A 53,989-nucleotide genomic window follows, 5' to 3' on the forward strand; every position below is an offset into this window, starting at 1 on the left:
CGCCGAGCCCTGCGCAGCAACCCCGCTCAGGACACCGCCGAGCCCTGCGCAGCAACCCCGCTCAGGACACCGCCGAGCCCTGCGCAGCAACCCCGCTCAGGACACCGCCGAGCCCTGCGCAGCAACCCCGCAGGGGCCACCGCATACCCTCCCCCGGAGGACCCCGCCCATCCCGCCGACCGCTCCGGAGGAGCCATGGCCACACCCGTCCACGCCACCACGGCGGCCGCAGTCACCACCCTCACCCTCGACTCCCCGGCCAACCGCAACGCGCTCTCCGCGGAGCTCGTCGCCGAGCTCCGCGCCGCCTTCGCCGTGGCCGGCGCGGACCCGGCCGTGCGCGCCGTCGTCCTCACCCACACCGGCAGTACGTTCTGCTCCGGGGCCGACCTCAAGTCCCCTTCCGCCCCGGCCGACTTCGTGGCCCTGCTCCGCGAGATCGCCGAGCTGCCCCGGCCCGTCGTCGCCCGCGTCACCGGCCACGTCCGGGCCGGCGGCCTCGGCCTGCTGGGCGTGTGCGACATCGCCGCCGCCGGGCCCCGGTCCTCGTACGCCTTCACCGAGACCCACCTGGGCGTGGTCCCCGCCGTCATCTCCGCACCGCTCCTGCCCCGCCTCGACCCTCGTGCCGCCGCCCGGTACTTCCTGACCGCCGAGGCGTTCGACGCCGCCGAGGCCGCACGGATCGGCCTGCTCACCCTCCACGGTGACGACGTCGACGAGGCCCTCGCGCCCGTCCTCGCGGGCCTGCGCAAGGCCGGCCCCCAGGCGCTCGCCGCGACCAAGCGACTGGTCACCGCGCCCGTACGTGCGGCTCTCGCGCAGGACGGCGCCGCGCTCACCGAGCTGTCCGCGCACCACTTCGCCTCCGCCGAGGCCCGCGAGGGCATCACCGCCCGTTTCGAGCGCCGGGACCCGTCATGGGCGCTGTGACCGGCACGACCACGGCCGAGACGGGCCCCAAGCAGGCGCGCAGCCGCGTCACCCGCCGCCACCTCCTGGAGGCGGCCGTGTCCTGCCTGGCGGAGCACGGCTGGGCCGGTTCCACCGTCTCCGTCGTCGCCGAGCGCGCCGGCGTGTCCCGCGGGGCCGCCCAGCACCACTTCCCGACCCGCGAGGACCTGTTCACCGCAGCCGTCGAGTACGTCGCCGAGGAACGCTCCACGGCCCTGCGCGACCTCTTCCAGGCCGGCCCGGCCGCCCGCCCGGCCGTGGTGGAGGCGCTGGTCGACCTGTACACGGGCGCCCTCTTCCGGGCCGCGCTCCAACTGTGGGTGGCCGCCTCCAACGAGGAGCAGCTGCGCCCGCGGGTCACCGAGCTGGAGGCCCGGGTCGGCCGCGAGACCCACCGCATCGCCGTGGAGCTGCTCGGCGCCGACGAGGCGGTGCCGGGGGTACGGGAGACCGTGCAGGGCCTCCTCGACATGGCTCGGGGCCTGGGTCTGGCGAACGTCCTGACCGACGACGAGGCCCGCCGGGCCCGTGTCGTGGCCCAGTGGTCGCGCATCCTGGACGCGGCCCTGGGCTGAGGCTGCCGGGGCCGGGGCCGGGGCCGGGGTGCGGGGACGAGGTGCGGGGACCTTGTGCGCGGGTGCTCCGGCGGAGGGTCTCAGAACGTGCCGGGGGCGCCGCGATCCGGAGGACTCCGGGTCGCGGCGCCCCGCGGTGACGGGCGGCCGGGGCCGGTCAGGCGGTCTCGGCGATGTCCGCGTAGCCCTCGATCTCCTGCGGGTCGCGTCGGCCCGGTCCCGTGTAGCGGGCCGACGGGCGGACCAGCCGGCCGGTGCGCTTCTGCTCCAGGATGTGCGCCGACCAGCCGGCGGTACGGGCGCAGCTGAACATGGAGGTGAACATGTGCGCCGGGACCTCGGCGAAGTCCAGCATGATCGCCGCCCAGAACTCCACGTTGGTGGCGAGGACCCGGTCGGGACGACGGGCGTGCAGCTCCTCCAGGGCGGCCTTCTCCAGCGCGGCCGCCACTTCGTAGCGCGGCGCGTCGAGCTCCTTGGCGGTGCGTCGCAGGACGCGGGCGCGGGGGTCCTCGGCGCGGTAGACGCGGTGCCCGAAGCCCATCAGGCGCTCGCCCTTGTCGAGGGCCTTCCTCACGTACGCGACGGCGTCGCCGGTGCGCTCGATCTCCTCGATCATGCCGAGCACGCGGGACGGTGCGCCGCCGTGCAGCGGGCCCGACATGGCGCCGACGGCGCCCGACAGGGCGGCGGCCACGTCGGCACCGGTGGAGGCGATGACGCGCGCGGTGAACGTGGAGGCGTTCATCCCGTGCTCGGCGGCGGAGGTCCAGTAGGCGTCGACGGCCTTGACGTGCTTGGGGTCCGGCTCACCGCGCCAGCGGATCATGAACCGCTCGACGACGGACTCGGCCTTGTCGATCTCGCGCTGCGGGACCATGGGCAGGCCCTGGCCGCGGGCGGACTGGGCGACGTACGACAGCGCCATCACGGCCGCGCGCGCCAGGTCGTCGCGGGCGGTCTGCACGTCGATGTCCAGCAGCGGTTTCAGGCCCCACACGGGGGCGAGCATCGCGAGCGCGGACTGGACGTCGACGCGGATGTCACCGGAGTGGACCGGGATGGGGAAGGGCTCGGCGGCCGGCAGGCCGGGGTTGAAGGCACCGTCGACCAGCAGGCCCCAGACGTTCCCGAAGGAGACGTGGCCGACCAGGTCTTCGATGTCGACGCCCCGGTAGCGGAGCGATCCGCCTTCCTTGTCGGGTTCGGCGATCTCCGTCTCGAACGCGACGACCCCTTCGAGCCCGGGTACGAAGTCGGACATCAGGCGGCTCCTCAGATAGTGCGAACACGCGCGGCTCCCGGCGTGACTCGCGGTCCGGCGCGGTCATCCCCGTTGATGCCCGGCACGGCCGTTGGTCACCCGTGCGGGGACCTTCGGACCGGCCCCAAGATTTTGGCCGCTGCGCCCCGGCTGCGGAAGCGTGACATACGGCACACCGTCACCGGTCCACCTGCGGCAGGATGGCTCGCGTGACCGATCAGGACATTGACCCCGCCATGATGCGCAAGCAGTACCGCTCGGAGATCGTCCACGAGGACAGCCTCGCCGAGGACCCGATGGAGCAGTTCGCCCGGTGGTTCCAGCAGGCGGCCGACTCGCACCTCTTCGAACCGAACGCCATGGTCGTCTCGACGGCCACTCCCGACGGCCGGCCCAGCTCGCGCACGGTGCTGCTGAAGCAGTTCGACAGCCGGGGCTTCGTTTTCTTCACGAACTACGCGTCCCGCAAGGGCCGGGAGCTCGCCGGGAACCCGCACGTGGCGCTGCTGTTCCCCTGGCACCCCATCGCCCGTCAGGTGATCGTCACCGGTACGGCGGCCCGTATCGGCCGCGACGAGACGGCGGCGTACTTCCGGTCCCGGCCGCACGGCTCGCAGCTGGGGGCCTGGGCGAGCGAGCAGTCGAGCGTGATCGGCTCCCGGGCGGAGCTGGACCGCCGCTACGCCGAGCTCGCGGAGCGGTATCCGGAGGGCGAGCAGGTGCCGGTGCCGCCGGAGTGGGGCGGGCTGCGGGTGGTGCCGCAGGAGGTCGAGTTCTGGCAGGGCCACGAGAACCGGCTGCACGACCGGCTCCACTACGTGCTGGAGGGCGAGAAGTGGCGCCTGGAGCGTCTGTGCCCGTAGCGGGCGTGCAGACGTGGACATAGACGCAGACGACCCGCGGGCTCGGGTTCCTCTCCTGCAGTGAGAGGAGCCGGCCGGACGTACCGGCGAGCCCGCGGGTCGGGTGACTGCTCGGGATTGGTGCCGGGCGATCCGCCGGGCACCGCACTGGGTGCGTTGCTGACGACGGGCCCTAGCCCGCAGCCACCTCGCGCGTCCGGAGTTCGTACATTTCCGGGATCACCTCCTTTCAGCGTGGGCCCACTCTAGGCAGGCCCGCGCTGCGTGCTCAATCGAATTTCCGGTGCGGGACGTCAGAGCGGCCGGTCGGCGTCGTGATGCGGTGCCGGCCGCTGGTCCGGGCGAGATCGCTCGAACGTGTGACCGGTGGGGCGGTGTTGCGTCAGATGTGGCGGCACACGTCGATTTCCCTGAATGCGGTGTGGTGTGGGTCACGTTCGAGTTCAATGATCTGACGTGCCGCATACGCGAACACCTGCTGGGGGTTCCAGGTGAGTGCTTCCGGACGTGACGAGACCGCCGACGATCTGCTCGCCGCGCTGCTGGACGGGATGGACGCCGCGCTGTGCGCCTTCGATTCCGACGGGGTGATCACCCACTGGAACCGGGAGGCCGAGCGGATCCTGGGCTGGTCGGCCGGGGAGGCCGTGGGGCGCAAGGGGTTCGAGGGGTGGGCGGTGCGGGCCGCCGACGCGCAGGACGTGCAGGACAGGCTGATGTCCGCCCAGCACGTGCCCGGACGGCAGGTCCACGAGTTCGCGCTGCTCACCAAGGACGGCGGGCGCGTCCTCGTGCGGACGCAGTCCGCCGGGGTGCCGGGCGCGGACGGCTCCCCCGCGGGGGTGTACTGCGCCTTCAGCGAGGTGCACGCGCAGATCGACCTGGAGCGGTCCATCGCGCTGAGCGAGGCCCTGATGGAGGACGCCTCCTGGGGTGTCGTCCTCGTCGACGTCGACCTGCGGCCCGCCGTGGTCAACGCGCACGCGGCGCGGGCCTTCGGGACCGGCCGTACCGCCCTGCTCGGCCGGCCCCTGGGGGAGTTGCTGACCCAGGGGGTCGAAGAGCTGGAGGGGGCGCTGCAGCACGTGCTCGCCGAGGGGGCGCCGCCCGCGCCCGTCGAGATGTGGGTGGCGGTGCGCACCGCGGAGGGCGTGCGGCGCCGGTGCTGGCGGTGCGGGTTCCTGCGGCTGGCCTCGCCGCTCGCGGAGGAACCGGTGCCGCTGGGGGTCGGCTGGCTGATCCAGGACGTCACCGAGGCCCGCCAGGAGCAGCTCGACGCGGCGCAGGCGCGGTTCCGGTCCCATCAGCTCCACCGTGCCGGGCGGGCCGCCGCCGAGTGCGAGGACCCGGTGGAGGCGGCCGGCGTACGCCTGGACTTCGCGCTCGCCGGCTTCGCCGAGCACGCGCTGCTGGACGTGCTGGACCCCGCGGCCGACTCCGAGCGGCGTCGGCTCGTACGGTGCGCCGCGTCGCCGCCCGCGCTGCCGGGGCCCGGTTCGATCCCCGTGCGGTACCCGGCCGGGCATCCGGCGCTGCAGGCGCTGGACCGGATCGGCTCGGTGCGCACCAGTGCCCCGCGAGGTGAGGCGGACGCGGAGTGGGCGCGGGCCCGGCAGTGGCCCGAGGGCGCGGCGCACGTGCTGTGCACGGTGCTGCGCAGCCGGGGGCGGACCCTGGGCGCGTTGACGTTCCTGCGGGGGCCTTCGCGGGTGGCGTTCGAGCGCGCGGACGCGGCGTACGCGGAGGAGGTCGCGGCCCGTGTCGCGGCGGACCTGGACCTGGCGACACCCCCCACCGCCCCCGCGACGGGCGACCCCACCACCCCTGCCACGGGCCGACCCTGATGGTCCGGACCCTGGTCGAGGAGCTCCGCCGGCACCGTTCGCAGGACCTCCTCGACGGTGACACCCCGCAGGAGCGGTACGCCTCCTTCCGCCGGTGGACCAACAGCGAGGCCGGACACCGGCACCTGCTCGCCGCCTACCCGCAGCTCTTCCACCAGGTCGACCGCAGCCTGGAGGCGGCGGCCCGGTACGTCCTCGCCCTGCTGCGCGAAGTAGGCGACCACTTCGCCGCGTTGCCGGGGCTGATCGCCGGACGGCCGCAGGGCCTCAGGGCGGAGCGGCTCGCGCTCGGCGAGGGCGACACGCACAACGGCGGCCGGTCGGTCGCGCAGATCGTCTTCGGCGACGGCAGCCGCGTCCTCTACACGCTAGGGCCTGTATTGAGTTGCCCCGTGGAGCAAGGAGCGGCGTTCGGTGCGTGCCCTCGGCGTGCGGGACGAATATCCTCGTAGCGGAGCTACTAGGACATTCGGCTCGTGCGCCGAGGGTGCGCACCGGGCGTCGCGACGCCGCGGGGCAACTCAATACAGGCCCTAGTGGCGGAAGAAGATCCGGTCGCCGTACTCCTGCATCACGCGGCCGTTCCACTCGTGGCCGCCGTCGACGTTGCCCGAGCGCAGCAGCGGGGGCTCCAGGCCGCGGGCGGCGAGCTCCCCGGCGGCCGTCGCCATGACCGCCTGCATGATCGCGCTGGTGACGACGGTGGAGGCGGGGGCGAAGGGGGCGTCGATGCCGTCGAGGCTCAGCTCGGCGTCACCGACCGCGATCTTGCTGTCGAGGACGACGTCGCAGTGGTCCTTGAGGAAGGTGCCGGAGGCGTGCCGGGACCTGGTGCCGGTGGCGTAGGCGACCGAGGTCACGCCGATGACCTTGAGGCCGATGGCGCGGGCGTTCATGGCCATCTCGACCGGCAGGGCGTTGCGCCCGGAGAGCGAGATGATCACGAGGACGTCGCCGTCGGAGGCGGGGCTGCTGTCGAGGACGGCTCCGGCGAGGCCGTCGACCCGTTCCAGGGCGCTGCCCAGGGTGGCGGGCATGACGTCGACGCCGGCCGTGCCGGGGACGGCGAGGAAGTTCATCAGGGCCAGGCCGCCGGCCCGGTAGACGACGTCCTGGGCGGGCAGCGAGGAGTGTCCGGCGCCGAAGGCGAAGAGGCGGTTCCCGGCGGCGACGGCGTCGGCGACGAGGGTGCCGGCCTCGGCGATGTGCGGGGCCTCCTCGTCCCGTACCCGCTCCAGCAGGCCGATGGCGGCGTCGAAGAACTGACCGGCCAGCTTGCTCTCGCTCATGCGCCGAAGGCCCTTCCAGAGGTGGGGTGCGTCCGTGTCCGCCGCTCACCGTGCGGTCTGGACCAAGGGCCTGTCAATACGGCCGTCAATCCCGTGTCCCCAGGGCGGGAGGATGTCCGCGGGCGGTATTGGCCCTCGGCACGGGACGGTTGTCGGCCCGATGCGTCAGAATTGGGGGCAGGGCCAGCGCACGCAATCCGAGGGGCACGAATGTCCGGACTGATCGATACCACGGAGATGTATCTCCGCACCATCCTCGAGCTGGAAGAGGAAGGCGTGGTACCCATGCGCGCCCGCATCGCCGAGAGGCTGGACCAGAGCGGGCCGACGGTGAGCCAGACGGTGGCGCGTATGGAGCGGGACGGCCTGGTGGCCGTCGCCGCCGACCGGCACCTGGAGCTGACCGACGAGGGTCGGCGGCTGGCGACGCGCGTCATGCGCAAGCACCGGCTCGCCGAGTGCCTGCTCGTCGACGTCATCGGCCTGGAGTGGGAGCAGGTCCACGCCGAGGCCTGCCGGTGGGAGCACGTGATGAGCGAGGCGGTGGAGCGGCGCGTGCTGGAGCTGCTGCGCCATCCGACCGAGTCGCCGTACGGGAACCCGATCCCCGGGCTGGAGGAGCTGGGGGAGAAGGCCGAGGCGGAGCCGTTCCTGGAGGACGGCATGATCAGCCTGTCCGAGCTCGACCCGGGCACCGAGGGCAAGACGGTGGTCGTGCGGCGCATCGGGGAGCCGATCCAGACGGACGCCCAGCTGATGTACACGCTGCGTCGTGCGGGCGTACAGCCGGGCTCGGTGGTGAGTGTGACCGAGTCCCCGGGCGGTGTCCTGGTCGGGAGCGGTGGTGAGGCGGCCGAGCTGGAGGCGGAGATCGCCTCGCACGTGTTCGTGGCGAAGCGCTGATCCTGAGGCGCTGATCCTGGGGCGCTGATCCTGCAGCCCGCGCAGCCCGTGCATCCTGTGCAGTCCGCGGGGTCCTCGCCCGTACGTACCGGTCTCGATGTGGGCGGTCCCGGCGCCTCGCGGCGCCGGGACCGGTCCTCCCCTGTGCGACCTGGAGCCCCGAGCTCTCAAGGTCTTCCCTTCGGACCGTCTTCCCCGAGCGGCCCGCCTCCCTGTTGAAAGGATCTCCATCGGCAGCGGCGGCCAATCCTTGAGCAAGGTCACTCGAAAGAGCGGTGTTGTGGGCGAGAACCCCGTTTTCGAATGGGGGTTCGATAGTCTGGCGGGGAGCGAAGGGGGTGCATCTGCGGTGGTACAGCGCATCGATGTGACGGGAGCCGAAGGTGTCCGTCTGGCCGCCTGGCAGTTCCGAGAACCGGCCGCCGCAGCGGAAGCGGACCCCCGCCCCGGTGTGCTGTTACTGCACGGCCTGATGGGCCGCGCCTCCCACTGGGCGGGTACCGCCCACTGGCTCGCCGAGCGGCGCCGCGTCGTGGCCCTGGACCAGCGCGGCCACGGGCACAGCGCCCGCCCGCCGGCCGGCGCCGCCCCGCACACCGCGCTGGGCCGCGAGGCCTTCGTGGCCGACGCCGAGGCCGCCGTGGAACAGCTCGGCCTTGCCCCCGTGACCCTGATCGGCCACTCCATGGGAGCGCTCACCGCCTGGCAGCTCGCCGCCCGCCGCCCCGACCTGGTCGCGGCCCTCGTCATCTGCGACATGCGCGCCTCGGCCCTCGGCGCGGCCTCCCAGCGCGAATGGGAGGACTGGTTCCGCCTGTGGCCCCTGCCCTTCCCCAGCCAGGACGCCGCCCGCCGCTGGTTCGGCGAGGACGACCCCCGCGTGGAGCGGCCCGACCCCGGCCGCGGCGCCTTCTTCGCCGAGGTCATGCACGAGGCCGCGGACGGCTGGCGCCCGTTTTTCTCCCGCCGCCAGATGCTGAGGGCCCGCGAGACCTGGGTCCACGACGCCCACTGGGAGGAGCTGGCCCAGGTCCGCTGCCCCACCCTCGTGGTCCGCGGCCTGGACGGCGAGCTGGGCCGCGCCGAGGCCCAGGAGATGGTCCGGGTCCTCCCGGCCGGCCGGTACGCGGAGATCCCCGATGCCGGTCACTACCTCCACTACGACCAGCCGGCGGCCTGGCGCGCCGCCCTGGAACCCTTCCTGGACGACATCCCCGCCCCCACCCCCTGACCAGCGAACACCGGACCGGGCCGGACCGGTCAGGTCAGGGGGATGTCAGCGGGGTGTTCGGGGGGTGTCAGGGCGCCCGTCATGGTTCCCGGGGGGAGCGGGGACCGGCCCGTTCCGGTGCGGCGGCCGGTCAGCCCTTGCTCACCGCCGCCAGGATCTCCGGCAGCTTCCGCGCCACCGTCGGCGCCGCGAGCCGCAGCCCCGCCCAGGCGGCCAGCCAGCCCCAGGCCACCCCGACCGGGAGCACGATCCACGAGACGTCCCGGTGCTCGGCCATGTTCAGCCAGATCGTCAGGGCGATCACCGGCGCGCTCACCAGCGCCGACATCAGCATTCCGGCGGCGATCCCGCCCCAGGCGAGCCCGCCCTGTCCCGGGGCGACGTTCTTGAAGGCACCGTCCGTCGGAATGGAGTACGGGAAGCGGGCCGAGGCCAGCGCCCCCGTGCACAGCATCGAGCCCACCAGGGCGAGGGCCACGCCCACCCCGGCCGGGAAGGCCTGCCAGTCGTCCACCAGGGCGGCGGTGACCGCCGTGACGAGGACCGTGTACGGGAGGATGACCAGAGCCAGCGCGGCCGCACGGGCACGCAGCTCCACGTATGCGTCACGGGTGCTGGAGATGGTCTGCGCGACCATCCAGAACGCCGAGGTGTCCTGCCCGAACTGGTTGTACATCTGGACACCGAGCATGCCCGCGCCGAAGCTGCCGAGGTACACCGACCCGGTGCCCTGCAACGCGTTGAAGACGGGCACGATCACACCGATCGCCAGCGCGGTCACGAACGCCGACTTGGTCTTCGGGTCACGCACGGCGTAGCGCAGGGTGCGCTGCATGGAGGCGCCCGTCCGGCCACCGGGCAGCAGCGACCAGAAGCCGCCGTCGGCACCGCCGCGGTTCTTCACGGGCCCGGAGGCCGCGATCGTCGAACCGTCCGGTGTGACCATCAGCTTGGTGAGGCTGCGCTCCCAGGACCACAGCAGAGCGGTCACGGCCGCCACGCTCAGCACCAGCTGGGCCGCCGCCCTGCCGTACGCGCCCTCGCCCACCGAGTCCACCATGCCGACGGCGGTCGCCGGCGGCAGCCACCGCACCACCGCCTCGACGGGCTCCAGCGCCGTCACGCCGCCCGCCTGGAAGAGGCTCTGGCTGGCGAAGTTGGCCAGCTGCGCGCCCACCGCGATCACCAGACCGCTGAGGAGTGCCAGGTCGCGCCCCTTGCGGCTGGTCAGCAGCCGCACATTGGCCGTCGCCACGGCCCGCGCGAGGGTCACGCACCCGAGCAGCAGGAGCGGTACGGCGATCACGGCGGCCACCGCCCCCGCGGCACCGCGCGCGACGGCTGTCACCGAGCCGACCGCCAGGCACAGCGTGAACAGCGGTCCGATCCCGACCAGCGAGGTGGCGAGCAGGGCCCGTATGAGAGGACGCGGGCGCAGCGGCAGCATCACCAGCCGGCTCGGGTCCAACGTCTCGTCCCCGGCCGGGAAGAACAGCGGCATGAAGGCCCAGCCGAGCGCCAGGATCCCGGCCAGCAGGACCACGACGGTGCCCGCGTGCGCGTTGCCGTGCAGCAGACCCAGGCCGAGCGTCATGAAGAAGCCGACCACCAGCGCGAAGGCCAGCGTCGAGAAGTAGGCGGCCTTGCGCTTCGAGGAGCCCTTCAGCCCGTTGCGCAGCAGCGACAGCTTGATGCGGAGGAAGACCGGGGTCAGCGCGGGCCGTGCGGCGGACGCGGACGCTCCGGCGGCCCCGGGGGCGATCCCGGCGCCGGAGGCCCCGGCGGCAGCGGCGGGCGCGCTCATCGCGCGACCGTCCCGGAGTTGCCGCCCAGCCAGTCCAGGGATTCCCCGGCCGCGTCCCGCCCGTGCGCGCCGACCAGTTCGAGGAAGGCGGACTGCAGGGAGGGCGCGGAGCCCCGTACGTCGGCCAGCGGGCCCGCGGCGCGGATCCGGCCGGCGGCCATCACGGCCACCCAGTCGCACAGCGACTCGACGAGTTCCATCACGTGGGAGGAGAAGACGACCGTGGCACCGGAGGAGGTGTAGCGCTCCAGCACACCGCGGATGGTCTGTGCCGACACCGGGTCGACGCCCTCGAACGGCTCGTCCAGGAAGAGCACTTCGGGGTTGTGCAGCAGGGCCGCCGCCAGGCCGATCTTCTTGCGCATGCCGGTCGAGTAGTCGACGACCAGCTTGTGCTGCGAACCGGCGAGGTCGAGGATCTCCAGCAGCTGCGTGGCCCGCTTGTCGGTCTCGTCCCCCGCAAGCCCCCGCAAGCGGCCCATGTAGCCGAGCAGTTCACGCCCCGACAGCCGCTCGAAGAGGCGCAGCCCCTCGGGCAGTACGCCGATCCGCGCCTTCACCTCGGTCGGGTCCGCCCATACGTCGTGGCCCGCGACGACGACCCGCCCCATGTCGGGGCGCAGCAGTCCGGTCACCATCGACAGCGTGGTCGTCTTGCCCGCGCCGTTCGGCCCCACCAGGCCGATGAACTTCCCCGCGGGCAGCTCCAGGTCGATGCCGGCGACGGCGACCTGCTCACCGAACCGCTTCCACAGACCTTCCACGCGCACGGCGGACGGAGCGGTTCGCGCGCCGTCCGTCCCGTGCGTTCCACCCGTCGCATTGCCCTGGTCCGGCATGCGCCCGCCTCTCGTCACACGTCCCCGTTGGTCGTTCCTTCCTCACGATAGGAGGAGGGGGAGAGGCCTCGTCAGTTACTTATGTCATGAGTTTCCGGGCGCTTGCGCACAGGGGCGGCCGCAGCGGCACCGCCGGCGCGGTGTCACCCCTGGCGCCGCTTGCGTTCCGCCGCCGCCTCGCTGCCGCACGCGTACGCCAGCGCGTCGATCAGCTCCTCCGTGTCCGGCAGCCACCGGTTCGCGGGCGTGGGACGGCGCGCCCACTGGACCGCGCCCCGGCCGCCGAAGCGGGTGGGCGGGGCCGCGACGTACTCACCCTCACCGCGGGCCGCGAGGTCGAGCGCGGACGGCACCCAGCCCAGCTTCCGTACGAGGTCCGCGACCTTGACCCCGGCGCCCGGCAGCACGAAGAACAGCATGCGGTGGTCGGGCGTCAGCGTGACGGGGCCGAGGGTGCGCTGCATCCGCTCCAGCCGGGCCAGCGCCAGGAAGCCGGCCGAGTCCGGCACGTCCAGCGCGTCGAAGGTCCGGCCCGTCGGCAGCAGGATCGACGCCTGCGGCTGCCTGCCCCAGACCCGGCGCACCTGGACCGCGCTGCCGGTGGCGTGCGAGGCCCAGTCCTTCACCGCCGGGTGCGCACCGGGTGCCGGGCAGTCCGAGTCCCCGCAGGAGCACAGCTCCCGGCCGTCCCCCGGCTCCAACCAGGTGCCGGCGAAGACATCCCAGTGCCGTTCTTCCACGTACCGCACGGCATGGTCCAACAGCTGCTCGCCGCGCTGCTTGGGGATGGGTGCGGTCTCCGTGACTCCCATGGTCTCTTCCACGCCCATCACAACTGCCCGGGTCACCCGGGGTTACGGGGGTAAACCCGCCCGCGAGCGGAGCATCGATCCTGCATGCGGGGCGCACTGATGCACGCGTGGGGGCGCGTAGGAGGCCGGGGCGCTGTTGCTGGGTAGCGACACGACGCAGAGCGGAAGATTCTCCGCACATCAGGCGGGAAGTGATCATTCCAACGGATCACCCGCGGTCAGCAGGGGGTTTTCATGGCAGCCAGGCCTCTCGTCGCCCGCCAGCCGAACGAACGGCTGCAGGCGCTCATCCAGGAAGCCGGGTGCTCCAACGCCGGGCTAGCCCGGCGCGTGAACATGTGCGGGGCCGAACACGGCCTCGATCTCCGCTACGACAAGACGTCCGTGGCCCGCTGGCTGCGCGGCCAGCAGCCGCGCGGCCGGGCACCCGGCATCATCGCCGAGGCCCTCGGGCGCAAACTCGGCCGGACCGTCACCATCGACGAGATCGGCATGGCCAACGGGAAGAACCTCGCCTCCGGCGTCGGCCTGCAGTTCTCCCCGACCGTCGTCGGTGCGATCGAGCAGGTCTGCGAGCTGTGGCGCAGCGACGTCGGCCGCCGCGACTTCCTCTCCGGATCCAGCGTGGCCGCCTCCGCCCTCGTCGAACCCAGCCGCGACTGGCTGATCACCGGTGCCGACCAGCAGGTGGCCCGCAGCGGAGGCTCACGCGTCGGCATGTCGGACGTGGAGGCGGTACGGGCGACCACCGAGGCCCTCAAGGAACTCGACCACCGCTTCGGCAGCGGCCATGTGCGGCCGGTGGTCGTGCACTACCTCAACTCGGTGGTGTCGGGGCTGATCGGCGGCTCCTACCGGGAACCGGTCGGCCGGGCCCTCTTCGCGGCGGTGGCCCGGCTGACGGAACTGGCGGGCTACATGGCGGTGGACACCGGCCAGCCGGGCCTGGCGCAGCGCTACTACATCCAGGCGCTGCGACTGGCCCAGGCGGCGGGGGACCGCGCGTACGGGGGCTACGTGCTGGCGGCGTCCATGAGCCACCTCGCGGCGGAGCTCGGGAACCCGCGGGAGATCGCGCAGCTGGCACGGGCCGCACAGGAGGGGACCCGCGGGCAGGTCACCCCACGGGTCGAGGCCATGTACTACGCCGCCGAGGCCCGTGGGCACGCGCTGCTGGGCGACGGCCGGGCGACGGGGGTGCTGTCCGCCCGGGCACTGAGCGCACTGGAGCGGGCGGAGCCGGAGTCGGGCGACGACCCGGTGTGGATCCGCCACTTCGACGAGGCCTACCTCGCGGACGAACTGGCCCACTGCCACCGGGACCTGGGACAGGCGGACGCGGCGGCCAGGCAGGCCGAGGAGGCCCTGCGGGGCCTCCCGGCGGCCAAGGCGCGCCGCCGCGCCATCGGGCTGCTGCTGCTGGCCGCGGCGCAGGTGCAGCAGCGGGAGGTGGAACAGGCCTGCCGGACGGCCACGCAAGGGGCGGAGCTGCTGGAGGGGCTGCGCTCGAACCGGGGGAAGGAGTACCTGGAGGACTTCAGGTCCCGGCTGGAGCCGTTCCGGGAGGAGGCGTCGGTCCGGGAGTTCGCCGCCCGGGTCGCCTGACGGCTACGGACGGGGCCGGCGGTGACGGACGGGGCCGGCGAGAAGGGACGGGGGAGGGGTGCCGGTCGGGACGCAAAACGTGATGTGTGGCGCGGCCGGTACCAGTACGGCTGGACCGCCCCAGGGCGCCACGAATCATGCAGTCCCGGACGGCGCCCCGTCCCACCCCCGGTCCCGGCCCTCCCGGCCCCGCCCCGCCGGGCCCCGCGAGCAGGTAGCGTTGCCGGACGGTTCCGTACGGTCGGGCGAGTCGGAGAAGGAGTCCCGGTGACGCAGAGCGGACAAGGGGGCACCCCTCAGCCCGGTGCCCCGTGGGATCCGGACCCGGCGTCCGGCCATCCGGCGTACCCGGGGCAGCCGCAGCAGGCGTACCCGGAGCAGGCGTACCCGGGGCAGGCGTACCCCGGGCAGCCGGAGCAGGCGTACTCAGAGCAGCCGCAGCAGGCGTACCCGGAGCAGGCGTACCCCGGGCAGCCGCAGCAGGCGTACCCGGGGCAGCCGGAGCAGGCGCACCCCGGGGCGGCCTACGGCTACCCGCAGGCCTACCCCGCCGCGGAGGTCCCGCCCGGGCACGTGGTCGGGCCCGGCTACGAGGGACCCGGCGCACCGCACGGCTACGGCTATCCGCCGCTGCCCGAGGCCGCCACCCAGTACATCCCGCCCGTACCGGCCGGCCCCGCCGCCCCGGCGGCCCCGCCGGCCCCCGCCGCGCACGCGGAGGCGGCGACCCAGTACATCCCGCCCGTCCCGGCGCACCCCGGCCACGACGAGGCCGCCACGCAGTACATACCCCCCGTGCCGGCAGGCCCGGGCCCCGCGGCTCCGGCCGCCCCCGCGCACGCGGAGGCGGCGACGCAGCACATCCCGCCGGTCCCCGCCGCCGCCTCCGCCGTCGAAGGCTTCGACGGCCTGTTCCGCAGCGACGACTCCGCCGGCCACACCCAGCAACTGCCGCCCGTGCAGGAGCCCGTGCTGCGGGGCCGGCCCCCGCAGCGGCCCCACCCGCCGCGCGGGCAGGGCCCCGTACCGCCCCCGGCCCACCGGCAGCACCCGCACCAGCAGTACGCACCGCCCCCGCCGGCGGAGCCCTCCCGCAAGGTCTCGCCCGCGATCATCGGCGCCGTCGTCATCGGCCTCGCCGTGGTCGGCCTCGGCGTCGGCACGCTGCTCCCCGAGGGCAAGCCCCGGAACAGCGACCCGGGTGCCGTGCCCGTCGCGCCGACCGCGAGCGGCGGTTCCGCCGGGCCCGCCGAGGCTCCGGTCGACCCGGCCCGCCCCCAGGCCGTCCAATTGGACAAGCTCCTCGCGGACAGCGGCGACAGCCGGGAAGCGGTGATCAAGGCCGTGGAGGACGTCAAGGACTGCGCCAACCTGGACCAGGCCGCCTCGGACCTGCGTGACGCGGCCCGACAGCGCGAGGAACTCATCACCCGGCTGCAGGAGTTGAAGCTCGACAAGCTCCCCAACCACGCGAAGCTGTCCGCCGCCCTGACCAAGGCCTGGCAGGCGTCGGCGGACGCCGACAACAGCTACGCCGCCTGGGCCGACGACGTGGACGACGACGACAAGTGCAAGGACGGCAGGGCCAAGGCCAACAAGAACGCCGCCGCGGGCAACAGGTCGAGCGGCGAGGCGACCAGGGCCAAGGAGTCGGCCGCGACCATGTGGAACACGATCGCGGCCAAGTACGGACTCACCAAGCGCGACAAGTCCCAGCTCTGACGGCCCCCGTCAGGCCGTGCGCGGGGCCTGCTCCAGCGTCTTGGTCATGTCGAGGCTCTGCTCGCCGGGCTGCGCCACGAGCCGCCCGGACTGCACGATCTGGAAGGTGACCTGCCCGTTGACGATGCGGGGGAAGCCGGCGACGGCGCGCATGTCCTGGTAGCGCCAGCTCAGGTCCGGAGTGAGGCCGCCGGTTCTGACCGGCTGGGCCTCGTTCAGCGACCGCTTGACCTTGCCGGCGTCGATGTCCTCGCCCTTCTCGAAGCGCTTCACGATCTCGCTCAGCACCGTGTACGCGATCCAGGTGGTCTGCGCCCCGGTGTCGTCGGGGTCGACGGTGTCGTCGCCGAAGGCGAACTCGGTGACGACCTTGCGCATCGGCTCCCAGGCGGGATCGGAGGACACCGGGTACCAGCTCGTGAGGTACGCGCCCTCGAAGGGGCTCTCCCGGCCGCCCGTGCGGTCCACCAGGGACTGGCTGACACTGCCCAGCACGGACGAGATCTGCGGCTTCTTGCGCTGCGGCTCGGTGCGGCGGAAGGCGTCGAAGAACGTCTCGGTGCGCTCGCCGAGGATCGCGGTGACGCAGCCCTTCTCCTTCTCCTTCTCCTTCTCCTTCTCCTTTTCCTTCTCCTTGCCGGTGCCGGTGGTGTGCGCGAGGGCCTCGGTGGCCTGCGGCATGAAGTCGGCCGAGTCCTCCGCGGCCCGGATGTCGGCCGCGTCGGCCATCTTGTTCGCCCGCAGTCCCGCGTTGAGCAGGACCGGCAGGATGTCGCCCGGGATGGTGTCGGGGCGGACGAGGGCCACCTGGTCGCAGACGCGTCCCAGCTGGTGGCCGGCGCCGGCGATGAGGACGGCCTGGCCGCCGTTGACCGGGTAGGAGAGCGGGGACTGGAACTCCTCGGAGGAGACGCCGTAGCCGCCGATGAAGGGGATGCCCTCCGTCTCCAGCGGGGCCATGAAGGCGCGTCCGTGCTGGCTGTAGGAGCCGACGACGGCCACGGCCTTCTCCGCGACGGCCTTGCGGGCGCAGTCGGCGGCGCCGCTGGGGGTGTTCTTCTCGTTGCAGGTCAGTACGCGAAGTCTGTGGCCGTTGATGCCGCCGTTGGCGTTCACCCAGCGCTCGTACGCCTTGGCCATTCCGGTCATGCCCGGCATGTTCGTGGCCTTGGTCCCCTCGGGGGCGAAGGTCATGACGGTGATGGTCGCTCCAGGGCCCCCGGAGGCCGCGGAGCCTCCGGGGAGCGCCCCGCATCCGGCCACGAGGCTCGCACCCATCGCCGTGGCCACGAAGGTGCGGGAGAGCGATGCTGCGCGTCGCGAGATGGTCATGTCCATGCACCATTCCGCCTCACGAATAACTGCCGAGTGAGAGGGACGCAACATCGAGTGACGTCGAGGTGAATTGCCGGGGCGCGGTCCCTTGCGGGCGCTTCAAGATCGCACTCAACAGGAACGTACGATCGCAAGCGTGACATTCGCCCAAGGTTCGAAGAACTCTTCCAAACGCGGCGGCCGCTCCTCCACCATGGGCGGCATGCCCCTGAACGACATGCCGTGGTGGCGCTGGCGCAGCAACGTGCGCTCGGCGCTGCACATGCTTTCCGACCCGGCCTTCCACGAGGACACCTGGCTGGCCGGCGGCGAAGGGTACGGCGACGTCACCGACGCCGTGTACCGGCTCGTCGAGGACACCTGGCTCGACAGCTGGTCGGCGGAGAAGTACGTCGGCACGATCTTCCGCGACTCGCAGGAGGCGGCCCTCGTCGACCTCGCCGTGCTGCGTGTGCTCCGGATCCTCCACCAGGTCGGCCCCGACGCCCCCGTCTCGGTCTACCTGGAGCACCACGCGTGGCCCGAGGCGGTGCGTGCCGCGCGCGAGGCGCACGTACGGCTCGCGCAGGCCGACGGGGACGACCCGGACGCACGGCCCACCTCGCTGGAAGTGTTGAAGATCCTCACCCGCGCGGTGTGAAAGGCTGTGCGGTCATGAGCGACCCGCACAACGAGGCCCAGGCCCAGCAGCAGCCCCAGTACGTCCTGACCGTGTCCTGCCCCGACAAGCAGGGCATCGTGCACGCCGTGTCGAGCTACCTCTTCATGACCGGCTGCAACATCGTGGACAGCCAGCAGTTCGGAGACCGGGAGACCGGGCTCTTCTTCATGCGGGTGCACTTCGAGGCCGAGCCTGCCGTGACGGTGGAGAAGCTGCGGGCGAGCTTCGCCGCCATCGGGGAGTCCTTCAAGATGGACTGGGAGATCCACCGCTCCGAGGAGCGCATGCGGATCGTCCTGATGGTGTCCAAGTTCGGGCACTGCCTCAACGACCTGCTGTTCCGGTCGCGGATCGGGGCCCTGCCGGTCGAGATCGCGGCCGTGGTCTCCAACCACACCGATTTCGCCGAGCTGGTCGCCTCGTACGACGTGCCGTTCGTGCACATCCCGGTGACGAAGGACACGAAGGCCCAGGCCGAGGCGCAGCTGCTGGAACTCGTACGGGCCGAGAACGTCGAGCTGGTCGTGCTGGCCCGGTACATGCAGGTGCTGTCGGACAACCTGTGCAAGGAGCTGAGCGGGCGGATCATCAACATCCACCACTCGTTCCTGCCGAGCTTCAAGGGCGCGAAGCCGTACCACCAGGCGCACGCGCGCGGTGTGAAACTGATCGGCGCGACCGCGCACTACGTGACGGCGGACCTCGACGAGGGGCCGATCATCGAGCAGGAGGTCGAGCGGGTGGGCCACGAGGTCACCCCGGACCAGCTGGTGGCCGTCGGACGCGACGTCGAGTGCCAGGCGCTCGCGCGCGCGGTGAAGTGGCACAGCGAGCACCGCGTCCTGCTGAACGGCTCCCGCACGGTGGTCTTCGCCTGACGCCCGGACCCTGACGCCCGGACCCCGGCCGTCCGGGGGGGCGCGGGGCGGACGTACGGTCGCGGGCCCACGCTCCCGGTTCCGCGGGCCCGGTTCCGCGGACCCCGCTCCCGGTTCCGCGGGCCCGGTTCCGCGGGCCCGCTCCCGGTTCCGCGGGCCCCGCTCGCCCGGCCCCGCCCGTCACCGCTGTGCGGGGTTTCGGGGCGGCACCCCGGATGCGTGCGAGCCCGCCGCAGGCACTACGCGTCCGGGGCCTCCACGCCGCAGTACGCCGCGAACGCCGCCAGGATCTCGTCCTCCGAGATGCGGCCGTCGCCGTCGGTGTCGAGGCCGACCGCCACCTGCTCGGCGAGCTCCGGCGGCGTGCCGAGGACCCGCAGCACCCTGGCCGCGGCCGGCGGCGTCGCGCCGAGGCCGTCCTCGTCCGCCACCGCGATCACGGCGCGCAGGAACGGCCGTGCGATCTCCGCGAACCGCTGCGGGTTGTCGCGCAGCCGCTTGGCCGCCCCGGTGATGAACTCCTCGCGGGACACCCGCTGGTCCCCGTCGACGTCCGCGATCCCGGCCATGCCCTGCCAGAACGCCTCGGCGCCGCCGAAGACTGCCTGGCCCTTCTCCGACCGTGCGGCGGTACCGAATTCGGCCAGGACGGCCTTCGCGGCCGCGCTGAAGTCCTCCCGGTCGATGAAGCCGGACCCGTCCTGGTCGAAGGTGGCGAATCGGGCGGCGATCTTGCGCTCGTATTCTGCGCTGTCCATATGCGGCGTTCCACCTTCACGTGTGCGTGGGGTTCAGATCAAGACAAGGCAGGAGCGTAAGGCCTATGTGGCCTGCACGTTAAGCGAAGCGGTCAAGCAGGCGGCCGCATCGAACCCGCGCACGGGGAGCGCGGCGGGGCGCGTACGCGTGTACCCATGTGCCCTCGGCCGCACCACCGTTCACGCCCTGCGACGCCCCTATCACGCAGTGCCCACATCCGAAGGGAGCTTCGTCCAAAACAGGCGCGATCGGCCATGTGCCCACTACATTCGATGGGTCGACACACGGCTGGGGGCACTTATGCCGAAGGACGTACCACCGCGGTGGGACCGCCGCATGCAGCAGCGCCTCGCCCGCGGCGAGGCCGCCGCGCTCGGTGAGCTCTACGACCGCTTCGCCTCGCTCGTGCACAGCCTGGCGCACCGCGTGCTGGGCGACGAGAAGGCGGCGGACCGGGTCACCCGCGAGGTCTTCGGCTACATCTGGGAGAACCCGGACGCCTACGACCCCAAGCAGGGCTCCATGCGTTCCTGGGTCGCCCGGATCACCCAGGGCCAGGCGGTGGCCCGGCTGCGCCAGGCCGAACTGGGCCGGGGCTCCCGCGAGGAGCTGGAGCAGAAGGTGCGCAGCGCCAACGCCGCCGCCCGCGCGGACTACATCGTCACCTCCATGCCCGCGCCGTTGCGGGCCGCGCTGGAACTGGCGTACTTCAAGCGGCGCGACTACCGGCAGGCGGCCGCCGACCTCCAGATCAGCGAGGACGAGGCGCGCCGCAGGCTGCGGCTCGGGCTCCAGCTCCTGTCGACCGCCAACGCCCTCCCGCAGGAGGACACCGCCCAGCCCGGTTACGGCCCGCGCGAATACGGAACATCCCGATGAACGGCCCCGCCCAGTCACCCGACGACGGATACGAGCGTCCCGGCGGCCGGGCGCGGATACCGGGCCCGCGCGGGGCAGCCGACGACCTCGACCCGGGACACGCCCCGAGGCCGCTGCCGTTGCCGCCGGAACCCGCACCACCGCCCTCGCACGCCGTGCTGAAGTCCCTGCTCGGCGCGTGGGCGCTGGCCGCGTGTTCCGCCGAGGAGACCCGGGCGGTGGAGGACCACCTCACCGAATGCGCGCCCTGCGCCGAGGAGGCGCTGCGGCTGCGCGACGCGGTCGGACTGCTGCACCCCGAGGAGAGCCTCGACCTCAAGCCGCTGCTGCGCTCGCGGGTCCTGGAGGACTGCCTCGGCAAGCGCCCGGCCCGCATCCCGGTGCCGGCGTGGGCGAGTCCGTACGACACCGAGACCGCGCGGCTCGACGCCCTGCTGCAGGACTTCGGCGACTCCGAGTGGCACACCCCCGTACGCCTGAAGTGGTTCGAGGAGGAACGGCGCCGGTCCCATCGGACCACCGTGGCGGGCGTGATCGGACACCTCATGACGGTCGACGGGATGATTGCCACCGCGCTCGGGCTGGACGATCCGCTGGGGGCGGACGCGCCGCCGGGCGGTCCGACCGTACGGACGGAGTACTTCTGGGGCGCGTCGGCGAATCCGACGACGCGCCAGGTGCGCGAACCGTGGCGGAAGCAGGGCCACACCCTGGTCCGTACGGTGTCCTTCGCGGGCCGGGGTGTCGCCGAACTCGCCGTGGACTACGGCGGTTTCGCACTCCCGCTCGGTGACGCCTTCCTGGAGCGGGCCTTCGAGTGCTGGGTGCACGCGTGGGACATCGCGAACGCGGTGGACTACCCGTACGAGCCGCCGTCCGGGCCGCACCTGCACCGGATGATCGACCTGGCGGCGCGGCTGCTGCCGGGCGCGCTGGCAGAGCGCCGCCGCGCGGGCCTGGCGGCCCCGGCGCGGAGCCTCGTCGCGGCGGGAGCACCCGGGCGGACCCTGCACCTGGAGATCGAGGGGGCGGGCGGCGGTGGCTGGGACATCGCGCTGGACTCGCCGGGGGCGAAGCCGTCGCCGGAGCGCACGGTGGCGGAGATCGCCCTGGACGGCATCGAGTTCTGCCAGCTGGCCGCCGGCCACATCTCCCCGGAGGACGTGGCGGCAGGCCAGCACGGCGACCGCGAGGCGATCCGCGACGTCCTCTTCGCGGCGGCGTCCCTGAGCCGCCTGTAGGGCGTACGGTTCCCCACCCGCCCGGCGCCTTCACCCCCGCGGCCCCGGCCACCGGGCCGGTGGCCGCCCGCCCGTCCCCTGCGTCGGGGCGGTGCACGGGGGCGGGGTTTCGGCGGGGCGGTGGTCGGTGACGTGCCGGGGGGTTACGGCGCTGTCCGGGTGCGGCCCGGAGCGCGTCACATCGCTACGCGCTCCTGCCCGACGGCGTCCGCGCGTCTCTGTGGCTGGTCAGCGGCCGGTGGGGCAGAAGCGGTCAGCGTTGCCACGTGATCGCCTGGCCTTCGGGCGTGACCGTGATGTCGAACCGGTCGAGCGTGGGCGAGCCGTCGTGGTGCCAGCGGGCGATGTGGTCCGTGATCCGGTCCCACAGGTTGTCCGGCCCGCCCTGGCGTACAAGCCACCTGCCGCCGTCCTGCCGCAGTACCGCCCATGCCCCCGCCTCGACATCGAGGAGTACGTGTTCTGTGGTGCCTGCGCGTTGCAAGGTCATGCGCTGAGCACGTGGAGCGGCGAGCTGAGCGACGAACCGGGTGTCCCAGTCGTCGAGTACGTGGGCCGCGAGTTCCGTGGGGTGATCGTCGGCTTGATCAAGGTCGGGGAGGAGCCCGATGGGCGGTGGTGTCTGTGGGCGGGCGAGCATGAACGAGTTCCTGCCGTCGAGCAGTCGGCCTGTTGCGGTGCCGTCTTCGCCGACTGTGAGACGAGCGAGTTCGGAGGAGTACATCCACCCGCCTACGGTGGCCAGGATGACTCCTCCGGGGAGTGCCTGATCCACCCACTCGTAGGGCAGGGTGACCGTTCCGCAGTAGGCGACGATCCGGTCGTACGGGCCGCCGTCCTTCCAGCCCGCGAGACCGTCGCCCACGACCACGGTGGGCGCGTAGCCGCATTGCCCGAGTGCTCCGCGTGCGCGGGAGGCGACGTCGGGGTCGATTTCCACAGCCGTGACACGTTCGCTGCCGAGACGCTGACAGGCGAGGCCGCTGGAGTAGCCGGTGCCGACCCCGACGATGAGAAGGCGGCTCGTGTCCTCGACACGGAGGTCCTCCAGCATCCGCACCACCAGGGACGGCAGGGTGCCGGACGACGTCGGCAGACGTGTGATCTCTCCCCGCATGTCACCAGGCACGATCGTGCCCGCGATCTGAGTGACAAGGGAATCGTCCGTGTAGCAGGACCTCAGCCATTGCGGGCTATCGGGCAGCACGGGCGTCCACGCGGTGGGGCGGCCGGGTACGTCGATCCGTTGGAAGTATCCGCCGCGCAGGAACTCGTGACGTGGCACATCTTCGACGGCCCGTCGCCATGCTGCCGTACGCAGGTGGCCGGCGGCGACGAGCTGCTCGGTCAGCTGCAACCTCAGCCCTCGGGCCTCATCGTTCACGAGCGGTTCCTTTCCAGAAGATCGGCCATGGCCGCGACCATGGGCAAGCCGGTCTCGGGCTCCAGCCAGGCCCACTGGCCGGAGGGGTTGCATTCGAGGAACCACCATGTCCCCGTCCGGTCGACGGCGAAGTCGAAAGCTCCGAAGACCAGCCCGAACAGCGACAGGTATCGAAAGAGGCTCGTGGCCACTTGGGGTGGGGGCTGCACGACGCTGTAGGCCAGGCGGTCGTAGTCGGTTCGCCAGTCCAACAGGTCGGAGTCGATACGGACCGCGAAAACACGGTCACCGATCACGGTTACCCGCACATCGGCCGTCTTGTGCACGACGCGCTGGAAGAGGTGGGCGGTCCCGGACACCCGCTCGTCGATTTCAGCCGCCGTCACCTCCTTCACCTGGACGGTGCAGGAGACTCCGTCGATCCGGTAGAGAGGCGTTGAAAGCGGCTTGTAGATCACCGGCCCGTGTGTGCTGGTGAATTCGCGGGCGGCGTTCGGATCGGATGTGATGAGAGTGGCCGGCACGTGGAAACCGGCTGTCGTGGCAGCGGCGAGACCGGAGGGCTTGAACTCGGCGTCGCCGATGCGGTGGGGGTGGTTGACGTACAGACAGCCCGACAGGGAGGCGAGGACGCCTCCGAGCCCGTACCGGGCTTGGGTGAGTGCGAACCGCGCGTCTGCCTCGGACAGGTGCGGGAACGCGAATCCCGACGGCCGCCGGTAGTAGAGGGAACGAATCCGGGTCAGGTCTGCGGTCCGGGTCGGGGTGGCCAGGGACCCCTCGATGCCATCAGGGGTGACGTAAGCGGCGAACGACAGGGTGGCGGGGAAGTCCCCGGAGTCGAGCCGCACGACGGGAACACCCCGGTCGTGCAGCTCGTGGATCACCAGGTCGGCTGTGGGGTCGTCTTTCATGGTGACGACCAGCACCGGGCCGGAGCGGCTCACTGGTCGCTGTCGTTCCCGGTGTCCTGGTCCCCGCCGCCCGATCCGCCGCCGCTGCTGCCGTCGGACGGATTTCCCGTGTTGGTCGCTGGATTGGTGCCCGTACTGGTTCCGTGTCCGGGCATCATCAACGGCTGGCCTTCGGGCCCGTAGTAGCGGGCGGTCTGGGTGTGCGCGTCGATCTCGACGTGGTGGTATCCGGGTGCCATGACCGGGTAGGGAGCCATCCGCTGAACGCCCCAGGGGACGGGCGTCACGTGTCCCATGGGCAGGCTGTCACCAGTGGGCAGACGGTCGGCGTGACGGAACATGAGGTTCTCCTTAGTGCGTTTCGTGGGCAGCCATGCGCTGTGCACGTGTCTTGAGGACGAGCAGGCTCCCGGGATCAGTGGTGATCCACTGGTCTGAGAGGAGGGCGTCAGGGGTGCGGAGCGTCCATACGGTGCCTGCCGTCACGTCGGTGACGATCGCTTCGCGACCGCTCTCGTCCTCGACGAGATCACCGACCCATGCCCGGCGCCGCCTACTCGTGTGATCGTTTCCCACTGCGTCCGACCTCCTGCCGAGGATGTACTTGCTGGTCTCCACAGCGCGCCCCCCGCACACCGGGCAGCGGCTTGAGTCCAAGAGAGTTGCTCGTGGGCGTGTCCATGGCCGCCGTACTGCGTTCCCATATCCGCACCCCTTCGCTGCGTCGTGCCTGGGCCGCTCTCTGCAACTACCAGGAAAGCGGTGGAAGTCGACGGACTCCACGGCATGAATGCCGCATTCTTGGATCAGATCCGTGCACGGGTGCCGCAGGCTTCGAAGTCGCGGGAAGGGGTCGTCATGGGACTGGCCGAACGGCGTAAGGCTCTGGGCTACAGTCAGGAGACATTGGCCGGACTACTCGGCGTGGACCGCACGACGGTCGGGCGCTGGGAGAGCGGCAGGATCGAGCCGCAGCCACCCCAGCGGCGAGGATTGGCCATCGCCCTCGAACTCAGCCTCCAAGAGCTTGATTCCCTCCTGACAGTGCAGCGAGCCGGAATGCAGGAGACCTCAGGGCACCAGGTCAGCGACCACCCGAGGGCGGGAGACGAAGACGAAATGATACGCCGCGAGTTCCTGCGCATCCTCACGGTCTCTGGGGCGTTGACGGCCCTCCCGGCCCACGAGGCTGAAGCCGCTGCTGCTGGGGTGCTGAGGGGGACGCCCGCAGGCTTCGAGCGGATGAATGACCATCTGTGGCAGGTCTACCAACTGGCCCGGTCGAAGAGTTCGGTCTACCCCGTCATCCGTGACCAGATGGCAAGACTGAACGAAGCATTGGACGACAGTCGTGGCAGTTCTCGCACGCTCCTTGGAGCGGCGGCCGACCTCTTCCAGATGGCCGGTGAAGTCGCTTTCGATGGAAATCGGTACACGGAAGCCGCAGCCTCGTACTCACTCGCGGCTTCGGCCAGCAAGGAAGCAGGAACGTACGACCTATGGGCTTGTGCCCTCGTACGCCACTCGTACCTGGACATGTCCGAGCGGCGCTACCGCCAGGCGGCGCAGATGCTGGGCGCGGCCGAGCGCCTCGCCGGCCGCGGGGACAAGGGGCTTTCGACGCGGCATTGGGTCGCCTCGGTCCAAGCGGAGGCGTACGCCGGTCTAGGGGACCTCTCAGCCTGTGAGGCCGCATTGGCGCGCGCCGAGGAGGTAAGGGACCTCGCTGCGGAGTGTACGAACGGCGGATGGCTCCGCTTCGACGGAACACGCCTCGCCGAGGAACGCGGAGCGCGGTACGTGCAGCTCGGGCGGCTGGACCTGGCGGAGGAGGCCTTGAAGGCGGCGCTCGCGCAGACGGGTCTTTCGACGGGGCAGTCGTACCGGCGCCGAGCGGCTGTGCTGGCGAGTTTGGCCGCGATCGGCGCGAAGCGGCGTGATCCAGATCAGGTACTTGAGTACGGGCGGGAGGCCATGAGCTTGGCCCGGGCCTCAGAATCCGGGTACGTCGCCCGTAGACTTCAGGCTCTGTGCGACGAGTTCGGTCCCTTGAGCCGTGACCACCGCGTAGCGGAGCTTGGGGTGGAGATCGCCACGTTCAGGACTCCGTGACGAGAGGGTAGGCATGTCGCAGACCGAGGGTGCACGACTGTTCCGGGAGGCATGGATCTCGGGAGTGCACCAGCACTTCCCTGGGGAGCCGAAGCCTGGCTATGTCACCCCGTGGGAGGACACCCCGCAGTGGGAGCGTGAGGCCGCAGGCTCAGTGTTCGACCAGGTCCGTCAGTTCATCGAGATCAGCAGCGGCCGCACATCGAGGCTGTCCCGTGAGCAGAAGAGCCGGTTCGTCGCGACGTGCTGGACAGCCCAGATGTTCAAGCACTTCGAGGAACCGAAGCCGGGCTACGTGGCCGACTGGCCTGACCTGCCCTCCTGGCAGCAGGAAACCGACGCCGACATCTTCGAGGCCATCGAGAAGGCTCTTGGTTGACCTCTATAGGGGGCAGTCCCGCCAGCCCCGCCTGAGCCACCAACAGGTGGGCCTTTGGGTGAAGGCTGCGGTGCTGACGTGCGCGTGTTGTCGACCAGATCGACAGCGACAATTCCCCGCGGCAGTAGGTGGAGGGGTAGGTCCCTTGTTTGTCCCTTCCTCCGGGATGGACCTGCCGCCGACTCGCAGACGCCGAACTCTGGTCATGTCTGATGCTCGATGGCGGCTCACACTCGCCCAGGAGAGGTGCGGACGCCGTCCCAGGGCAGCGCGTAGCGATCGATGGCGGCTTATGCCCAGCCCAAGAGGCCTGCGGACGCGGTCGGACAGGAGCGCGTAGCGATGTGGGGCGCTCCCCCGGCCGCCCCGCGCATCGCTGATGTGGCCGCCTCTCCTCTTGAGGCCCGGCTCGTTCTTTTGGGGTTTTCCGGCTGTCCTTCGTAGTTCCGGGGCGGGACGGGCGGTCAAGGGTGGCCGGAGGCCATCGCGCAGCGACGCGAGGTACGAGCGCCCTTGAGGGACCGGCACGACCCGGAAAACCATCGGACGGACGGGAAAACCCCAGAACAGCTCCGATACCGCCCGAGTGCATCCCGCCCTCCGACACCACCCCGCGCCTTCCGCCCCCACCCCCGCCGGCTTCCGCCGTGCTCCGACCCCGCCCCGCCCCGCCCCGCCCCGCCCCGCCCCCGCCGCGCCCCGCCCCGCCGCGCCCGCGCCCTACGCGTACCGTTCGCGGAGTTTGTACTTGAGGACCTTGCGCAGGGCTTCGTTGCGGGGCAGGGCGGCCAGGAGCTCCAGTTGCTCGGGGAGTTTGTGGGTGGCGAGGCCTTCGGCGCGGAGGTAGGCCGTGACCTGGGGGAGGGTGAGGGGGGCGGCTCCCGGGGGTTGTTCGACGACGGCGCAGACGCGTTCGCCGCGGGTCCGGTCGGGGAGACCGATGACGGCGACGTCCGCGACGCCCGGGAGGCGGTGCAGGAGGTCCTCGATCTCCTTGGCGGAGATGTTCTCGCCCTTGCGGATGATGACGTCCTTGCTGCGGCCGGTGAGGACCAGGTAGCCGTCCGGGGTGAGGTGGCCGAGGTCGCCGGTGATCAGGTAGCCGTCGGCGTCGAAGACCTCGGTGGACGGGTCGCGGCCCAGGTAGCCCTGGCAGACCGCCTCGCCGCGCAGGCGGACCTCCCCGTCCGTGTGCGGGGGGAGGGGGGTGCCGTCGGGGGTGGTGATGCGGATGGACATGCCCTGCGGGGGGCGGCCCTCGGTGGTGGCGAGGTTTTCCGGGGTGTCGTCCGGGGCGCCCATGGTGATCATGGGGACTTCGGTCATGCCGTAGCCGTGGGTGAGCTGGCAGCCGAGTTCGCGGACCACCGCGTGGTAGATCTCCGGGGGTTTGGGGGCTCCCCCGCCCGCGAGGAGGCGAAGGGTGGGGATGAGGGGGACGTCCGGGGCCTTGCGCTGTTCGGTGAGGAACATGGAGTAGAAGGCGGTCGATCCGCCGGCGACGGTGACGCCGTGGCGGCGGTAGCCGTCGAGGGCGTCCGGCATCGCGAACTTCTCGAAGAGGACCGCGGGGAAGCCGTAGAGCAGCAGCATCACCGTGTAGTCCGGTCCGGCTATGTGCGCGTAGGGAAAGGCCATCGAGCCGACGTCGGAGGGGGTCAGGCGCAGGGCGTGCGCGAGGCAGGAGCCGCCGGCGATGAGGGAGCGGTCGGTGTGCAGGACGCCCTTGGGGTCGGAGGTGGTGCCGGAGGTCCAGTAGATCCAGCGGACGTCGGTTCCGGAGGCGGGCGGCGGGGGCAGTACGGCCGGATCGCCGTCCGGGAGGGAGTCGTAGGCGTCGAAGACGCCGCGGGCGCCGAGCCGCCGGGCCATGGCGGGGTAGTCGTGGCCCCGCCACACGCCCGGGACCGCGAAGAAGTCGGCCTTGGACTCGCGGAGCGCGAAGCCGACCTCGCGGTCCCGGTAGAAGGGGATGACGGGGCTCTGGACGGCTCCGATCCGGGCGAGGGCGAAGGTGAGCAGCACGGTCTCGATGCGGGTGGGGAGCTGCCAGGCGACGACGGTGCCGGGGCGTACGCCCATGTCGTGGAGGCCTGCGGCGACGCGTTCGGCGCGGTCGCGCAGTTCACCGAAGGTGAGGTGCCGGTCCGCGGCGGGGTCTTCGGCGGCTTCGATCAGGACGGTGGTGTCCGGGGTGAGTGCGGCCCGGCGGGTGATGAGTTCCCACAGGGTGCGGGAGCGGCTCAGTTCTGTCGCAGTCGCGGTGTCCGTCATCCCGGACCTCCCCTTGGCCGATTAACTGACGGTTAGTCAGATCAAGCGCAGAGCGTAGGGCGCCGACGCTTGTCGGTCCAGGGGTGGCGGGGCTAGCTTGTTTCTGACGATCCATCAGATCAACATCAGATCGGCGTCGGATCGGCACGCATCGGCACCGGATTGGGGAGCCCATGGAACTGCCTCGGATCATCAGCGTCGACGACCATGTGATCGAGCCCGCGCACCTGTTCGACGTCTGGCTGCCCGCCAGGTACCGCGACCGCGGCCCCAAGGCGCTCACGGCCGGCATCGGCGAGCTGCAGTACACGGGCGGCAAGTACGTGATCACCATGGATCCGGACGGACCGCCGACCGACTGGTGGATCTACGAGGACCTGAAGTTCCCGTACAAGCGCAACATCGCGGCCGTCGGCTTCGACCGCGACGATATGACGCTGGAGGGGATCACCCGCCAGGAGATGCGCCAGGGGTGCTGGGACCCCAAGGCGCGCCTCGCCGACATGGACCTCAACCACGTCGAGGCCTCCCTGTGCTTCCCGACCTTCCCGCGCTTCTGCGGCCAGACCTTCGCCGAGGCGCACGACAAGGAGGTGGCCCTCGCCTGCGTACGCGCCTACAACGACTGGATGGTCGAGGAATGGTGCGGTGACAGCGGCGGCCGGCTGATCCCGCTGTGCATCATCCCGCTGTGGGACATCGGCCTGGCGGTGGCCGAGATCCGGCGCAACGCCGCCCGCGGGGTGCGCGCCGTGACCTTCTCCGAGATCCCGACCCACCTGGGGCTGCCGTCGATCCACTCCGGCTACTGGGACCCCTTCTTCGCCGTGTGCCAGGAGACCGGCACGGTGGTCAACATGCACATCGGGTCCAGCTCCCAGATGCCCGCGGCCTCCCCGGACGCGCCGCCCGCCGTCCAGGCGTCGCTCAGCTTCAACAATGCGATGGCCTCGATGATGGACTTCCTCTTCAGTGGCGTGCTGGTGAAGTTCCCGACGCTCAAGCTGGCCTACAGCGAGGGCCAGATGGGCTGGATCCCGTACGCCCTGGAGCGCGCGGACGACGTGTGGGAGGAGCACCGGGCCTGGGGCGGGGTGCGCGACCTGATCCCCGAGCCGCCGTCGGCGTACTACTACCGGCAGATCTTCTGCTGCTTCTTCCGCGACAAGCACGGGATCGCCTCGATCGACGTCGTCGGCCGCGACAACGCGACCTTCGAGACCGACTACCCGCACGTGGACTCGACCTTCCCGCACACCAAGGAGGTCGCCCTCGACCACGTGCGGGGACTGGACGAGGAGACGGTCTACAAGCTGATGCGCGGCAACGCCATCCGCATGCTCGGCCTCGATCTCGACCGGGACCGGGACCGGAACCCGGACCGGAACAAGGGCCGCTGATGGACCTGACGTACACCGAGACGGAGCGGGACTTCCGGGCGCGGCTGCGCGAGTGGCTCGCCAAGACCCTCCCCGAGCTGCCCGCCCGGCCCTCCCCCGACGACTGGCCGGGCCGGCGCGCCTACGACCTGAGCTGGCAGCGCCGGCTGTACGAGGCCGGGTACGCGGGGCTGCACTGGCCGGTGGACGCGGGCGGCCGTGGCGCCACCCCCACCCAGCACCTGATCTTCCTGGAGGAGACGGAGCGCGCCGGGGCCCCGTACGTGGGCGCGAACTTCGTCGGGCTGCTGCACGCCGGCCCGACGATCGCCGCCGAGGGCACGGCCGGACAGCGGGCGCGCTGGCTGCCGCCCGTACTGCGCGGCGACGAGGTGTGGTGCCAGGGCTTCAGCGAACCGGAGGCGGGCTCCGACCTGGCTTCCCTGCGTACCCGCGCGGTCCGCGACGGCGACGACTACGTGATCACCGGATCGAAGATCTGGACCTCGCACGCGGAGGTCGCCGACTGGTGCGAGCTGCTCGTACGCACGGACCCCGGGGCTCCCAAGCACCGCGGGATCTCCTGGCTGGCCATGCCGATGGACGCGCCCGGGGTGACGGTGCGGCCGCTGCGTACGCTCGCCGGGTCGACGGAGTTCGCCGAGGTGTTCCTCGACGAGGTGCGGGTCCCGGTCGCCAACCGGGTGGGCGCGGAGAACGACGGCTGGCGGGTCACCATGGTCACGCTGTCCTTCGAGCGGGGCACCGCCTTCGTCGGCGAGGTCGTCGCGTGCCGCAGGACCCTGGGCGAGCTGGCCCGCACGGCGAAGGCGAACGGCCGCTGGGACGACCCGGTGCTGCGCCGCCGGCTGGGGCGGCTGTCCGGGGAGTTCGGCGCGCTGTGGCGGCTGACCCAGTGGAACGTCAGCGAGTCGGAGCGTTCCGGCGGGGTGCCCGGCATCGGCGGCTCGGTCTTCAAGCTCGCCTACTCGCACGCCCGCCAGGAGCTGTACGACGTGGCGGCCGAGGTCCTGGGAGCGGCGTCGCTGTCGCTGGACGAGGAGTGGGCCCTGGACCGGCTCTCGTCCCTCTCGTACACGATCGCGGCGGGCACCTCTCAGATCCAGCGCAACATCGTCGCCGAGCGGATCCTCGGCCTCCCGAAAGGCCGGTGAGCGGGATGCACTTCCAGCCGACGCAGGACCAGCGGGACCTGCGGGCGGGCGTACGGGACCTGCTGGAGCGCCGGTACGGGCGGGAGGCGCTGCGCGCCTCGGTGGACTCGGGCACGTCCGTGGACCGCGGGCTGTGGCGGGAGCTGGGCCGGGCGGGCTTCTTCGCGCTCCGGCTCCCGGAGTCCGAAGGCGGTGTGGGGCTGGGCCTGCCGGAGGCGGCGATCGTCTTCGAGGAGGCCGGACGGGCCCTGGTGCCGGGGCCGCTGGTGGCGACGCACCTCGCCGCCGGCGTGGTGCCGGGGGCCGCGGCGGGGACGGCGGTGGTGACCGCCTTCGACCTGGGCGGGGACCTGGTGGCGTACCTGGGGGAGGCCGACGCGGTGCTGGGCGCGGACGGGCTCCCGGACGGCGAGCCGGTGCGCGCGGCGGACCCGCTGACCCCGCTGCACCGGGTCCGGCGGCGGGACGGCGCCGACGCCCCCGGGGCCGGGCCCGCGCCCGGGTCCGCGTACGGGTCCGCACCCCGGTCCGCGCCCGGCTCCGAGCCCCGGTCCGCGCCCGGCTCCGAGCCCCGGTCCGAGCCCCGGTCCGCGCCCGGGTCCGCGCCCAGGTCCGAGCCCGGGTCCGCGTACGTGTCCGAGGGGGCGCTGCTGACGGCGGCGCTCCAGGTCGGGAGCGCGCTGCGGACGCTGGAGCTGGCGGTGCGGTACGCGGGCGAGCGCGAGCAGTTCGGGCAGCCGGTCGGGGCCTTCCAGGCGGTCAAGCACCTGTGCGCGCAGATGCTGGTGCGGGCGGAGGTGGCCCGTACGGCGGTGTACGCGGCGGCGGTGACGGGTGGGCCGGGGGAGGTGGCGGCGGCGAAGCTGCTGGCGGACGAGGCCGCCGTGCTGGGCGCCCGGGACTGTCTGCAGGTGTACGGCGGGATGGGCTTCACATGGGAGGCGGACGTGCACCTGCACCTGAAGCGGGCCTGGGTGCGGGCCGAGCAGTGGCGTACGGCGGCGGAGGCGGAGGAACTGCTGGCGGCGGAGCTGCTGGACCCGGCGCGGTAGCCGGGTTTGTCGTGGTGGCTGCGTGTGACGGCCGGGCGGGCCGGGTAGCGGGAAGGGGGTACGGGAGCAACGACGCGGGACGCATGTCTGATTACAGAGAGTTGATATCGGTTCGTGTCCTTCGCCCGTCGCCTTACGGCCGGGAGTCGGGGACCTGCTCCGGTACGCTCCGACGAATGCGAGTGGTTGAGCGGCGGGAGCGTCGCACAGTATGCACCACGCCTACTCCTTCGCGCGGGAATATGCCCGAAGCGCTTGTTGTGGTGACTGTATGTCAACCATGCTGCTACGCAAGGGGGTCACGGTTGGTGATCCCGCCCCGTCGCGAGGCGAAGTGTCCGCCGGTTCGGATGGTGTGAGCGGTGCAGGTGCTTCAGGTTCAGCTGGAGGTAGGCGCGGATCCCGCCGAGGTCGGCAGGGCGCGCCGGTGGGCGCGGTCCCGACTGGCGGGGTCCGGCATAGGGGATGACGAGCCGCTCGCCGAGACGCTGATCCTGCTGATCTCCGAGTTGGTCACGAACGCCGTCGTGCACACGGGCTGTCCGGCCGTGCTGCGCATGCTGTTCGGGGGGCCGGGGGTGCGGGTCGAGGTGGCCGACGCGAGCGACCGGGCGCCGGCCCGCCGGCAGGCCTGCGGGGAGGACACCGGCGGGCGCGGTCTGGAGCTGGTGGACGGTCTGGCGGACCGGTGGGGCTGGCAGCGCGAGGGCGCGGGCAAGCGGATCTGGTGCGAGATCGACCGCGGGCGGAAGGCGGAGTCGGACGCCGCGACGAACGGCGCCGTGACGGGTGCCGCCCCGGCCGAGGCGGCTCCGTGCCGCTCGTCCGAAGTTCACACTGCGGTACGGGAACCGCACGTGTACCTCTAACGAGGTGTTGACGGTTCGTCACCTGTTGATCACCCTGGTGTGGAGCGATTCGACGCGAGGGGACGCCAAGGGCACGCCTTGACGAGTGCGGGTCGCGGGGTGGCGGCTGCCGTGCCGCGCTCGGGGCGTGCACGCGCGCCGCCGCCACCCGCAGCCTCCGGGGCAGGGGGAACGGCGGGTGGCCGCCCGAGCGCAAGCGTCGCGGACGGCCACCCGCCATTCCCTCACGGGAAGGGATCAGCCGCGGCTCGGCCAGCCGTACGCCATGCACTTCCGGGCCGGTGTCGTGGAGAGTTTCGAACGTAGTCTTCCGTAACGACGTCATGCATTACGGTCCATGTCCGGTGCGGCTCTCCGACGAAGCTCGGCGGGGTGTCGCAACCTCTCCGCGGCGTGCCGGGATCAGGGGGCATCACGAGGCGGCAACTGCAGATGCGGGTGGTCGTAGGTGCCGGTGATGCCGCCGTCGGCGCCGTAGGCGACACCTTGGAAACTCAATGACACGTCGTCTGCCACGTGCCGGAAGCGCAGGATGATCCCGTCCGGGTCGGTCACGTCCACGAACGTCCCGTCCGGGTCGGTCACCGGCCCCCGTGGGCTCAGCCCCATGTCGTGAAGCCGTTCGGCGATGGTGTTGACAGACGCCCGCGACGGGGCGGCGAGTACCACTGGGCGGGTGCCTCGCAGGTCTCGCACCCCTGGGGTGGTGTCCATGTCCTGGAGGACGAACACGAAGTTCGCGTCGGCGTCGAGCAGCACCACGCCCCAGAGGGCGCTGTCCACGGAGAACTCCCTGATGAAGGCGAGGTCGAGCACGTCGCAATACCAGCGGGTGCTGCGTGCGAGGTCGCTGACCAGTACGGTCACCGCGGCGATGCCGGAGATGCCGACTCCCATCAGTTCCTCCTCAACGGCGGCAGCCGCCCCCTCGGCCGGGGTGCGCTGACCACTCCCCAACTTCCGGTCAGTCGCGGGTGCGAGACACCGGCGCCTGTTCACAAGGCCTTCGGTTGAAGTCCCGGTCGATGAGGCCCAGTGTGACCTGATGAATCGGCCCGAACATCCCATTGCGTCATCAGCGGTATGTCGCAGGCTGAGGACCCCCTCCACCTCTTTCGGCGGCCGGCCCGGCCGGTCATGCTGCCTGCGTCGGTGACGAGCGGCTCGGGGCAGGGGCATCGGCGAGCCCCCGCCAACTTGAATTCGCAGGTCAAGGGGCTGGTGTGACCGGCTCTCGGGGTGCTCACGCTGGTCGCGGGTGGAAGTCTTCGGGGAAGATCGTCCGTCAGCGGTTGACTTCGAGATTCCTCGGAACGAGCAGGAGCTGGTCGGCTCGCTGGTTCCGGATCGCTGTGGCCGGACGGTCTTCGACGCTCCTGGGCAGCTGGATCCCTAGCTGCGCACGATGCTCCGAGGGCTCCGCTCACACACCGGATGCAGCCGCTGGACGGGGCGGGCGGGCGGGCTGCTGCTGCGGCGGCCGAAACGGCGCCGGTGGGCTGTCGCCGGTCCCTAGCGGTGTGTGGCGGTCAGGGAGAGGTAGTCGACGGGGCGTACGCGCCATTCGGCGCGGATCCCGGTGCGCAGCACGATGCTGAAGCCGGCGACTTCGCCGCGGTGCAGGGCCGCGAGGGCCGGGATGCGGCCGCCGCCGTCCGACCAGGCGAGTGCGCGGTCCACCTCGGCCGGCGACAGGGTGAAGGGGTGGGTGGTCCGGATCTGGATCCGGATCAGACGAACGGCTTCCTCGGGGGTGTCGAGCATGGCCCGGTCCAGGAGTTCGGGCACCTGGTCGTAGGCGTTCTCGTAGCAGAGGGCCTCGAACCAGTACCCGTAGTGGATCGCCACGGTGGCGTCCCGGACGGTGGCCCCGGCCGGGGTGGTGTGCGGGGTGTGGTGTCGCGCGAGCATGCGGTCACTCCTGCCGGTGCGGCGGGGCCGCCCCCTCCGGGCCGTGACGAGCGGCGGGGAGGGGGCGGCGGTGCTTCCCCCGTCAACTGGCGCAGAATTGACGGGAGTCGCCTCCCTCCGGTCCGCAGTACGTGATGCGCGATTCCGGAGGTGGCGTGCTTGGAAGGTAGCGCCAGCCAAGGCTCCGTATCAACTGTTGTACGTCTAAAGAGTGAGACGACGTATGCCAACGCGTGCTACGGCAGCCAAACGGCTCCCCTCCCACGAGGGGGGAAGGGAGCCGTTGGTAGCGGACCGCTTATGCGAGGTCGTCAAACTCGCCGGCGGCGGCTCCGTCGATGAATGCCCGGAGCTTGGCGCGCGAGGTCTTGATGATCAGGCCGGGGTCGTCGCTCTCCCGGATGAGAACCTCGCCGCCGACGACGGCCACTTCGAGGCAGTTGCCTTCCGCGTCGGTCGACTTCGAGGACTTGCGCCACTGAATGTCCATTGTTTCCACGCCTTCATACTTGTTGCGCCATTTCACGGATGAAGTCACGCGACCGTGAGGGGTCGTATGACTTCTCTTCGGTCCGGTCCAGGACCGCCCGGTAGTTGGCGAGCCGCGTCTCGGCATCGAGGAACGCGGGGCCGGTTGCGGTGTCCGTCTGCACCGTGTCGAGCTGAGGGACCGGGCCGTGCGCATAGAGTGTCGAGCTTCCCGCGTATGGAAAGCCGCCGACCCGGAAGGGAATCACCCGCACGGTCAAGTTGTCCCGCTCCGACTGCTTCAGCAGGTAGTCAAGTTGCTGCAATGCGATCCCCCGCCCGCCGTACGTCATGCGCAGGGCCGCCTCGTGAATCAGGAAGGTGCAGGCTGGGGCGTCCGGACGGTCGAGGACATCTCGGCGCTTCATCCGGTGGGAGAGCCGCCGGCGGAGGTCTATCGGTCGCAGAGGCGGAACGGCCTCCTCGAATACGGCCCGCGCGTAGTCCTCCGTCTGTAGCAGGCCCGGCATGTGCATGATCTGCACGGTGCGGAGCGCGACCGCGTGATGTTCGAGCTCGGACAGGTCCAGCTGCCCTGCGGAGAGGTCGTCGCGATAGTCGTCCCACCAGCCGCGGCCGCGTTCTTCGGCCATGGCGGCCAGGGCGTTGACGTAGGCCTGGTCCGGGCATCCGTAATGGCTGGACCATGTGCGGATGCGGTCGCTGCTGACGCCGAACCGACCGCTCTCGATGTTGCTCATCGCGGTTCGGTCGGTGCTGAGTTGCGTCGCCGCCTCGGTGAGTGAGATTCCTGCCTGCTCCCGGATCTTCCGCAACTCGGCACCCAGCCTCCGCTGTCGCGCGGTCGGAGCCTTCCTCGGTGGCATCGGCGTCCCCTCCTGTCGGATCCCAGTGTGACGCGTTGGCTTGCGCAGGGTCCACTGCGTCGCATCTATTATCCGAAACCGTAAAACAGTTGTTACTGAGCCCGCTACAGTCGTGTTCAGCACCGCGTCGCACGCCGATGGGAGCGAAGTGCAGCCGCTGACACGCGCCTTGGGCGTACGTCACCTGGGGGCGGCCAATGCCACGCGCGGCAAGCGACGCGAATCCGTACCACGTTGGGAGATGAACGTGACGAACGTGAGTGACTTAGGGCTCAGCTATCGGATGGTGGCGCCCAGCAGGGCGGATACGCCCAGGATCGCGCGGGAGTGGGTGGCGCTGATCCTGCGGGGCGCGGGGTGCGAGCACCTCGTGGAGGCGGCGCGGCTGTGCACCTCCGAGGTGGTGACCAATGCGCACCGGCATACGCCGACGGCCGTGATCGCCGTCGAGGTCGCCATCACGGGTGGGCGAGTCACCGTCGAGGTGTGTGACCGCGGGCCCGTCGGGCGGCTGGCGCGGGAAGGTCCTGGCGGCGGGCTGTTCGATACGGGGGGCCGTGGACTGGCGCTGCTGCGGGCGTACGCCGACGACTGGGCGGTGGTCGCGGGGGAGGGCGAGAAGGTGGTGTGGTTCCGACTCGTTGGTTGAGCCGGGGTGCGGGGTGGGGCAGGCGGCGGGTGCCGTGCTCGGGGCGTGCATGCGTGCCGCCGCCACCCGCAGCACGCCGCGGCGCGCTCCGCGGCTCGGAGGTCCGGGCTCCGCCACCCGGAGCGCGCCGGGGCGGAGGTCGCTGGATCGAGCCCGGCGGGATGCTGGCTTCCCTGGTGTCGATGGCCTTGAAAGGTGGCACCGGAGTCGGAGCAGCCCGTCCGCTTGTACGCGTCGGCGCCCTTGGGCGGGTCGGGGTCGACGAACAGGGCCGGGACCGGGAGGGCGACGAACGGGCCGCCCCCGCGCCGCTGCGGGGTTCCCGGGCCCGAACGGTGGCGGCGGGTCTCAGAGGACGGCCACCGGGGCCACGGGGGTGCCGGTGCCGCCGACGAAGGGCTCGGGCATGGCGGACAGGAGGAAGGCGTACCGGCCCTCTCCTGCACAGGCTGTGGACAGTTCTTCGAGGTTCCAGTTCTGGCCTTGGTGCATGCCCATCTCCACCAGGTCGAGGGCGTGCACCGGCAGCCACAGGTTCTCGATCTCCGGCGGGAAGATCTCGAAGGTCAGGGTGTCGTTGGCGACGGCCGCCACGTCCCGCGCGTGGAACCACTCCGGCGTGCGGACGGACAGCCCGGGGGACGGGAAGCCGTAGCCGTGCTTGTCGCCGGCCAGGTAGAGCTGGATCTGCCCGGTGCGGACCAGGACGATGTCGCCGGGGCGGACCGTGACCCGGCCGAACTCCTCGGCCTGCGCCAGGTCCGCCGGGGTCACCGCGCGGTCGCCCGGGAGGCGGTCCAGGCCCTTCGCGCGGGCCACGTCGAGGAGGACCCCGCGCGAGACGATGGGGGTGGCCTTGTCGATGCCGCTGAACTCGGCCCGGCCGTGGGCCGTGATGGTGCCGGCGGGGCGGCCGTTGTAGATCCGGCCCGAGTGCGAGACGTGGGTGAGGGCGTCCCAGTGGGTGCCCGCCTGGAGGCCCATGCTGACGGCGTCGTCGCTGCAGGCCACCGTGCCCGGGCCGAAGAGCTCCTGGTTGATCTGCACCATCGTGTGCAGGGGGTTGATCCGGCCGGGGATCATGCCGACCTGGACGCCGTCCTCCTTCAGGGGCAGGGCGAGGGGGACGCGGCGGCCGCTGCGGATCTCCGCCGCCGCACCCCGGACGACCTCGTCGGTGATCAGGTTCAAGGTGCCGATCTCGTCGTCGGCGCCCCAGCGCCCCCAGTTGTTGACGCGCTTGGCGATGTCGTGGAACTCGGCGGGCAGGGTCATGGGCGTCGACAGCTCCTTGCGTGAATGCGGCAACGAGGGCTTGTGCACGTACATCTGACTACCCATAGAATCTAACGGTCCGTCAGAAAACGCGGGAAGGGGCCGGACGTGGGGAACTTCTTGGCAGGCAGGGTCGTCGCCGTCACCGGCGCCGGCCGGGGCATCGGACGGGCCGTGGCACTGGCCGCGGCCGCCGAGGGCGCCAAGGTCGTCGTCAACGACTACGGCGTCGGCATCGAGGGTACGGAGCCCACGAGCGAGATCGCGGACGGCGTCGTGAAGGAGATCCAGGCCGCCGGCGGGGAGGCCGTCGCCGTCGCCGACGACGTCTCCACCATGGCGGGCGGCCGGCGCGTCATCGACACCGCGCTCACGCGGTACGGACGCATCGACGGCGTGGTCTGCGTCGCCGGCATCCTGCGCGAACGCATGCTCTTCAACATGTCCGAGGAGGAGTGGGACCCGGTTCTCGCCACCCACCTCAAGGGCACCTTCACCGTCTTCCGTGCCGCCTCCGCCGTCATGCGCCGCCAGGGCTCGGGCACGCTGATCGGCTTCACCAGCGGCAACCACCAGGGCTCGGTCGCCCAGGCCAACTACAGTGCCGCCAAGGGCGGGGTCATCTCCCTCGTCCGCTCCGCCGCGCTGGGCCTGGCCAAGTACGGGGTCACCGCCAACGCCGTCGCACCCGTCGCCCGCACCCGCATGTCCGCGAACGTCCCCATGGAGCTCAAGGAGATCGGCGAGCCCGAGGACGTCGCGGCACTGGTCACCTACCTGCTCTCCGACAGGGCCGTCGCCGTCGGCGGCGAGCGGATCACCGGGCAGGTCTACACGATTGCCGGCCCGAAGATCGCCGTCTGGGCGCAGCCGCGCGAGCTGCGCGCCGGCTACGCCGAGGGTTCCTGGACCCCGGAGAAGATCGCCGACTTCCTTCCCGGAACGGTCGGCACCGACCCGATGCCGATGCTGGCGCAGCTGGAGGCCATGGCCAGGGCGGCGGCCGCCAAGGACCGCCCCAACGCCTGACGGGGGGCGCGGCATGGATTTCGGCTTCGGGGCCGAGGACGAGGAGCTGCGCGGTCACGCTCGGGCGTGGCTGGCCGAGCACCTCGTGGGCCCGTACGCGCAGGCCGTCGGCCTCGGCGGGCCGGGCAGCGAGCACCAGGGGGTCGAGGCCCGGCGCGCGTGGGAGCGGGAGCTCGGCCGTGGCGGCTGGATCGGGCAGGGCTGGGACGCGCCGGAGGGAGCGTACGGGCAGCGGCGGCTGTCGCTGACCGGACAGGTGGTGTGGGCCGAGGAGTACGCGGCGCTGCGCGCCCCCGGCCGGGTCGGCCACATCGGGGAGAACCTCCTCGCGCCCACGCTGATCGCGTACGGCAGCGAGGAGCAGCGGCGCCGCTTCCTGCCCGCCGTCGCACGGGGCGAGGAACTGTGGTGCCAGGGCTACAGCGAGCCGGGCGCCGGCTCCGACCTCGCGGGCATCCGTACCACCGCGGTGCGCGACCCGGCCGACGGGCTCTTCCGCGTCACCGGGCAGAAGATCTGGACCTCCCTCGCCCGGGAGGCCGACTGGTGTTTCGTCCTGGCCCGCACCGAGCCGGGGTCGAAGCGCCACCGGGGGCTGTCCTTCCTGCTCGTGCGGATGGACCAGCCCGGCCGTGTGGAGGTCCGGCCGATCCGGCAGATGTCCGGGACGTCGGAGTTCAACGAGGTGTTCTTCGACGGGGCGGTCGCGGCGGAGGTCGTTGGCGGGGAGGGGGACGGCTGGACGGTGGCCATAGGCCTGCTCGCCCTGGAGCGGGGCGTCTCCACGCTGGTCCAGCAGATCGGATTCGCGGCGGAGCTGGAGCGGGTCCTCGGTCTGTACGCGGCTTCGGGTGCGGCCGACCCGGTGGTCCGAGACCGTCTCGTACGGCAGTGGGCCGAGCTGCGGACCATGCGGTGGAACGCGCTGCGGACCCTGGGCACGCAGGGCACGCAGGGCGGTCCGGGCGCGCCGAGCGTGGCCAAGCTGCTGTGGGGCGGCTGGCACCGGCGGCTCGGGGAGCTCGCGGTGGAGGTCCGGGGGGCGGCGGCCGCGGCCGGGCCGGGGGCCTGGGCGGCCGGGGTCCCGTACGAGCTCGGACTCGACGAGGAGCAGCGCCTGTTCCTGTTCACCCGCGCCGACACGATCTACGGCGGTTCGGACGAGATCCAGCGCAACATCATCGCCGAGCGGGTGCTCGGCCTGCCTAAGGAGTCCAGGTGAGAGGCGTCGTGTTCGACGGCAAGCAGGCCCGGGTGGTCGACGACCTGGAGATCCGGGATCCGGGGCCGGGGGAGGTGCTCGTCGCGATCGGTGCGGCCGGGCTGTGCCACAGCGACCTGTCGGTGATGGACGGGACGATCCCGTTCCCGCCGCCGGTGGTGCTGGGGCACGAGGGCGCGGGCGTGGTGGAGGCCGTCGGCGAGGGGGTCGCGCACGTGGCCCCCGGCGATCACGTGTCGCTGTCGACGCTGGCGAACTGCGGGGCGTGCGCGGACTGCGACCGGGGCCGGCCGACGATGTGCCGCAAGGCGATCGGGATGCCGGGGCAGCCGTTCTCGCGGGGTGGCGCGCCGCTGTTCCAGTTCGCCTCGAACTCGGCCTTCGCGGAGCGGACGATCGTCAGGGCGGTGCAGGCGGTGAAGATCCCGGCCGACATCCCGCTGACGTCGGCGGCGCTCATCGGCTGCGGCGTCCTGACGGGTGTGGGTGCGGTGCTCAACCGGGCCCGTGTCGGCAACGGCGAGACGGTCGTCGTCATCGGCACCGGCGGGATCGGGCTGAACGTCCTGCAGGGTGCCCGGATCGCCGGGGCCACGACGATCGTGGCGGTGGACGCGAACCCGGCGAAGGAGACGGTGGCCCGGCAGTTCGGGGCCACGCACTTCATCGACGCGTCCGCGGTGGCCGACTCCTCGGCGGCGGTGCGCGAGATCCTGCCGGCCGGCGCCGACCACGCCTTCGAGTGCGTGGGCGACGTCAGGCTGATCCGCCAGGCCGTCGACCTGCTCGACCGGCACGGTCAGGCGGTCCTGCTGGGCGTGCCCGGCTTCAAGGAGGAGGCGTCCTTCCTCGTCTCGTCCATGTACCTCGACAAGACGATCATGGGTTGCCGGTACGGTTCCTCGCGCCCGCAGCGGGACATCGCGCTGTACGCGGAGCTGTACCGGCAGGGCCGGCTGCTGCTGGACGAGCTGGTCACGGAGGTGTATCCGGTCGAGGACTTCGCCAAGGCCGTCGACGACGCCCACCACGGGCGGGTGGCGCGCGGGGTGCTCACCTTCTGATTCCGGCGGGCCCGGGACACCACCCGGTTGCCGGAACGCCGCATGCCGGTCCGCCCCAGGGGGGACCGGCATGCGGCGTTCGGCATTCGGTGTTCCGGCAGCCGGTGTTCCGGCGTCGGCGGGCGGGTGCCCCGTCAGCCGGCGGGCGGGTGCCTCGTCAGCCGGCGAGGCGGCCGAAGCGGCCCCGGTGGAAGAGCAGCGGATCGCCCTCCCCCGCCGCGCCCATGGCGACGACCCGGCCCACGACGATGAGGTGGTCCCCGCCGGTGTGGACGGCGTGGATCCGGCAGTCGATCCAGGCGGGCACGGCGTCGAGCTGCGGGGATCCGGTGACGGGGGCCGGGGTGTGGGTCACCCCGGCGAACTTGTCGGCACCGCTGACGGCGAAGGACCGGCACAGGTCGCCCTGTTCGGCTCCCAGGATGTTGACGCAGAACACCCCGGCGCGGGCGATCCGCGGCCAGGTGGTCGACGTACGGGCGACCATGAAGGTGACCAGGGGAGGGTCCAGGGACAGCGAGGCGAAGGACTGGCAGGCGAAGCCCGACGGCCCGTCCGCGTCCTCGCCGGGTGGTGCGGTGATGACCGTGACCCCGCTGGCGAAGTGCCCCAGCACGGCGCGGAATTCGGCCGGGCCGACCGGAGCGCGCTCGTCCTCGCCGACGGCCCGCAGGTCGGGACGCGGCAGGGCGTCGACGGGCCCTGCCTCCCGCTGCGCCGAGGCGGAGGTGGGGGAGCCGACTGACCTGAGGTATCGGACGACGGTGGCCGCCATCCCTGCATGTCCCATCACACCCCCGATTGAAGCTGACGGGTCGTCAGATGGGAAGGGGTGGGGGGACAGGGCTTCGTCGGTGCTGCCCCCTGCGCCGGATCGGCGTGCCGGTTTCACCCGGGCGGGTGAAACCGGGTGGGTGGGCGGGGGCGTGGGCACGGCCGGGGGAGGCGGCTCGGCATCGTGGCAGCGACCCCGTACCGTCGCCGTACCCCAGGAGGGCCCATGCTCGGCACCGACTTCCGCACCGGATCACCCAACTGGCTCGACCTCGGCAGCCCCGACACCGGCGCGGCCGCCGCGTTCTACGGCGCCGTGTTCGGCTGGGAGTTCGCCTCCGCCGGACCGGAGGCCGGCGGGTACGGCTTCTTCCAGCGGGACGGCAAGACCGTCGCCGCCCTCGGGCCGCTCACCGAGGAGGGCGCCCGGTCGGCGTGGATGCACCACTTCATGACCCCGGACATCCAGGCCACCGCCGAGGCCGTCCGGGCGGGCGGCGGGCGGGTGCGGACCGAACCCATGGACGTCATGGGCGAGGGGTGGCTGGCACAGTTCACCGACCCGCAGGGCGCCGAGTTCGCCTGCTGGCAACCCGGTAATACGGCGGGATTCGAGGTGGCTTCCGCGGAGAACGCCCTGGTGTGGGCGGAGCTGCACGTACCGGACCCGGTCGCGGACATCGCCTTCTACGCCGGGCTGTTCGGGTGGCGCCACGCCGAGATGCAGGCCCCTGGGATGACGTACCGGGTCCTGAGCACCGCCGACGGCGACCAGGAGGACGCCTCCTTCGGCGGGGTCGCACCCCTCGGCGACGGCGCGGGGGCGGGAGCGGGAGCGGGCGAGGAGGCGCGCTGGGTGCCCTACTTCCACGTGGGGGACGTCGACGCCACCATCGCCAGGGCCCGCGAGAACGGCGGGACCGTCCTCATGCCGGCCGCCGACGTGCCGGACGTCGGGCGGATCGGCTGGCTCGCGGACCCCTTCGGCGCGGTGTTCGCGCTGCTGAAGCCCGACCCGCGGATGTAGCCCGGCGAAGGGCCGTGGTCAGCGGCCGAGGTATCTGGGTGCGCGGCGCTCCACGAAACCCGCCACGCCCTCGTTCGCGTCGGCCGTGGTCATGTTGATCTCCTGAGCGGTGGCCTCGGCGGCCAGCGCGGCCGCCCGGTCCCCGTCCAGAGAGGCGTTGACCAGCTGCTTCGTCATGGCGAGGGCCCGGGTGGGGCCCTGGGCGAGCCGCTCGGCCCACTCCCGGGCGGCGGCCCGCAGCTCCTCGGCCGCCACCACCCGGTTGACCAGCCCGAGCCGTGCGGCCTCGGCCGCCGGGACGGCGTCGCCGAAGAACATCAGCTCCTTCGCCTTCTGCGGGCCGACCAGGCGGGGCAGCAGGTACGCGCCGCCCCCGTCCGGGACCAGGCCGCGGCGCACGAACACCTCGATGAAGCGGGCGCCCTCGGCGGCGATCACGAGGTCGCAGGCGAGGGCGAGGTGCGCACCGATACCGGCGGCCGTGCCGTTGACGGCGGCGATCACCGGCTTCTCGCAGTCGAGGACCGCCGTGATCAGGCGCTGTGCGCCGAGGCGGATCATGCGCGCCACGTCACCGGCGACCCGGTCCCCGCCGGTGGCGGGGCCACCGCGCAGATCGGCGCCCGCGCAGAAGCCCCTGCCGGTGGCGGTCAGGACGACCGCGCGCACGGCGGGGTCGGCGGAGGCGTCGTCGAGCAGGGCGATGACGCGTTCGCGCTGCGCCCGGGTGACGGCGTTCATCGCCTCGGGGCGGTTGAGGGTGATCCAGCAGACGCTGTTCTCGAGGTGGTGGAGGACGGTGTCCTCGGGGGCGGTGGCCATGCGTGGACTCCCGTTCGGGGCGGTCGGTGTGCGGTGGTGCGGCGCCCCCGAGGGAGCCCGGGTGCGGCGCCGTGCCGGGGGCGCTGCCCCCCCGGGCCCCCGCGTTTCGGACACCGGCGGGTCCGGTCCTTCCGGCGTGTCCGGCGTGTCCGGCCCGTCCGGCGTTCGACAGGCGGGGCGGGGGCAGCGTCAGCGGCAGATGGCCAGTGCGTCCAGCGCGACCGCGCCCTGACCCCGGGGGAGGACCATCAGGGGGTTGATGTCCAGTTCGGAGAGTTCGCCGCCGAACTCCAGGGCCATGCGCTGGATCCGCAGGACGACCTCCACCAGCGCGTCCACGTCGGCCGGGGGCGCGCCCCGGACGCCTTCCAGGAGGGCGTGGCCGCGCAGTTCCGTGAGCATCGCGCGGGCCTGGTCCTCGCCGAACGGCGGGACGCGGACCGCCGCGTCGTGGAGGACCTCGACGAGGACGCCGCCCAGCCCGACGGTGACGGTCGGCCCGAAGAGGTCGTCCTGGGTGACCCCGACGACCATCTCCACGCCCCGTTCCACCATCTGGCAGACCAGGATCCCGTCGAGCGGGACGTTCTCGTAGCGTGCGATGTCGGTCAGCTCCCGGTAGGCGTCGCGGATCTGGCTCGCGGAGGTCAGACCGATCTTCACCAGGCCGAGTTCGGTCTTGTGGCCGAGCTGGGGGCCGGAGGCCTTCATCACCACCGGGTAGCCGACCAGCCCGGCCGCGCGCACGGCCGCGGCGGCGCTCGTCACCAGCTGCTCGCGCGGCACCCGTATGCCGTAGGCGCGCAGGAGCTGCTTCGCGGCGTGCTCGCTGAGCTGCTGTCCCGGCCGCATGAGGGCCTGCGCCTTGCGGTACGAGGGCGACGGCGTGCGCGGCGCGTCGTCGAAGGGGGAGCGGTAGCCGGTGGTGAAGCGGTGGTGGCCGAGGTAGGCGCGGACGGCGGTGATGCAGTTGCCGAAGGTACGGAAGGTGGCCACGCGGGAGGAGCCGAGGAGGGTGGTGCGGTAGGCGTCCTCGGTGCCGACGGGGGAGCCCCAGATCACGCAGATCAGCTTGTCGGTCCGCTCGGCGGCGTCGGCCAGGTCCTGGGCGAGCCTGTCGCTCATCGGGGGGAAGGGGCCGGTGATGGGGCAGATGAGGACCCCCACCGAGGGGTCGGCGAGGATCGCGTCGATGATCTTCCGGCCGCGCCAGTCGCCGACGGGGTGGCCGCCGTTGTCGACGGGGTTGGCGACGTTCAGGTACGGCGGGATCCACTGGTGGAGTTCGTCCTGCTTGGCCTGCGAGAGGGTGGGCAGGGTCAGGCCGGCCTCGGTGGCCAGGTCGGAGAAGTGGGCGCCGGTGCCGCCGGAGATGGAGTACACGACGACGCCGTCGGCCTGGGGCCTGCGGGCCCGGGCGAGGAGGGCGGCCGTGTCCTGGAGTTCGTCCAGGCCGTCGACGCGGATCACGCCGAACTGGCGCATGGCGGCGTCCACGACGGTGTCGGCGCCGGTCAGCTTCCCGGTGTGGGAGGCGGCCATGCGGGCGCCGGTCTCGGTGCGGCCGACCTTGACGGCGACGACGGGGACGCCGTTGCGGGCGGCCCGGTCGGCGGCCAGCAGGAAGGACCGGCCGTCCTTGAGGCCCTCCACGTAGGCGGCGATCGCGCCGACCTCGGGCTGCTCGGCGAAGTAGGAGATGAAGTCGGCGGTCTCCAGATCGGCCTCGTTGCCCGTGGGCGCCCAGTGGGACAGCCGGATGCCCAGTTCCTGGAGGGTGTAGACGGGCCGGCCCTGGTGGCCGGACTGGGTGATCAGGGCGATCGCCGGGCCGTCGAGGTCGTGGCGGAACTCCTCGAAGGCGTTGAGGTTGGTGTTCGGGCCCAGCAGGCGTAGCCCGGAGCGCCGGACGGCGGCGGCGAGGCGTTCCTGGGCGGCGGCTCCCGCGTCGCCGGTCTCGGCGAAGCCGGAGGCGAAGGCGACCGCGAACTTCACCTTGGTGTCGGCGAGTTCCTCGATGACAGGCAGCGGATCGGAGACCAGCAGGACGGCGAGGTCCACCTGTTCGGGCAGGTCGGCGACGCAGGGGTGGCAGGCCCGCCCGAAGACGGTGGCGCGGGTGGGGTGCACGGGGTGGATCCGGGCGCCGACGCGCTCTGCCCAGGCGATGAGCTGGCGGGTGATGCCGGTGTTGGGTCTGCCCTCGGCGTCGGAGGCGCCGACGACCGCCACGGACTCGGGCCGGAAGAACCGGTCCAGGTCGGGTACGTCGGCGTGCAGCGGCCGTCCGCTGACGTCCACGGGGATCGCGTCGTCGGCGGAGGGGGCCGCCGAGGAATGGACGGCCGTCCTGGGGGTCTCCCCGCAGGCCTCGACTCGTGCGCGGAAGTCGGTGGTGAGGGTGCCGTGAGTAGATCCAAGCATCGTTCCGCCCGCTCCTGCTCGATGAACCTCGATGGAACTCGATAACTGACGTGCAGTCAGATTACTGAACTGACGAGCCGTCAGGAACAGGGCTGCGCAAAAAGCTGGTGGAGGTGGTGTGGTGAACGGTGACAGACTCCCGAGGAGCGGGTCCAGAGTGCACTTCAGGCCGAGATCGCCCGCCTCTCCTCCCGGGCGGTCGCCGCGGTCCACCGCGAGGAGTGCCGGCGCCTGTGCGAGGAGCGCCCGTGCGAGGAGCGGCAGGGCGAGGAGCTGTGGCGCCGGCCCGTGCCCGGTCCGTTCGCCCGCCGGCAGCCGCACCGCGGGAGCCCGGTGGGCCCGGTGGCACCGGCGGCTGTACGACCGGGGCCATCTCCTGTGACGGGCGGAGCGGCGGGCCGGCGCGCCCGGGTCAGGGGCGGACCGTCCGCCGGGCCACCGCCTTGGCGATCTTCTCCGCGTCCAGGGCCATCTCGCGGAACATGCCGCTGATGGGGTTGGTGAAGCCGGTGAAGTACAGGTCGCGGGCCCCCGCCGGGGTGTGGGCGCCGTGCGTACGGGGGCGGCCGCGCTCGTCCAGCACCCCGAGGTGCCCGACCAGTTCCTCCAGTCGGCGGTGGTAGCCGGTGGCTGCTATCACCGTGTCCGGGGTGATGCGCGAGCCGTCCGCGAGCACCACCTCCGCCCCGTCGAAGGAGGTCACGGCGGCCACCGGCTCCACCTTCCCGGCGCGCACCGCGTCGATCAGACCCACGTCCTGGACCGGGATCGCCCCCTCCTTGACCCGGCTGTAGAGGCCGGTGGTGGGGCGCGGGAGCCCGTACGCCGACAGGTCCGGGACCGAGGCCCGGGCCACGAGCGCGCCCAGCCGGTCCACCAGCCGCACCGGCAGCCGCCGGACGAGGATCCCGCTGCGCTGGGCGGGCCAGCCGGCTGTGGAGCGGCGCATCAGGTGCGGGGCGGTGCGCACGGCGAGGCGCACCCGGGCCGCGCCGCCCTCGGCGAGGTCGGCGGCCACCTCGGCGCCGGTGTTGCCGACGCCGACGACGAGGACGTCCTGGCCGGTGTACGGCAGGGGGTTGCGGTAGTCGGCGGCGTGCAGCAGCCGGCCGCCGTACGACTCCAGGCCCGGCCAGTCGGGCAGTCTGGGCGTGTGGTTGAAGCCGGTGGCGACGACGACGGCCGCAGCGGACAGTACCCGCCCGCCGCTGGCGTGCAGGGTCCAGCCGCCCTCGTCCTCGGGGCCGGGCTCGATCCGGGTCACCTCGACGCCGGTGACGAGTTCCAGCTCGTGGAACTCGACGTACTTCTCCAGGTAGCGCACGACGTCGTCGCGGGAGACCCAGCGCCCGAACCGGCGGGGCATCGCCAGGCCCGGGAGGGCGGACAACCGGCGCGTGGTGTGCAGGTGCAGCCGGTCGTAGTGGCGCCGCCAGGACGCGCCGACGGCGTCGGACTTCTCGACGACCACGGCGCGGACCCCGCGGGCGCGCAGCGCGGCGGCCGCGGCGAGGCCGCCGGGGCCGGCCCCGATCACGTACACGGGGCGGGGCTGGGTGGTCATGTCGACTGGGGGTGCGGGGACTGCGGGCATGAGGTGTGATCGTATCGCCACGCTGGGTTGATGGGTCTCGGACAAGGAGGGAATCGATTGCGGATCGGTCACGGCGGCGGACCCGTGGGCGGCCGGAGCCCTGCGGGATCGCCCCGCGGCCTTGCGGGATCGGTCCGCGGCCTTGCGGGATCGCTCCGCATCCGCTGAACTGACGTACCGTCAGATCAGTGGTGAGGGGAGTGGGGGCTGCCGATGCAGACCGTCTGGCTCAGTGGGGCCGAATGGCTCGCCGTGCTCCGGATAGGCCTCGGCCTGTGGTGGCTGGAGAGCTGGCGGCACAAGGACAAGAAGGGCTGGTTCGAACGCGGCACCGGCATCGCCTGGGCCGCCGACGTCGCGAACAAGCACCGCTGGGCCTTCGTCGGGAGCGGCTTCCGGCAGGTCGTCGCACCGCGGCCGAGGGCGATGGCGTACCTCGTGGTCTACGCGGAACTCGCCCTCGGGCTGGGCCTGGTGTCCGGCTTCCTGACCCCGGTGGCCCTGGTCGGCGGGCTCCTCCTGAACCTCCTCTACCTGGTGCTGATGATCCACGACTGGGCCGAGCAGGGGCAGAACGCGATGATGGCGCTCATCTCCCTCGTCGCGCTCCTCGCCATGTCCTGGCAGACCTGGTCCCTCGACGCGGCGATCGGACTGTTCCTTTGAGCGGCACCGTGCGCCACGACCTGCCCGAGGCCGACGACTTCACCCGCCCCTACTGGGACGCCGCGGCGCAGGGCCGGCTCCTGCTGCGACGGTGCGGCGCCTGCGGGCGGGCGCACCACTATCCGCGCGAGTTCTGCCCCCACTGCTGGGCCGGTGAGGACCGGGTGGTCTGGGAGGAGGCGAGCGGCCGGGCCACCCTCTACACGTGGTCGGTGATCCACCGCAACGACCTCCCGCCGTTCGGTACGCGTGTCCCCTACACGGCGGCCGTCGTCGACCTGGCCGAAGGCCCGCGGATGATGACCGAGGTGGTGGACTGCGCGGCGGCCGACCTGCGCGTCGGCATGCCGCTGACGGTCACCTTCCGCGAGGCCGCGGACGGGGTGTGGGTGGCGGTCTTCCGTCCCGGGCCCCGCGCTCGGCAACGGTCCTGACCGACACCGGCGGCTCGCCGATGTCGGTCGGGACCGCCGACCGGGCCGGGTCAGGGCCAGAGCAGCTCACGGACCCAGGAGCCGCCCGCGGTGCGCCGGTAGCGCAGGCGGACGTGCCTGCGGGCGGCGTCCCCCTGGAAGAACTCCACCTCGGCGGGGGCCAGTACGTACCGCGTCCAGGTCGGAGCCGGTGCGTCCGGCTCCGATCCGGCCCGCTCCCAGGCGGCCGCCGAGGCCCGCGCCAGTTCCTCCACCGAACCCAGCACCTCGCTCTGCCGCCCCGTGAGCGCGGCCGCGAGCGCACCGCGCGAACGGACCGCCAGGTCCGCCCGGCTCTCCTGCGGCCCACAGGCGGTGACCGTGCCCCGGACCCGGACCTGCCGGCCCACCGACGGCCAGTAGAACCCGAGCGCCGCCTCCGGCCGCGCGGCCAGCTGCACGCCCTTGGCGCTCGTGGCGTGCGAGGCGAAGTGCCAGCCCCGCCCGTCGACCTCGTGCAGCATCAGCGTCCGCACGTCGGGCCGCCCCTCGCCGTCCACCGTGGCCAGGCTCATCGTGTGCGGCTCCGGCTGCCCCGCCCGCGCGGCGTGCACGAACCACTCCCGGAACAGCGCCACCGGCTCACCGGGGGCCGCCCCCGTGTCGAACCGGGGGAGCGGGGCGTCCCACACCCGCAGGGCGTGCAGGACGCCGTGGAACTCCTCGTCGCCGATGACGCCGCTCTCGCTGCCTTCAGTGCCTTCACGGCTATCCCGGCCTTCGCTGCTCATGGCGTCCAGGCTAAGCGGGACCGAGCGGCCCGACAGCAGCGGGGAGGCGCAGGTCACATCCGCCATGACCGCCACGCGCGACTCGACTACTTCGCCGATCCGACCGCCGGCCAGGCCTTCAGGTACCTCATGCCGGCCGGGAAGCTGATCAAGGAATCGCCGTGGCGGGCCGTGCTGCGGGAGGTCTTCGCCTTCGGATTCGACGAGGTGGCCGCGGCAGTGAGGCGCTCGGAAGCGGCCTGCCGTATTTTGAGATCCTGTGGCCGAGGCCCGCCGCCAGCCGCTCCATGGGGGGTACCGTCCCGTCAGAAGCGGTCGCAGATCGGGGTGGCGGATGTGAGCGGGTACATCGAGGAGCAGGAGCGGATCGGCCAGCGAGTCCGGCGTCAACGGCTCTCAGTGGGGATGACTCAGGCCGACCTCGCCGCCGCGCTCGGTCGGACGCAGGGCTGGGTGTCCAAGCTGGAGAAGGGCCGGATCGAGCTGGACCGGGCCGGTCTGATCAACGCCGTTGCCGCCGCCCTGCACTGCCATCCGAACGCGCTGATCGAGCGTCCGTACACCGGTGGTGGCGCCGAGACGAAGTGGCAGGTGTCCGCGGCTTCGATCCTGCGGGAGCTGCGCCGCTATGACCTGGCTCCGGTCTTCGACGGAATCCCGCGCCCGTCCGAGGTGCTCTGGCGCGACATGAGGCGCCTGCTGCGCCTGCGCGATGCGGCAGCGAACGGCGCCGTGCTGAGCGAGCTGCCGGACATGCTGCGCGAGGCCCGCGCCCTTGCCGAGGTGTCCACCGGCCATGAACGGGAAGAGGCGTACGCGATCTACGCGGTCGCCTGCAAGTTCGCCCACACCGCCGCCCACGCTCTCGGACATCCCGAGCTGGTCGCCATGGCGTGCGAGCGGGCCACATGGTCGGCGCAGCTTTCCGGCGACCTTGTGATGCCCGCGATGGCACTGTGGATGCGAATGTGGGACACCTGGGCCTCCGCCGACTGGGATGACGCGCTCGCCCTCGGAGACAAGGCCCTCGCCGGAATCGAAGCCGAGTACGAGGCCGGTGACCCACTCGCCCTGCGCATGTGGGGCGCCCTTCACCTGCGAGCCGCGATCTCGTGCGCGCGGGGCGGCAACGGCGCCGGGTCGGACGAGCGTCTCGCCCTGGCCCGTACGGCTGGCGAGCGGGTCAACGCCTATGTGGGGCCCGAGATCCACGACCGGCACTCGGTCACCTTCAGCCTTGGCAACGTGATCATCCACAGCGTCAGCGCGGCCCTTGAAATGAGCGACCAGACGAAGGCCCTGCGGCTCAACCGTGAGGCGGACCCCGCGCACATTGCGGTTCTGCCGAACTCCCGTCTCGGGCACCACCACATGGACCTTGCCCGCGCGTGGCTGTGGGACGGCAACCGCGATCAGGCCCTGTCCGAGCTGGAGACCGCTGAGCGCATTGCCCCTCAACTCGTCCGCAACCACCCCGTCGCCCGCGCCACCCTGCGAAAGATCGTCTACGCCGAGCGGGTCGCCACCCGCCAGCGCCTGCGGGGCATGACCGGACGTTTTTCGCTGGACTGATCAGCGGGTATTCCGCGCATTCATATTGGCCTGTAGTGGGGGGCATACGTTCCGCTACATGACCTCGACACGTCGCACTGACCATGACCGCGTACGACACCAGCCGGATGACCCCGATCGCCGGTGGCCCCTGCGCGGCGATCTCGCATACGACATCGCCAACTTCCGTACGGGAGTGGTCATGGGCACCCCCGAGGACACCGGGATCACGTTCTACCGCCTGACCCCGGAAGGCGGGGGCCACGACGGCTGGAATGCCACCCTCGACACCCTCGTACCCCCCGAGGATGTCCCCGCTGCGCTCCCCCGGCGAGCCCCCGGCGCCGCGGTGCAGCCGCAGCCGGAGTGTGCCCCGTGGGACGACCCTTTCGGCGACAGTCCCGACCCCAGCCCCTTCCTGCGCACCCACGCCGATCGCGGCATGGACCGATTCATGCAGTCGGCGGGCGCGGACGGTTCGGCATGAGCAGGCGCCCCTCCTGGCTCCACGAAGGGGCCCGCATCTTCGATTCCGCCAACGACCGCGAGGCGGTCGTTCAGTTCATCGGCGAGTGGGAGGACCCGGCCACGCGTCGGGTCATCCCCGAGGCAGTGTTCCTGCGCCCCGAGGGCGGCGGCCGGGAATGGGTGGTCGCCGACCACCAGGCCCTGCGGCCGGCCGCCCCTCACTGACCACCGAAACCTCCTGCCCCGCACCCCTACGGTCCGGGGTGGGCGCACCGATCGAACCGATCGAGAGGAGCACGATGCACAGCGCCATACGGCTCGCGACCAGGCCCAGCTCGGTCATCATGCAGCCGACCACGCAGTGCTTACCAATGGATTGCAGGTACTGCTACCTGCCGTTCCGCAAGACGAAGCACCTGATGCCGGTGGATGTCGCCGAGTCGGTGGCCCAGTCCGTCAACGCGTGGGCTGCGGACAACCCCAAGTTCGAGGTCGTCTGGCACGGCGGGGAGCCGCTCGCCACCGGCCGCGAGCGCCTCGGCGCGCTCATGGCCCCGTTCAAGGGCGTGAAGCACAGCGTGCAGACGAACGCTGCGCTCGTGGACGAGGCGTGGTGCGAGTTCCTGCTGGAGCACGACTTCGCCGTGGGCGTCAGCATTGACGGCCCCGAGGACATGAACACTCACCGCGTCACTCTCGCCGGCCACCCCGGATTCCGAATCACCATGCGGGGAATCGAACGGCTGCAACGGCATGGCATCCCGTTCTCCACCATCGCGGTCGTCTCCGACCCCGACCCGGCCGACGCCTCCCGCTTCTACGAGTTCTTTGCCGCTCTGGGCGTGACCACCCTCGGCGTGAACGTCGAAGAGGAGGAGGGCGTAAACCTCGGTGCCCGGTCTGCCGACCACGGGCGGGCGGTGGAGTTCTGGGCCGCCCTTGCGGATGCCTGGCGATCCAACCCCGTCGTACGCCTGCGGGAAGTCCAGCGGGTCCTCAACTTCGCCGGTGCCGTCCTCGGCGGCCATGCCACCGACCCCTCCCCGACTTCGGCTCCCTGGGACCCGCTGCCGACCGTCGCCCACGACGGCGGGGTGGTCATGCTCTCGCCCGAGCTTGCCGGATTCACCGACGCCCGGTTCGGCGACTTCACCACCGGCAACGTGCTGAAGGACGGTCTGGACGTCCTCGTCGCCGAGGCTGAGCTGCGCACACCCTGGATCTCCGAGTTCTGGAGCGGCGTGGACGACTGTCGCGCCACCTGTCCGGCCTTCGCCTTCTGCGGAGGAGCGCACCCCGCGAACCGGTACTTCGAGCACGCCGGCCGGTTCGACGGGACCAGGACCCGGTACTGCACCACCGCCAAGATCGCCCTACTCGAAGGAGTGACACGACATGTCCGCGAACACGCACGCTGACGCCTCCACGCTCGTGATGGACTCGGCCGAGGGATTCCGGTCCCTGCTGGCGGCCGCCGGTTCCACCGCTGTCGCCCGCTGGGACAACGACTGGAGCAACCACGAGTTCGACAACCAGCTCACCGCCGGGATCACCTTCGACAACCGGCCCACGTGGGACAACCCGCAGCCCACGTTCGACAACCGGCCCACCTGGGACAACTGGAAGAACAAGTAGCCCACGGGGGCGGTCCTGCCACAGTGCGAGGCCGCCCCGGCACCTCCGAGAAGGAGCATCATGGCCACCCGTACGTTCGGCGACGTCACCGTCACCACGCCCGACCTGGAGGAGCCCGGCCTCTACCTCTCCAGCGTCGACACGCTCGACAGCTCCCGCGGAATCGTCCAGGACTTCGCGTATGGGGAAGCCGACCTGCGCTCGCTCGACCTCGCGGACGCCCAGCTCATCACCGGCCGCATCAACGGAGTCCGCTCGAAGCGAGTCGAGTTCGAAACCCTGAATCTGCATGGGGTTGAAATCAGCGGCAGCGACCTCGGCTC

At 71.9% G+C, this 53,989-nt stretch carries 54 protein-coding genes (1 of these 54 running past the window's edge); 32 read left to right on the forward strand and 22 right to left on the reverse strand.

Annotation, left to right across the window (positions count from 1 at the left end; all coding sequences use genetic code 11):
* Positions 1-195: 195 nt before the first annotated feature.
* Both ACIPXC_RS13310 and ACIPXC_RS13315 read left to right on the forward strand, forming a co-directional pair.
* On the forward strand, positions 196-933 hold the full coding sequence (locus tag ACIPXC_RS13310) for an enoyl-CoA hydratase family protein (RefSeq protein WP_401616458.1): 738 nt from the start codon (positions 196-198) through the stop codon (positions 931-933).
* Entirely contained in the window at positions 921-1,529 is a 609-nt protein-coding gene (locus ACIPXC_RS13315; RefSeq protein WP_401616460.1) for a TetR/AcrR family transcriptional regulator, read from the forward strand. The genes ACIPXC_RS13310 and ACIPXC_RS13315 overlap by 13 nt, the downstream gene beginning before the upstream one ends.
* Before the next feature lie 157 nt (positions 1,530-1,686).
* Here the strand turns inward: ACIPXC_RS13315 and ACIPXC_RS13320 are convergent, their stop codons facing one another.
* Positions 1,687-2,793 carry a citrate synthase 2 gene (locus ACIPXC_RS13320; RefSeq protein ID WP_401616462.1) on the reverse strand — a complete coding sequence of 369 codons (1,107 nt, stop codon included), beginning with the start codon at positions 2,791-2,793 and terminating at the stop codon, positions 1,687-1,689.
* Positions 2,794-2,993: 200 nt separating this feature from the next.
* Between ACIPXC_RS13320 and pdxH the strand changes: the two genes are divergently transcribed.
* The 3 genes from pdxH to ACIPXC_RS13335 all read left to right on the forward strand — a co-directional run bounded on the left by pdxH (position 2,994) and on the right by ACIPXC_RS13335 (position 5,952).
* A complete protein-coding gene (pdxH, locus tag ACIPXC_RS13325) occupies positions 2,994-3,656 on the forward strand; it encodes a pyridoxamine 5'-phosphate oxidase (RefSeq protein WP_401616464.1) in 663 nt (220 codons plus the stop codon).
* 491 nt (positions 3,657-4,147) lie between these two features.
* Positions 4,148-5,500: a PAS domain-containing protein gene (locus ACIPXC_RS13330; RefSeq protein ID WP_401616466.1), complete on the forward strand. Its 1,353-nt coding sequence runs from the start codon at positions 4,148-4,150 to the stop codon at positions 5,498-5,500.
* Positions 5,500-5,952 (forward strand): DUF4135 domain-containing protein, encoded by a 453-nt coding sequence (locus ACIPXC_RS13335; RefSeq protein ID WP_401616467.1) that lies wholly within the window; start codon positions 5,500-5,502, stop codon positions 5,950-5,952. The genes ACIPXC_RS13330 and ACIPXC_RS13335 overlap by 1 nt, the downstream gene beginning before the upstream one ends.
* 81 nt (positions 5,953-6,033) lie before the next feature.
* Here the strand turns inward: ACIPXC_RS13335 and ACIPXC_RS13340 are convergent, their stop codons facing one another.
* Positions 6,034-6,789 (reverse strand): SIS domain-containing protein, encoded by a 756-nt coding sequence (locus ACIPXC_RS13340; protein ID WP_030964728.1) that lies wholly within the window; start codon positions 6,787-6,789, stop codon positions 6,034-6,036.
* A 210-nt stretch (positions 6,790-6,999) separates the two neighbouring features.
* Between ACIPXC_RS13340 and ACIPXC_RS13345 the strand changes: the two genes are divergently transcribed.
* Complete coding sequence (locus ACIPXC_RS13345) at positions 7,000-7,692, forward strand: metal-dependent transcriptional regulator (RefSeq protein WP_401616469.1); 693 nt, start codon at positions 7,000-7,002, stop codon at positions 7,690-7,692.
* 349 nt (positions 7,693-8,041) lie between these two features.
* Positions 8,042-8,923 carry an alpha/beta fold hydrolase gene (locus ACIPXC_RS13350; protein ID WP_401616471.1) on the forward strand — a complete coding sequence of 294 codons (882 nt, stop codon included), beginning with the start codon at positions 8,042-8,044 and terminating at the stop codon, positions 8,921-8,923.
* A 130-nt stretch (positions 8,924-9,053) separates the two neighbouring features.
* Here the strand turns inward: ACIPXC_RS13350 and ACIPXC_RS13355 are convergent, their stop codons facing one another.
* The 3 genes from ACIPXC_RS13355 to ACIPXC_RS13365 all read right to left on the reverse strand — a co-directional run bounded on the left by ACIPXC_RS13355 (position 9,054) and on the right by ACIPXC_RS13365 (position 12,390).
* Complete coding sequence (locus tag ACIPXC_RS13355; protein ID WP_401616473.1) at positions 9,054-10,727, reverse strand: transporter; 1,674 nt, start codon at positions 10,725-10,727, stop codon at positions 9,054-9,056.
* Positions 10,724-11,566 carry an ABC transporter ATP-binding protein gene (locus tag ACIPXC_RS13360; RefSeq protein ID WP_401616475.1) on the reverse strand — a complete coding sequence of 281 codons (843 nt, stop codon included), beginning with the start codon at positions 11,564-11,566 and terminating at the stop codon, positions 10,724-10,726. Before ACIPXC_RS13360 ends, ACIPXC_RS13355 begins: the two co-directional genes overlap by 4 nt.
* Positions 11,567-11,709: 143 nt before the next feature.
* Entirely contained in the window at positions 11,710-12,390 is a 681-nt protein-coding gene (locus tag ACIPXC_RS13365) for a bifunctional DNA primase/polymerase (RefSeq protein ID WP_401616476.1), read from the reverse strand.
* 222 nt (positions 12,391-12,612) lie between these two features.
* On the opposite strand from ACIPXC_RS13365, the gene ACIPXC_RS13370 reads away from it, so the two are divergent.
* Both ACIPXC_RS13370 and ACIPXC_RS13375 read left to right on the forward strand, forming a co-directional pair.
* Positions 12,613-13,983 carry a transcriptional regulator gene (locus tag ACIPXC_RS13370; protein ID WP_401616478.1) on the forward strand — a complete coding sequence of 457 codons (1,371 nt, stop codon included), beginning with the start codon at positions 12,613-12,615 and terminating at the stop codon, positions 13,981-13,983.
* A gap of 267 nt (positions 13,984-14,250) precedes the next feature.
* Positions 14,251-15,705, forward strand: coding sequence for a hypothetical protein (locus ACIPXC_RS13375; RefSeq protein WP_401616480.1), 1,455 nt, complete (start codon positions 14,251-14,253; stop codon positions 15,703-15,705).
* A 9-nt stretch (positions 15,706-15,714) separates the two neighbouring features.
* On the opposite strand, the gene ACIPXC_RS13380 is transcribed toward ACIPXC_RS13375, so the two are convergent.
* The gene (locus ACIPXC_RS13380; protein WP_401616482.1) at positions 15,715-17,037 is read right to left on the reverse strand and encodes an ABC transporter substrate-binding protein; all 1,323 of its coding nucleotides are present in this window, start codon (positions 17,035-17,037) and stop codon (positions 15,715-15,717) included.
* A gap of 196 nt (positions 17,038-17,233) precedes the next feature.
* Between ACIPXC_RS13380 and ACIPXC_RS13385 the strand changes: the two genes are divergently transcribed.
* Together ACIPXC_RS13385 and purU are read left to right on the forward strand one after the other, a co-directional pair.
* A complete protein-coding gene (locus ACIPXC_RS13385; RefSeq protein ID WP_401616767.1) occupies positions 17,234-17,680 on the forward strand; it encodes a hypothetical protein in 447 nt (148 codons plus the stop codon).
* Between the two features lie 14 nt (positions 17,681-17,694).
* On the forward strand, positions 17,695-18,579 hold the full coding sequence (gene purU / locus ACIPXC_RS13390) for a formyltetrahydrofolate deformylase (RefSeq protein ID WP_183067843.1): 885 nt from the start codon (positions 17,695-17,697) through the stop codon (positions 18,577-18,579).
* A gap of 239 nt (positions 18,580-18,818) precedes the next feature.
* On the opposite strand, the gene ACIPXC_RS13395 is transcribed toward purU, so the two are convergent.
* Positions 18,819-19,337: an EF-hand domain-containing protein gene (locus ACIPXC_RS13395; protein WP_401616484.1), complete on the reverse strand. Its 519-nt coding sequence runs from the start codon at positions 19,335-19,337 to the stop codon at positions 18,819-18,821.
* 301 nt (positions 19,338-19,638) lie between these two features.
* On the opposite strand from ACIPXC_RS13395, the gene ACIPXC_RS13400 reads away from it, so the two are divergent.
* Both ACIPXC_RS13400 and ACIPXC_RS13405 read left to right on the forward strand, forming a co-directional pair.
* Positions 19,639-20,217 carry a sigma-70 family RNA polymerase sigma factor gene (locus tag ACIPXC_RS13400; protein ID WP_401616486.1) on the forward strand — a complete coding sequence of 193 codons (579 nt, stop codon included), beginning with the start codon at positions 19,639-19,641 and terminating at the stop codon, positions 20,215-20,217.
* The gene (locus tag ACIPXC_RS13405) at positions 20,214-21,458 is read left to right on the forward strand and encodes a maleylpyruvate isomerase N-terminal domain-containing protein (RefSeq protein ID WP_401616487.1); all 1,245 of its coding nucleotides are present in this window, start codon (positions 20,214-20,216) and stop codon (positions 21,456-21,458) included. Before ACIPXC_RS13400 ends, ACIPXC_RS13405 begins: the two co-directional genes overlap by 4 nt.
* 253 nt (positions 21,459-21,711) lie before the next feature.
* Here ACIPXC_RS13405 and tgmC read toward each other — a convergent pair whose 3' ends face one another.
* From tgmC to ACIPXC_RS13425, 4 genes are read right to left on the reverse strand one after another with little or no spacing between them, the layout of a single operon-like run.
* On the reverse strand, positions 21,712-22,815 hold the full coding sequence (gene tgmC / locus ACIPXC_RS13410) for an ATP-grasp peptide maturase system methyltransferase (protein ID WP_401616489.1): 1,104 nt from the start codon (positions 22,813-22,815) through the stop codon (positions 21,712-21,714).
* Between the two features lie 23 nt (positions 22,816-22,838).
* The gene (gene tgmB / locus ACIPXC_RS13415; RefSeq protein ID WP_401616491.1) at positions 22,839-23,789 is read right to left on the reverse strand and encodes an ATP-grasp ribosomal peptide maturase; all 951 of its coding nucleotides are present in this window, start codon (positions 23,787-23,789) and stop codon (positions 22,839-22,841) included.
* Positions 23,786-24,097 (reverse strand): putative ATP-grasp-modified RiPP, encoded by a 312-nt coding sequence (tgmA, locus tag ACIPXC_RS13420; protein ID WP_401616493.1) that lies wholly within the window; start codon positions 24,095-24,097, stop codon positions 23,786-23,788. The genes tgmB and tgmA overlap by 4 nt, the downstream gene beginning before the upstream one ends.
* A gap of 10 nt (positions 24,098-24,107) precedes the next feature.
* On the reverse strand, positions 24,108-24,374 hold the full coding sequence (locus ACIPXC_RS13425) for a hypothetical protein (protein WP_401616495.1): 267 nt from the start codon (positions 24,372-24,374) through the stop codon (positions 24,108-24,110).
* Between the two features lie 240 nt (positions 24,375-24,614).
* Here ACIPXC_RS13425 and ACIPXC_RS13430 point away from each other — a divergent pair, with 240 nt between their 5' ends.
* A complete protein-coding gene (locus tag ACIPXC_RS13430; protein ID WP_401616770.1) occupies positions 24,615-25,868 on the forward strand; it encodes a helix-turn-helix transcriptional regulator in 1,254 nt (417 codons plus the stop codon).
* Positions 25,869-25,881: 13 nt separating this feature from the next.
* Positions 25,882-26,247, forward strand: coding sequence for a hypothetical protein (locus tag ACIPXC_RS13435; protein ID WP_401616497.1), 366 nt, complete (start codon positions 25,882-25,884; stop codon positions 26,245-26,247).
* A gap of 720 nt (positions 26,248-26,967) precedes the next feature.
* On the opposite strand, the gene ACIPXC_RS13440 is transcribed toward ACIPXC_RS13435, so the two are convergent.
* Positions 26,968-28,521 (reverse strand): AMP-binding protein, encoded by a 1,554-nt coding sequence (locus ACIPXC_RS13440; RefSeq protein WP_401616499.1) that lies wholly within the window; start codon positions 28,519-28,521, stop codon positions 26,968-26,970.
* Positions 28,522-28,694: 173 nt separating this feature from the next.
* Between ACIPXC_RS13440 and ACIPXC_RS13445 the strand changes: the two genes are divergently transcribed.
* From ACIPXC_RS13445 to ACIPXC_RS13460, 4 genes are all read left to right on the forward strand, one after another.
* A complete protein-coding gene (locus tag ACIPXC_RS13445) occupies positions 28,695-29,921 on the forward strand; it encodes an amidohydrolase family protein (protein WP_401616501.1) in 1,227 nt (408 codons plus the stop codon).
* Positions 29,921-31,075: an acyl-CoA dehydrogenase gene (locus ACIPXC_RS13450; RefSeq protein ID WP_401616502.1), complete on the forward strand. Its 1,155-nt coding sequence runs from the start codon at positions 29,921-29,923 to the stop codon at positions 31,073-31,075. The genes ACIPXC_RS13445 and ACIPXC_RS13450 overlap by 1 nt, the downstream gene beginning before the upstream one ends.
* A gap of 5 nt (positions 31,076-31,080) precedes the next feature.
* A complete protein-coding gene (locus ACIPXC_RS13455) occupies positions 31,081-32,127 on the forward strand; it encodes an acyl-CoA dehydrogenase family protein (protein WP_401616504.1) in 1,047 nt (348 codons plus the stop codon).
* Between the two features lie 362 nt (positions 32,128-32,489).
* Positions 32,490-32,996 carry an ATP-binding protein gene (locus tag ACIPXC_RS13460; protein ID WP_401616506.1) on the forward strand — a complete coding sequence of 169 codons (507 nt, stop codon included), beginning with the start codon at positions 32,490-32,492 and terminating at the stop codon, positions 32,994-32,996.
* A gap of 402 nt (positions 32,997-33,398) precedes the next feature.
* On the opposite strand, the gene ACIPXC_RS13465 is transcribed toward ACIPXC_RS13460, so the two are convergent.
* The 4 genes from ACIPXC_RS13465 to ACIPXC_RS13480 form a co-directional block, all read right to left on the reverse strand.
* Complete coding sequence (locus tag ACIPXC_RS13465) at positions 33,399-33,893, reverse strand: VOC family protein (RefSeq protein WP_401616508.1); 495 nt, start codon at positions 33,891-33,893, stop codon at positions 33,399-33,401.
* A gap of 615 nt (positions 33,894-34,508) precedes the next feature.
* On the reverse strand, positions 34,509-34,907 hold the full coding sequence (locus tag ACIPXC_RS13470; protein ID WP_401616510.1) for a hypothetical protein: 399 nt from the start codon (positions 34,905-34,907) through the stop codon (positions 34,509-34,511).
* A 298-nt stretch (positions 34,908-35,205) separates the two neighbouring features.
* Positions 35,206-35,397 carry a DUF397 domain-containing protein gene (locus tag ACIPXC_RS13475; RefSeq protein WP_401616512.1) on the reverse strand — a complete coding sequence of 64 codons (192 nt, stop codon included), beginning with the start codon at positions 35,395-35,397 and terminating at the stop codon, positions 35,206-35,208.
* A gap of 13 nt (positions 35,398-35,410) precedes the next feature.
* Positions 35,411-36,262, reverse strand: a complete 852-nt coding sequence (locus tag ACIPXC_RS13480; protein WP_401616514.1) for a helix-turn-helix domain-containing protein — start codon at positions 36,260-36,262, stop codon at positions 35,411-35,413.
* Between the two features lie 112 nt (positions 36,263-36,374).
* Between ACIPXC_RS13480 and ACIPXC_RS13485 the strand changes: the two genes are divergently transcribed.
* Positions 36,375-36,911: an ATP-binding protein gene (locus ACIPXC_RS13485; RefSeq protein WP_401616516.1), complete on the forward strand. Its 537-nt coding sequence runs from the start codon at positions 36,375-36,377 to the stop codon at positions 36,909-36,911.
* Positions 36,912-37,259: 348 nt separating this feature from the next.
* On the opposite strand, the gene ACIPXC_RS13490 is transcribed toward ACIPXC_RS13485, so the two are convergent.
* Entirely contained in the window at positions 37,260-38,186 is a 927-nt protein-coding gene (locus tag ACIPXC_RS13490) for a cyclase family protein (RefSeq protein WP_401616773.1), read from the reverse strand.
* Between the two features lie 108 nt (positions 38,187-38,294).
* Between ACIPXC_RS13490 and ACIPXC_RS13495 the strand changes: the two genes are divergently transcribed.
* From ACIPXC_RS13495 to ACIPXC_RS13505, 3 genes are read left to right on the forward strand one after another with little or no spacing between them, the layout of a single operon-like run.
* Positions 38,295-39,215, forward strand: a complete 921-nt coding sequence (locus ACIPXC_RS13495; RefSeq protein WP_401616517.1) for an SDR family oxidoreductase — start codon at positions 38,295-38,297, stop codon at positions 39,213-39,215.
* Between the two features lie 13 nt (positions 39,216-39,228).
* Entirely contained in the window at positions 39,229-40,437 is a 1,209-nt protein-coding gene (locus ACIPXC_RS13500) for an acyl-CoA dehydrogenase family protein (protein WP_401616519.1), read from the forward strand.
* The gene (locus tag ACIPXC_RS13505; RefSeq protein ID WP_401616520.1) at positions 40,434-41,501 is read left to right on the forward strand and encodes a Zn-dependent alcohol dehydrogenase; all 1,068 of its coding nucleotides are present in this window, start codon (positions 40,434-40,436) and stop codon (positions 41,499-41,501) included. The genes ACIPXC_RS13500 and ACIPXC_RS13505 overlap by 4 nt, the downstream gene beginning before the upstream one ends.
* A gap of 157 nt (positions 41,502-41,658) precedes the next feature.
* On the opposite strand, the gene ACIPXC_RS13510 is transcribed toward ACIPXC_RS13505, so the two are convergent.
* A complete protein-coding gene (locus ACIPXC_RS13510) occupies positions 41,659-42,276 on the reverse strand; it encodes a flavin reductase family protein (protein ID WP_401616776.1) in 618 nt (205 codons plus the stop codon).
* Positions 42,277-42,501: 225 nt separating this feature from the next.
* Between ACIPXC_RS13510 and ACIPXC_RS13515 the strand changes: the two genes are divergently transcribed.
* Positions 42,502-43,302: a VOC family protein gene (locus ACIPXC_RS13515; protein WP_401616522.1), complete on the forward strand. Its 801-nt coding sequence runs from the start codon at positions 42,502-42,504 to the stop codon at positions 43,300-43,302.
* Positions 43,303-43,320: 18 nt separating this feature from the next.
* On the opposite strand, the gene ACIPXC_RS13520 is transcribed toward ACIPXC_RS13515, so the two are convergent.
* The 3 genes from ACIPXC_RS13520 to ACIPXC_RS13530 form a co-directional block, all read right to left on the reverse strand.
* On the reverse strand, positions 43,321-44,124 hold the full coding sequence (locus ACIPXC_RS13520) for an enoyl-CoA hydratase/isomerase family protein (protein WP_401616524.1): 804 nt from the start codon (positions 44,122-44,124) through the stop codon (positions 43,321-43,323).
* Positions 44,125-44,313: 189 nt separating this feature from the next.
* Complete coding sequence (locus ACIPXC_RS13525) at positions 44,314-46,548, reverse strand: acetate--CoA ligase family protein (protein WP_401616526.1); 2,235 nt, start codon at positions 46,546-46,548, stop codon at positions 44,314-44,316.
* Positions 46,549-46,960: 412 nt separating this feature from the next.
* Positions 46,961-48,142 (reverse strand): flavin-containing monooxygenase, encoded by a 1,182-nt coding sequence (locus tag ACIPXC_RS13530; RefSeq protein ID WP_401616528.1) that lies wholly within the window; start codon positions 48,140-48,142, stop codon positions 46,961-46,963.
* A gap of 213 nt (positions 48,143-48,355) precedes the next feature.
* Between ACIPXC_RS13530 and ACIPXC_RS13535 the strand changes: the two genes are divergently transcribed.
* Together ACIPXC_RS13535 and ACIPXC_RS13540 are read left to right on the forward strand one after the other, a co-directional pair.
* On the forward strand, positions 48,356-48,808 hold the full coding sequence (locus tag ACIPXC_RS13535) for a DoxX family protein (RefSeq protein WP_401616530.1): 453 nt from the start codon (positions 48,356-48,358) through the stop codon (positions 48,806-48,808).
* Positions 48,805-49,242 carry a Zn-ribbon domain-containing OB-fold protein gene (locus ACIPXC_RS13540; RefSeq protein WP_401616532.1) on the forward strand — a complete coding sequence of 146 codons (438 nt, stop codon included), beginning with the start codon at positions 48,805-48,807 and terminating at the stop codon, positions 49,240-49,242. Before ACIPXC_RS13535 ends, ACIPXC_RS13540 begins: the two co-directional genes overlap by 4 nt.
* Before the next feature lie 50 nt (positions 49,243-49,292).
* Here ACIPXC_RS13540 and ACIPXC_RS13545 read toward each other — a convergent pair whose 3' ends face one another.
* Positions 49,293-50,012 carry a pyridoxal 5'-phosphate synthase gene (locus ACIPXC_RS13545; protein ID WP_401616534.1) on the reverse strand — a complete coding sequence of 240 codons (720 nt, stop codon included), beginning with the start codon at positions 50,010-50,012 and terminating at the stop codon, positions 49,293-49,295.
* Positions 50,013-50,348: 336 nt separating this feature from the next.
* Here ACIPXC_RS13545 and ACIPXC_RS13550 point away from each other — a divergent pair, with 336 nt between their 5' ends.
* The 6 genes from ACIPXC_RS13550 to ACIPXC_RS13575 form a co-directional block, all read left to right on the forward strand.
* Positions 50,349-51,584 (forward strand): helix-turn-helix domain-containing protein, encoded by a 1,236-nt coding sequence (locus tag ACIPXC_RS13550; RefSeq protein ID WP_401616779.1) that lies wholly within the window; start codon positions 50,349-50,351, stop codon positions 51,582-51,584.
* Positions 51,585-51,642: 58 nt separating this feature from the next.
* On the forward strand, positions 51,643-52,050 hold the full coding sequence (locus tag ACIPXC_RS13555; RefSeq protein ID WP_401616536.1) for a hypothetical protein: 408 nt from the start codon (positions 51,643-51,645) through the stop codon (positions 52,048-52,050).
* Positions 52,047-52,256: a hypothetical protein gene (locus tag ACIPXC_RS13560; protein WP_401616538.1), complete on the forward strand. Its 210-nt coding sequence runs from the start codon at positions 52,047-52,049 to the stop codon at positions 52,254-52,256. Before ACIPXC_RS13555 ends, ACIPXC_RS13560 begins: the two co-directional genes overlap by 4 nt.
* 146 nt (positions 52,257-52,402) lie before the next feature.
* A complete protein-coding gene (locus ACIPXC_RS13565; RefSeq protein WP_401616539.1) occupies positions 52,403-53,449 on the forward strand; it encodes a radical SAM protein in 1,047 nt (348 codons plus the stop codon).
* Positions 53,427-53,666, forward strand: coding sequence for a multiple cyclophane-containing RiPP AmcA (amcA, locus tag ACIPXC_RS13570; protein ID WP_401616541.1), 240 nt, complete (start codon positions 53,427-53,429; stop codon positions 53,664-53,666). Before ACIPXC_RS13565 ends, amcA begins: the two co-directional genes overlap by 23 nt.
* 60 nt (positions 53,667-53,726) lie before the next feature.
* Positions 53,727-53,989, forward strand: the beginning of a protein-coding gene (locus tag ACIPXC_RS13575) for a pentapeptide repeat-containing protein (RefSeq protein WP_401616543.1). It continues 412 nt past the right edge of the window; 263 of the gene's 675 nt are visible here — the first part of the coding sequence; the start codon lies at positions 53,727-53,729; its stop codon lies off the right edge, out of view.

The organism is Streptomyces sp. NPDC090021, from assembly GCF_044748225.1.
In the GTDB taxonomy this organism is placed as follows: domain Bacteria; phylum Actinomycetota; class Actinomycetes; order Streptomycetales; family Streptomycetaceae; genus Streptomyces.

What these genes read in the sequence shown, in the direction of transcription:
- ACIPXC_RS13535 (WP_401616530.1), top strand. Translation starts at nt 48,356, where the DNA reads ATGCAGACCGTCTGGCTCAGTGGGGCCGAATGGCTCGCCGTGCTCCGG.
- ACIPXC_RS13395 (WP_401616484.1), bottom strand. Translation starts at nt 19,337, where the DNA reads ATGGACAGCGCAGAATACGAGCGCAAGATCGCCGCCCGATTCGCCACC.
- ACIPXC_RS13405 (WP_401616487.1), top strand. Translation starts at nt 20,214, where the DNA reads ATGAACGGCCCCGCCCAGTCACCCGACGACGGATACGAGCGTCCCGGC.
- ACIPXC_RS13510 (WP_401616776.1), bottom strand. Translation starts at nt 42,276, where the DNA reads ATGGCGGCCACCGTCGTCCGATACCTCAGGTCAGTCGGCTCCCCCACC.
- amcA (WP_401616541.1), top strand. Translation starts at nt 53,427, where the DNA reads ATGTCCGCGAACACGCACGCTGACGCCTCCACGCTCGTGATGGACTCG.
- ACIPXC_RS13500 (WP_401616519.1), top strand. Translation starts at nt 39,229, where the DNA reads ATGGATTTCGGCTTCGGGGCCGAGGACGAGGAGCTGCGCGGTCACGCT.
- ACIPXC_RS13450 (WP_401616502.1), top strand. Translation starts at nt 29,921, where the DNA reads ATGGACCTGACGTACACCGAGACGGAGCGGGACTTCCGGGCGCGGCTG.
- ACIPXC_RS13335 (WP_401616467.1), top strand. Translation starts at nt 5,500, where the DNA reads ATGGTCCGGACCCTGGTCGAGGAGCTCCGCCGGCACCGTTCGCAGGAC.
- ACIPXC_RS13440 (WP_401616499.1), bottom strand. Translation starts at nt 28,521, where the DNA reads ATGACGGACACCGCGACTGCGACAGAACTGAGCCGCTCCCGCACCCTG.
- ACIPXC_RS13560 (WP_401616538.1), top strand. Translation starts at nt 52,047, where the DNA reads ATGAGCAGGCGCCCCTCCTGGCTCCACGAAGGGGCCCGCATCTTCGAT.
- ACIPXC_RS13465 (WP_401616508.1), bottom strand. Translation starts at nt 33,893, where the DNA reads ATGGGAGTCGGCATCTCCGGCATCGCCGCGGTGACCGTACTGGTCAGC.
- ACIPXC_RS13525 (WP_401616526.1), bottom strand. Translation starts at nt 46,548, where the DNA reads ATGCTTGGATCTACTCACGGCACCCTCACCACCGACTTCCGCGCACGA.
- ACIPXC_RS13545 (WP_401616534.1), bottom strand. Translation starts at nt 50,012, where the DNA reads ATGAGCAGCGAAGGCCGGGATAGCCGTGAAGGCACTGAAGGCAGCGAG.
- ACIPXC_RS13490 (WP_401616773.1), bottom strand. Translation starts at nt 38,186, where the DNA reads ATGACCCTGCCCGCCGAGTTCCACGACATCGCCAAGCGCGTCAACAAC.
- ACIPXC_RS13400 (WP_401616486.1), top strand. Translation starts at nt 19,639, where the DNA reads ATGCCGAAGGACGTACCACCGCGGTGGGACCGCCGCATGCAGCAGCGC.
- ACIPXC_RS13565 (WP_401616539.1), top strand. Translation starts at nt 52,403, where the DNA reads ATGGATTGCAGGTACTGCTACCTGCCGTTCCGCAAGACGAAGCACCTG.
- ACIPXC_RS13320 (WP_401616462.1), bottom strand. Translation starts at nt 2,793, where the DNA reads ATGTCCGACTTCGTACCCGGGCTCGAAGGGGTCGTCGCGTTCGAGACG.
- ACIPXC_RS13470 (WP_401616510.1), bottom strand. Translation starts at nt 34,907, where the DNA reads ATGCTCGCGCGACACCACACCCCGCACACCACCCCGGCCGGGGCCACC.
- ACIPXC_RS13315 (WP_401616460.1), top strand. Translation starts at nt 921, where the DNA reads ATGGGCGCTGTGACCGGCACGACCACGGCCGAGACGGGCCCCAAGCAG.
- ACIPXC_RS13530 (WP_401616528.1), bottom strand. Translation starts at nt 48,142, where the DNA reads ATGCCCGCAGTCCCCGCACCCCCAGTCGACATGACCACCCAGCCCCGC.
- tgmA (WP_401616493.1), bottom strand. Translation starts at nt 24,097, where the DNA reads ATGTTCCGTCACGCCGACCGTCTGCCCACTGGTGACAGCCTGCCCATG.
- ACIPXC_RS13385 (WP_401616767.1), top strand. Translation starts at nt 17,234, where the DNA reads ATGGGCGGCATGCCCCTGAACGACATGCCGTGGTGGCGCTGGCGCAGC.
- ACIPXC_RS13360 (WP_401616475.1), bottom strand. Translation starts at nt 11,566, where the DNA reads ATGCCGGACCAGGGCAATGCGACGGGTGGAACGCACGGGACGGACGGC.
- ACIPXC_RS13445 (WP_401616501.1), top strand. Translation starts at nt 28,695, where the DNA reads ATGGAACTGCCTCGGATCATCAGCGTCGACGACCATGTGATCGAGCCC.
- ACIPXC_RS13310 (WP_401616458.1), top strand. Translation starts at nt 196, where the DNA reads ATGGCCACACCCGTCCACGCCACCACGGCGGCCGCAGTCACCACCCTC.
- ACIPXC_RS13475 (WP_401616512.1), bottom strand. Translation starts at nt 35,397, where the DNA reads ATGGACATTCAGTGGCGCAAGTCCTCGAAGTCGACCGACGCGGAAGGC.
- ACIPXC_RS13370 (WP_401616478.1), top strand. Translation starts at nt 12,613, where the DNA reads ATGGCAGCCAGGCCTCTCGTCGCCCGCCAGCCGAACGAACGGCTGCAG.
- ACIPXC_RS13455 (WP_401616504.1), top strand. Translation starts at nt 31,081, where the DNA reads ATGCACTTCCAGCCGACGCAGGACCAGCGGGACCTGCGGGCGGGCGTA.
- ACIPXC_RS13430 (WP_401616770.1), top strand. Translation starts at nt 24,615, where the DNA reads ATGGGACTGGCCGAACGGCGTAAGGCTCTGGGCTACAGTCAGGAGACA.
- ACIPXC_RS13355 (WP_401616473.1), bottom strand. Translation starts at nt 10,727, where the DNA reads ATGAGCGCGCCCGCCGCTGCCGCCGGGGCCTCCGGCGCCGGGATCGCC.
- ACIPXC_RS13340 (WP_030964728.1), bottom strand. Translation starts at nt 6,789, where the DNA reads ATGAGCGAGAGCAAGCTGGCCGGTCAGTTCTTCGACGCCGCCATCGGC.
- ACIPXC_RS13435 (WP_401616497.1), top strand. Translation starts at nt 25,882, where the DNA reads ATGTCGCAGACCGAGGGTGCACGACTGTTCCGGGAGGCATGGATCTCG.
- ACIPXC_RS13480 (WP_401616514.1), bottom strand. Translation starts at nt 36,262, where the DNA reads ATGCCACCGAGGAAGGCTCCGACCGCGCGACAGCGGAGGCTGGGTGCC.
- ACIPXC_RS13380 (WP_401616482.1), bottom strand. Translation starts at nt 17,037, where the DNA reads ATGACCATCTCGCGACGCGCAGCATCGCTCTCCCGCACCTTCGTGGCC.
- pdxH (WP_401616464.1), top strand. Translation starts at nt 2,994, where the DNA reads ATGGCTCGCGTGACCGATCAGGACATTGACCCCGCCATGATGCGCAAG.
- ACIPXC_RS13520 (WP_401616524.1), bottom strand. Translation starts at nt 44,124, where the DNA reads ATGGCCACCGCCCCCGAGGACACCGTCCTCCACCACCTCGAGAACAGC.
- ACIPXC_RS13515 (WP_401616522.1), top strand. Translation starts at nt 42,502, where the DNA reads ATGCTCGGCACCGACTTCCGCACCGGATCACCCAACTGGCTCGACCTC.
- ACIPXC_RS13345 (WP_401616469.1), top strand. Translation starts at nt 7,000, where the DNA reads ATGTCCGGACTGATCGATACCACGGAGATGTATCTCCGCACCATCCTC.
- ACIPXC_RS13555 (WP_401616536.1), top strand. Translation starts at nt 51,643, where the DNA reads ATGACCTCGACACGTCGCACTGACCATGACCGCGTACGACACCAGCCG.
- purU (WP_183067843.1), top strand. Translation starts at nt 17,695, where the DNA reads ATGAGCGACCCGCACAACGAGGCCCAGGCCCAGCAGCAGCCCCAGTAC.